Raw genomic sequence first — 55,829 nt, 5'->3', positions numbered from 1 at the left:
ACCTTCAGCTTCCTGCGCCCCAACGACCTGGTGTGGAACTACGTCGTGGGCAACTACCTGAAGGGCGAGACGCCGCCGCCCTTCGACCTGCTGTACTGGAACAGCGATTCCACCAACCTGCCGGGCCCCATGTACGCCTGGTACCTGCGCAACACCTACTTCGAGAACAACCTGGCCAAGCCCGGCAAGGCCGTGGTGTGCGGCGAGAAGGTGGACCTGCGCAAGGTGGACCTGCCGGTGTACGTGTACGGCTCGCGCGAGGACCACATCGTGCCCATCGGCGGCGCCTACGCCACCGTCAACCTGCTGCCGGGCAAGAAGCGCTTCGTCATGGGCGCGTCCGGCCATATCGCCGGCGTGATCAACCCGCCCGTGAAGAAGAAGCGCTCGTACTGGACCAACGACAAGCTGCCCAAGACCCAGCCGGAGTGGCTGGCGGGCGCGACCGAGCACCCCGGCAGCTGGTGGACCGACTGGGCCGCCTGGCTCAAGCCGCATGCCGGCAAGCAGGTGGCCGCGCCCAGGCGCTACGGCAAGGGCACGGCGTTCACGGCCATCGAACCGGCGCCCGGGCGCTACGTCAAGGCCAAGGCCTGACCCGCATTCATCCTCAACACTTCAGGAGCCCCAGCATGGAAGACATCGTCATCGTTTCCGCGGCCCGCACGGCGGTCGGCAAGTTCGGCGGCTCGCTCGCCAGGATCCCGGCCACCGAGCTGGGCTCCATCGCCATCAGGGAAGCGCTGGCTCGCGCGAAGGTCGATCCCGCGCAGGTGGGCGAAGTCATCATGGGCCAGGTGCTGGCCGCGGGCGCGGGGCAGAACCCGGCTCGACAGGCTTCGCTGAAGGCGGGCCTGCCCAAGGAAGTGCCGGGCCTCACCATCAACGCCGTGTGCGGCTCGGGCCTGAAGGCCGTGATGCTGGCCGCGCAGGCCATCGCCTGGGGCGACAGCGAGATCGTCGTCGCCGGCGGCCAGGAGAACATGAGCGCCGCGCCGCACGTGCTGATGAACTCGCGCGACGGCCAGCGCATGGGCGACTGGAAGATGATCGACTCGATGATCGTCGACGGCCTGTGGGACGTCTACAACCAGTACCACATGGGCATCACCGCCGAGAACGTGGCCAAGCAGTACGGCATCGACCGCGCTTCGCAGGACGCGCTGGCGCTGGCCAGCCAGCAGAAGGCGGCCGCGGCGCAGGAATCCGGCAAGTTCAAGGATGAGATCGTGCCCGTGAACATCCCGCAGAAGAAGGGCGATCCGGTCGTCTTCGCGCAGGACGAGTTCATCAACAAGAAGACCAATGCCGAAGCGCTGGCCGGCCTGAAGCCCGCGTTCGACAAGGCCGGCAGCGTGACCGCCGGCAACGCCTCGGGCATCAACGACGGCGCCGCCGCGGTGGTGGTCATGTCGGCGAAGAAGGCCGCCGCGCTGGGCCTGAAGCCGCTGGCGCGCATCGCCGGTTTCGGCACCAGCGGCCTGGATCCCGCCACCATGGGCATGGGCCCGGTTCCTGCTTCGCGCAATGCGCTGCAGCGCGCGGGCTGGAACGTGCAGGACGTGAACCTGTTCGAGCTGAACGAAGCCTTCGCGGCGCAGGCCTGCGCGGTGAACAAGGAACTGGGCATCGACCCCGCCAAGGTCAACGTCAACGGCGGCGCCATCGCCATCGGGCACCCCATCGGTGCGTCGGGTGCGCGCATCCTGGTGACGCTGCTGCACGAGATGAAGCGGCGCGAGGCGAAGAAGGGGCTGGCCGCCCTGTGCATCGGCGGCGGCATGGGGGTTTCCCTCGCGGTCGAACTGGCCTGACGGCCTAGAGTGGTCCAGGCAACGACACAACAGACAAAGGAGATACCCACCATGGCTCAGAAAGTCGCATACGTCACCGGCGGCATGGGCGGCATCGGCACCGCCATCTGCCAGCGCCTGCACAAGGAAGGCTTCAAGGTCATCGCGGGCTGCGGCCCGACGCGCGACTACGCCAAGTGGCTGGACGAGCAGAAGGCCAAGGGCTTCACGTTCCACGCCTCCGTCGGCAATGTGGGCGACTGGAACTCCACGGTCGATGCGTTCAGCAAGGCCAAGGCCGAGCACGGCACCGTCGACGTGCTGGTGAACAACGCCGGCATCACGCGCGACCGCATGTTCCTGAAGATGACGCGCGAGGACTGGGACGCGGTGATCGAGACCAACCTCAACTCCATGTTCAACGTCACCAAGCAGGTGGTGGGCGACATGGTGGAAAAGGGCTGGGGCCGCATCATCAACATCTCGTCCGTGAACGGCGAGAAGGGCCAGGCCGGCCAGACCAACTACTCGGCGGCCAAGGCCGGCATGCACGGCTTCACGATGGCGCTGGCCCAGGAGCTGGCCAACAAGGGCGTGACGGTCAACACCGTGAGCCCGGGCTACATCGGCACCGACATGGTTCGCGCCATCCGCCAGGACGTGCTGGACAAGATCGTGGGCACCATCCCCGTCAAGCGCCTGGGCGAGCCCAGCGAGATCGCTTCCATCATCGCGTGGCTGGCGGGCGAGGAAAGCGGCTACTCCACCGGCGCCGATTTCTCGGTGAACGGCGGCCTGCACATGGGCTGAGCCCGCAGGGTTCCTGCCGAGCTGCAAAAGCTCACTACTCTCACCCCTCGAAGCCCGCCAAACCGGCGGGCTTCGTGCATCTTGTCGGGCTCGTTCGATCCAGGCTCATGCGCCGCCAGAGCGCAGGGCCGCCGCCAACAAGAATGCAAAGAAGAATCTTGATCGTCGAAGACGACGCGCGCCTGGGCGCGCTGTTGTCCACGCACCTGCGCGAGCAGGGCTACGGCACCGACATCCTCATGAACGGCCTGCAGGTCGAGCCGGAGGTGCGGCGCGCGCCGCCGGCGCTGGTGCTGCTGGATGCCACGCTGCCGGGCGTGGACGGCCTGGAGGTGTGCCGCCAGCTGCGGCGCTTCTCCGACGTGCCCATCATCATGGCCAGCGCGCGGGCCGACGAGTTCGACCGCACGCTGGGCCTGGAAGCCGGCGCCGACGACTACGTCTGCAAGCCGTTCAGCCCGCGCGAGCTGTCGGCGCGCATCAAGGCGCTGCTGCGGCGCGCCGAGGGCCGCCTGGCGGCACCGCCGGTGGAAGGTGGTTTTCGCGTGGACGACCCCGGCCGCCGCATCGGCTGGGACGACCGCTGGCTGCCGCTGACGCCGCGCGAGTACTTCGTGCTGCGCAAGCTGCTGTCGCGGCCCGGGCAGGTGTTCACGCGCGAGGACCTGGCCGAAGGCGAGGCGGTGGGGCCGCGCGAGACGCGCATCCGCACGGTGGACAGCCACGTGAAGAACCTGCGCCGCAAGCTGGCCGAAGTGCGGCCCGGCGCGGCGCCCATCGCGTCCGTGTACGGCATGGGCTACCGGTTCGAAGGCGAGGGCCGCCCCCGCTGAGCCCGGCCGCAGCGTGGACGGCGCCTGCGCCGTCCCTGCATATTCGCTCCACAGTCGCTGCGAAGAATCGCCCCACGTACTTTCGTGGAGGCAGAACATGAAGAAGATCGAAGGCGGGCTGCGCGTGGCGGCCTGTGCGGCAGCGGTGCTCCTGGGGGCTTGCGGCGGCGGTGGGGGCGGAGGAGGCGGCACGCCGCCGTCCGCACCTCTGTCGCCCCAGGCTCAGCAGTTCATCAACGTGGACATGCAGGCGCTGCCGGACTTCACGGCGCAGCTGCCCGCGCACTACGCGGGCACGCAGGCCAGCGACAACACGCCGGCCGGCACGCAGCCTTCCGCGGTGGCCTCGACGCTGGGCCGCGTCCTGTTCCACGACAAGCAGCTCAGCTTCAATGGCCGCGTGTCCTGCGCCTCGTGCCATGACGTCAAGGGCGACTTCGCCGATGCGCCGCGCTTCTCCAGCGGCTTCGATGGCGGCCCGACCACCGCGCACGCGATGCGGCTGGCGAACCTGCGGTTCTTCCAGGCCGGCTCGATGTTCTGGGACCGCCGCGCGGCTTCGCTGGAAGCCCAAAGCACCATGCCCATCGCTCATCCTGTCGAGATGGGCTTCGATGCCACGCACGGCGGCATCCCGGCGCTGGTGCAGCGCATGCAGGGCCTGCCGTACTACCCCGAGCTGTTCAGCCGCGCTTTCGGCGATCCCGAGATCACGGAGGCGCGCATGCAGTCGGCGCTGGCGCAGTTCCTGCGATCCATCGTCTCCGCCAACAGCCGATGGGACACCGCGTTCGCGCAAGTCTTCGATGCCTCGCTGCCCGACCAGGGCATCAACCTGCCGCTGTCCGGCTTCACCGACCAGGAGAACCGCGGCCGGCAGCTCTTCATGGCGGGGCGCGCCGACGGCGGCCAGAACTGCGCGGCCTGCCACAAGCCGCCGACGTTCGCGCTGGCGGGCGGCAGCAACGGCCTGGACGCCGGCGAGACGCGCCGCTTCAAGTCGCCGTCACTGAAGAACGTCGCGCGCTCCGGCGCCTTCATGCACGACGGGCGCTTCTCGTCGCTGGAGGAGGTGGTGGAGCACTACAGCACCGGTGTGAAGGACGGCCCCGCGCTGGACAACCGCCTGCGCGACACGGATGGCACGCCGCTGCGGCCCAATCTCCCGGACGAAGACAAGGCGGCGCTGGTGGCCTTCCTCAAGACGCTCAGCGATCCGGTGCTGTCGCAGGACTCTCGGTACACCAGCCCGTTCCGGGCGGACCAGGCGTCCGCCTCGCCCTGAGCGTCAGGCCAGGTCCTCGATCACCAGCATGCGGTACCTCTGCGCGTGCGAAGGCCGGTGGTCCTTCAGCGCCGCCATCACGCGGTCGCTGTCGGCGCTGTCGGGCGCGTGGATCAGCAGGGCCCAGTGGCCCTGCGCGGCCAGTTCGGAGAACCGGCGCACCGTGTCCGATTCGGTGCCGGCCGAGGGCAGCGGCACGTCGGCGGTGCCGACCGTCCGCACGATGTCGCGCATCATCGCTTCCGGCGTGATCAGGCTGATGTCGCCGTCCTCGACGCCGCCGTCCACCAGCGCCCTGGCCGCGGCGCGCGCCGCGGCCTCGCCGGGGAACATGGCCACGATGTGGCCGGTGGGGTAGAACTGCCCGCGCATGTTCAGCATGTCCCGGCTCAGCTCGAAATCCTTCATGGATGCCTCCGCGTCTTTCGTGCAACGGAACCATTGCAGCGCGGCGTGTGGCGGGCGCATGTCGGCCCGCGAGGCTTGACCCTGTAGGAGCGCTCCGAAGCCCGGCCCGGCTACAGTGGCGCCCGTGAAAGAATTCCCCGAGCCCAGCCGCTGGCGCCTGTCGGTCGCGCCGATGATGGACTGGACCGACCGCCACTGCCGCTATTTCCACCGTCTGCTGAGCCGGCATGCGCTGCTCTACACCGAGATGGTGACCACCGGCGCGCTGGTGCACGGCGACGTGCCGCGCCACCTCGATTTCGACGCTTCCGAGCATCCGGTGGCGCTGCAGCTCGGCGGCAGCGAACCCGATGAGCTGGCGCATTGCGCGAAGCTGGGCGTGCGCTGGGGTTACGACGAGATCAACCTCAACTGCGGCTGCCCCAGCGAGCGGGTGCAGCGCGGCTCGTTCGGCGCCTGCCTGATGGCCGAGCCGAAGCTGGTGGCCGACTGCGTGAAGGCGATGGCCGACGTGGTCGATGTACCGGTGACGGTGAAGCACCGCATCGGCATCGACCAGGACGAGAGCTACGGCTTCGTGCGCGACTTCGTCGGCACGGTGGCGCAAGCGGGCTGCCGGGTCTTCATCGTCCACGCGCGCAACGCCTGGCTGAAGGGCCTGTCGCCGAAGGAAAACCGCGAGGTGCCCCCGCTGCGCTACGAGCGGGTGCGCCAGCTGAAGCAGGACTTCCCGGACCTGCTGTTCGTCATCAACGGCGGCCTGACCACCACCGGGCAGGTCGAGAACGAACTGCGGCACCTGGACGGCGCGATGCTGGGCCGCGAGGCGTACCACAACCCCTGGTGGCTGGCGTCGTGGGACGAGTCGTTCTACGGCGGGCAGCCGTCCAGCCTGACACGCGAGGAAGTGGAAGCGAAGATGGTCGAGTACATGGTGCGCGAGCGCGAAGCGCGCGGCACGCCGTGGGGATCCATCGCCCGCCACATGCTCGGCCTTCGCAACGGCCTGCCGGGCGCGCGGCGCTGGCGGCAGGTGTGGAGCGACCACCGGCTGAAGGTGCTGGATCCGCGCGAAGTGATGGCGCGCGCCCAAGGTTCGGCGGTCCTGGCCGCCTGATCCGGAAACCGCCGGTCCCACTGGCTTGCCGCGGCCAGATACTTTAAACTTGAAATATCTAGGTTTGTAGCTTTTGGGAAGGGTCCTGCATGAAGATCGTCTGCATCGGCGGCGGCCCGGCCGGCCTGTACTTCGCGCTCCTGATGAAGAAGCAGGACCCACGGCACGACATCACGGTGGTCGAGCGCAACAAGCCCTACGACACCTTCGGCTGGGGCGTGGTGTTCTCCGACCAGACGCTGGGCAACCTGCAGGTGGCCGACCCGGAAACGGCGGGGAAGATCCTCGGCGCGTTCAACCACTGGGACGACATCGAGGTCAACATCCGCGGCCACCGCATCCGCTCGGGCGGCCACGGCTTCTGCGGCATCGGCCGCAAGCGCCTGCTGAACATCCTGCAGGAACGCTGCGAGGAACTGGGCGTCAAGCTGGTTTTCGAAACCGACGTGCAGGGCGACGAGCAGTACCCCGACGCCGACCTCATCGTCGCCAGCGACGGCCTGAACAGCCGCATCCGCAAGAAGTACGAAGCGTTCTATCGGCCCGACATCGACCTGCGCCTGTGCCGCTTCGTCTGGCTGGGCACGCACAAGAAGTTCGAGGCGTTCACCTTCGCGTTCGAGGAGACCGAGCACGGCTGGTTCCAGGCGCACGCCTATCAGTTCGACGGCGACACCAGCACCTTCATCGTCGAGACGCCGGAAGAGGTGTGGCTGAAGGCCGGACTGGACCGGATGGAGAAGGAAGAGTCCATCGCCTATTGCGAGCGTCTCTTCGCCAAGTACCTGGACGGCCACCCGCTGATGTCCAACGCGTCGCACCTGCGCGGCTCGGCGCAGTGGATCCGCTTTCCGCGCGTGGTCTGCGGCACCTGGGTGCACCACAACGGCCGCCAGCCGGTCGTGCTGATGGGCGACGCCGCGCACACGGCGCATTTCTCCATCGGCTCGGGCACCAAGCTGGCGCTGGAGGATTCGATCGAGCTGGCGCGCTGCATCGGCCGGTCGACCCTTCGACAAGCTCAGGGCGATCGGGTTCCGGCTCAGGACGGCCGGTTGCGGCAGGCCCTGGCCGACTACGAAGCCGCGCGCAGCGTCGAGGTGCTGAAGATCCAGAACGCCGCGCGCAATTCCACCGAGTGGTTCGAGAACGTGGACCGCTACGTGAACCTGCCGCCCGAGCAGTTCGCCTACTCGCTGCTCACGCGCAGCCAGCGCATCAGCCACGAGAACCTGCGGCTGCGCGACAGGCGCTACGTGGAGCAGTACGAAGACTGGATCGCCGAAGCGGCCGGCCTGCAGCGCAAGCCCGCGCAGCAGCCGGTGCCGCCGATGTTCACGCCGTTCAAGCTGCGCTCCATCGCGCTGAAGAACCGCGTGGTGGTGTCGCCGATGGCGCAGTACTCGTGCGCGGACGGCCAGCCGGCCGACTACCACCTGGTGCACCTGGGCTCGCGCGCGATGGGCGGCGCGGGCATGGTCGTGGTGGAAATGACCTGTCCTTCGCCGGACGCGCGCATCACGCCGGGCTGCCCGGGCTTGTGGAACGAAGCGCAGCGCGATGGCTTCAGGCGCATCGTCGATTTCGTCCACTCCAACACCGACGCGAAGATCGCGATGCAGCTGGGCCACGCCGGACCTAAGGGTTCGACCCGAGTGCCGTGGGAAGGCGAGGACCAGCCCCTGGAAGCCGGCAACTGGCCGCTGATCTCGGCTTCGCCTCAGCAATACCTGGACGGCATCAGCGACTGGTCGCGTGCGATGACGCGCGAAGACATGGACCGCGTGCGCGACGACTTCGTGCGCAGCACGCGCTTCGCGGCCGAAGCCGGCTTCGACTGGCTGGAGCTGCACTGCGCGCACGGCTACCTGCTGTCGAGCTTCATTTCGCCGCTGACCAACCAGCGCACCGACGACTACGGCGGCTCGCTGGACAACCGCCTGCGTTACCCGCTGGAAGTGTTCCGCGCCATGCGTGCCGCGTGGCCGCAGCACCTGCCGATGTCGGTGCGCATCTCGGCGCACGACTGGGTGGAGGGCGGCATCACGCCCGACGACGCGGTGGAGATCGCCAGGGCTTTCAAGGCCGCGGGCTGCGACCTGGTGGATTGCTCCTCGGGCCAGGTGAGCAAGAAGCAGCGCCCGGTGTACGGCCGCATGTACCAGACGCCTTTCGCCGACCGCGTGCGCAACGAAGCGGGCATCGCGACGATGGCGGTGGGCGCCATCTTCGAAGCCGACCACGTCAACAGCATCATCGCGGCGGGCCGCGCCGACCTGTGCGCCATCGCGCGGCCGCACCTGGCCAACCCGGCGTGGACGCTGCTGGAAGGCGCGAAGCTGGGCTACCACGACGTGCGCTGGCCGGTGCAGTACCTCTCGGGCAAGTCGCAGCTGGAGCGCAACCTGGAGCGCGAGCGCGCCATGGCCGTGCAGGCGGCCAGCCTCTCGCCGCTGGAGCAGGCGAACCTGGCGCAGGGCGTCTGACCCCCCTTTCACGAACGACGGACGACAGGAGACACCATGGGCAACGACAACGCGCCGCGGCTGGACCCCGCGCTGGAAGCCGGCAACCGCCGCCGGCTGGCCGGCTACGCCGCGAAGCATTTCGGCTGGTCGGTGGACGGCAAGGTGGCCACGGTCACGCTGAACCGGCCCGAGCGCAAGAACCCGCTGACCTTCGATTCGTACGCGGAGTTGCGCGACCTGTTCGGCCAGCTGCGCTACGCGACCGACGTGCAGGCGGTGGTGGTGACGGGCGAGGGCGGCAACTTCTGCTCGGGCGGCGACGTGCACGAGATCATCGGCCCGCTGGTGCGCCTGTCCGCGCCGGAGCTGCTGATGTTCACGCGCATGACGGGCGACCTGGTGAAAGCCATGCGCGCCTGCCCGCAGCCCATCGTCGCGGCGGTGGACGGCGTGTGCGCCGGCGCGGGCGCCATCGTCGCGATGTCCTCTGACCTGCGCCTGGGCACCGCGCGCAGCAAGACCGCGTTCCTCTTCAACCGCGTCGGACTGGCCGGCTGCGACATGGGCGCGTGCGCCATCCTGCCGCGCATCATCGGCCAGGGCCGCGCGTCGGAGCTGCTGTACACCGGCCGCTCCATGTCGGGCGAGGAGGGCGAGCGCTGGGGCTTCTTCAACCGGCTGTGCGAGCCGGACGCCGTGCTGGCCGAAGCGCGGAAGCTCGCCGCCGACGTGGCCGCCGGCCCGACGTTCGCCAACGGCATCACCAAGACCATGCTCCACCAGGAGTGGGCGATGACGTTGGAGCAGGCCATCGAAGCCGAGGCGCAGGCGCAGGCCATCTGCATGCTGACCGAGGACTTCAAGCGCGCCTACCACGCGTTCGTGGCGAAGCAGAAGCCGGTGTTCGAGGGCAATTGACATGGCCGACCGCCACTACCTGGACTGGCCTTTCCTGGAGCCGCGCCATCGCGAACTGGCGCTGGCGCTGGACGAGTGGGCCACGAAGAACGTGCCCCATACGCACGGCCTGGACGTGGACGCCGAATGCCGCGCGCTGGTGAAGTCGCTGGGCACCGGTGGCTGGCTGAAGCACGCTGTCGGCGGCTCGCACGGCGCCGCGCCTTCCATCGACACGCGCGCCATCTGCCTGATCCGCGAAACACTGGCGCGCCACAGCGGCCTGGCGGACTTCGCCTTCGCGATGCAGGGCCTGGGCTCCGGCGCGATCAGCCTGCAGGGCACGGCGCCGCAGAAGGAGCACTACCTGCCGCGCGTGGCCCGTGGCGAAGCCATCGCGGCCTTCGCGCTGTCGGAGCCGGAAGCGGGCTCCGATGTCGCGGCCATGCAGTGCTCGGCCCGCGTCGAAGGCGGCGAGGTGGTGCTGAACGGCGAGAAGACCTGGATCTCCAATGGCGGCATCGCCGATTTCTATGTGGTCTTCGCCCGCACGGGTGAGGCGCCCGGCGCTCGCGGCATCAGCGCGTTCATCGTCGACGCCGGCACGCGGGGCTTCGAGATCGCCGAGCGCATCGAGGTGATCGCGCCGCACCCGCTGGCGCGCCTGAGGTTCACCGATTGCCGCATCCCGCTGTCCAAGCGCATCGGCGAGGCGGGCGAAGGCTTCAAGGTGGCGATGCGCACGCTGGATGTCTTCCGCACCTCGGTGGCGGCGGCGGCGCTGGGCTTCGCCCGCCGCGCGCTGGACGAGGCGCTGCAGCGCGCCACCACGCGCAAGATGTTCAACCAGACGCTGGCCGACTTCCAGCTCACCCAAGCGAAGCTGGCGCAGATGGCGACGACGATCGACAGCGCCGCGTTGCTGGTCTACCGCGCCGCCTGGCAACGCGACCAGGGCCGCAACGTCACGCGCGAGGCGGCGATGGCCAAGCTCACGGCCACCGAAGGCGCGCAGCAGGTGATCGACGCCGCCGTGCAGCTGTTCGGCGGGGCGGGCGTGGTCAGCGGCCAGCCGGTGGAGACGCTGTACCGCGACATCCGCGCGCTGCGCATCTACGAAGGCGCGAGCGAAGTGCAGCAGCTCATCATCGCGCGCGAACTGCTCAAGGACCTGAAGGGAGACAAGCCATGACGCACCAGGTGGTGCTGCCGGCCGGCTGGCCGCGGCCGAAGGGATACGCCAACGCGGTGCTCGCCAGGGGGCGCCAGCTGTACATCGCCGGCATGATCGGCTGGGACGCGAACGGCCGGTTCCACAGCGACGATTTCGGCGAGCAGGCCCGCCAGGCGCTGCAGAATGTCGCCGACGTGCTGAAGGCCGCGGGCGGGAAGCCCGAGAATATCGTCCGGATGACCTGGTACGTCACCGACAAGCGCGAGTACCTCGCGGCCGGCAAGCAGGTGGGCGCCGCCTTCCGCGAGTGCATCGGCCACTACGACATCGCCATGACGGCGGTGGAGGTGAAGGCGCTGATCGAGGACCGGGCCAAGGTCGAGATCGAGGTCACCGCGGTCCTGCCGGACTGACACTTTTTCAGGAGCTTTTCATGGCAACCAAGGCCACGTTCCACTGGGCCGACCCGCTGCTGCTGGACCAGCAGCTGACGGACGACGAGCGCGCCGTGCGCGACGCCGCCCAAGCGTACTGCCAGGAAAAGCTGGCCCCGCGCGTGCTGGAAGCTTTCCGCGCCGAAAGCTCCGACACCGCCGTGTTCCGCGAGATGGGCGAGCTGGGCCTGCTGGGCCCCACCATCCCCGAGCAGTACGGCGGCGCCGGCCTCAACTACGTCAGCTACGGCCTGATCGCGCGCGAGGTCGAACGCGTGGACTCGGGCTACCGTTCGATGATGAGCGTGCAGTCGTCGCTGGTGATGGTGCCGATCTTCGAATTCGGCAATGAGCAGACCAAGCAGAAGTACCTGCCCAAGCTGGCCACGGGCGAGTGGATCGGCTGCTTCGGCCTGACCGAGCCCAACCACGGGTCCGACCCCGGCAGCATGGTGACGCGCGCGCGCAAGGTCGATGGCGGCTACAAGCTCACCGGCAGCAAGATGTGGATCTCCAACTCGCCCTTCGCCGACGTGTTCGTCGTCTGGGCCAAGGACGACGAGGGCGCCATCCGCGGCTTCGTGCTGGAGAAGGGCTGGAAGGGCCTGTCGGCGCCCAAGATCCACGGCAAGGTGGGCCTGCGCGCGTCCACCACCGGCGAGATCGTGATGGACGAGGTGTTCTGCCCCGAGGAGAACGCCTTCCCCGAAGTGCGCGGCCTCAAGGGCCCGTTCACCTGCCTGAATTCCGCGCGCTACGGCATCGCCTGGGGCGCGCTGGGCGCGGCCGAAGACTGCTGGTTCCGCGCGCGCCAGTACACGCTGGACCGCAAGCAGTTCGGCAAGCCGCTGGCGGCCAACCAGCTGATCCAGAAGAAGCTGGCCGACATGCAGACCGAGATCACGCTGGGCCTGCAGGGTTGCCTGCGCCTGGGCCGCATGAAGGACGAAGGCACCGCGTCGGTGGAGATCACCTCGATCATGAAGCGCAACAGCTGCGGCAAGGCGCTGGACATCGCGCGGCTGGCGCGCGACATGATGGGCGGCAACGGCATCAGCGACGAATTCGGCGTGGCGCGGCACCTGGTGAACCTGGAGGTGGTGAACACCTACGAAGGCACGCACGACATCCACGCGCTGATCCTGGGGCGCGCGCAGACGGGCATCGCGGCGTTCTGAGGACCGCCTCGCGGCGCCGCTTAGGCAATCGCCCTAATCAGCGGCGGCGGGCGCTGCCGAAGGAAGCAGGTGAGGGGGCTCGCGGTCGTGCGGGCTCCGAACCTGGAGCCTTTGCCATGACCCGTACCGCTGTTTCCGCTTCCCGCCTGGCCGCCGCCGCGGCGCTGCTGGCCCTGGCCGGCTGCGCCGGCCAGCCGCGCGCCACCACCGCCGCCAACTGGTCGCAGGTGCCGCTGCGCACCTACGCGCAGACCGCCACGCTGGAAGATTCGGTCCGCCCCACGGTGGAATTCAAGCCGGGCGCCGACGGCCGCGTCGTGCGCATGGCCGCGCCGGCCGCCACGCGCGCCGAAGTGCGCAACGGCATGATCGTGCTGGGCCCGGTGGCCCCGTCGAACGCCGCGGTCGCTTCCAGCCGCTGACCGCTGTCAGCGAGCCGGCGCCGGCGTGGCCGGTGCGGGCGCCGAGCCCATCGCACCCGTGCCCTGCTGGTTCATCGAAGCCAGCGTCTGCTGCGACACCAGCCGCGCCTGGCCGTCCTGCATGACGACAGCCACCGCCGCGGCAGGTGCGTCGCCGCCCCGGCCCACCAGCATGCCGTCCGGTCCCGCCGTGACCACGGCCGTGGGCCTCGGGTCCCAGTTCAGGCCGGGCATGTAGAAGTGCTGGTCGCGCACGGAGACGCGGTTGTAGTCGACCGCGTAGGGCGCGGCGCAGCCGCCCAGCGCCAGCAGCGTGGCGCCCAGCGCGGCGGGGATGGAAAGACGCTTCATCGAGGTGCTCCCTGATCACTGGTCCCGTGCTCTCCTGGCACGGCCGTGGGACTAATTTAGGAGCCGCCCGCCACGGCGTGTGTGTGCGGGTGTTGGAGTCGTGTACGGCTGTGCCTGCGCCGACCGGCGGTCAGGCGGCCGCTTCCAGCCCGCTGCGGAAGTGCTGCTGCATGCGCTCCATCGCCGCGCCCGCGTCACGCTTCTCGATGGCCTTCATCACCTGGCGGTGCTCGGCCAGGCTTTCGCCGATGCGCCCCGACTTCAGCAGCGAGTTGTGGCGGTGCAGCTTCATCACCTTGCGCAGGTCGGCCACCATCTGGTTGCGCCAGCGGTTGCCGGCGATCTCCAGCAGGCGCATGTGGAAGCGCTCGTTCAGCGCGAAGAACTTCTCGCGGTCCTTCACCGCCGCTTCCAGGTCCTTGTGCAGCGCCTGCAGCTCGTGCAGCTCGGCCGCGCTGGCCTTCTGCGCCACCACGGCGGCGGCATCGCTCTCCAGCAGCGAGAGCAGGTGGTAGACCTCGGCCAGGTCCTGCTCCGACACCTCGGTGACGTAGGCGCCGCGCCGCACCTTCATGGTCACCAGGCCTTCGGCGGCAAGCACCTTCAGCGCCTCGCGCAGGGGCGTGCGGCTGATGCCGAATTCCTGCGCGATCTTCACTTCGTCGATCCAGCCGCCGGGCTCCAGCTCGCGGCGGAAAATGCGCTGCCGCAAAAGCTCCGCCACCTCTTCGTAGAGGGCGCGCGGGGCGAGCGAAACGGCGGACATGCAGCGGATTCTAGGGTTGTGCGAATTTTTTATCAATAATTATGAATGCGGTAACATGCATCTTTCCCGCAAGGACAACGGTTTTCCTCCCATGAGCAGCTCCCCCGAATTCACGCCCGCCGGCCTGGAAGCCTGGGCCAAGGCCGCCGCCAAGTCGGCGCCCGGCGGCCAGGTGGACGCCCTCAACTGGGTGACGCCCGACGGCATCGCCGTCAAGCCGCTGTACACGGCCGAGGACCTGAAGCACCTGCGGCACACCGACACGCTGCCCGGCTTCGAGCCTTACGTGCGCGGCCCGCAGGCCACGATGTACTCGGTGCGCCCGTGGACCATCCGCCAGTACGCGGGCTTCTCCACCGCCGAGGAATCCAACGCGTTCTACCGCCGCGCGCTGGCCGCCGGCGGGCAGGGCGTGTCGGTGGCTTTCGACCTGGCCACCCACCGCGGCTACGACAGCGACCATCCGCGCGTGACGGGCGACGTCGGCAAGGCCGGCGTGGCCATCGACTCGGTCGAGGACATGAAGGTGCTGTTCGACGGCATCCCGCTGGACAAGGTGTCGGTGTCCATGACCATGAACGGCGCGGTGCTGCCCGTGCTGGCGGGCTACGTGGTGGCGGCGGAAGAGCAGGGCGTGCGGCAGGACCAGCTGTCGGGGACCATCCAGAACGACATCCTCAAGGAGTTCATGGTCCGCAACACCTACATCTACCCGCCCCAGCCGAGCATGCGGATCATCGGCGACATCATCGAGTACACGGCCAGGAACATGCCGAAGTTCAACTCGATCTCGATCTCCGGCTACCACATGCAGGAGGCGGGGGCCAACCAGGCGCTGGAGCTGGCGTTCACGCTGGCCGACGGCAAGGAGTACGTGAAGACCGCCATGGCCAAGGGCCTGGACGTGGACGACTTCGCGGGCCGCCTTTCGTTCTTCTGGGCGATCGGCATGAACTTCTACCTGGAGATCGCCAAGATGCGCGCGGCGCGCCTCCTGTGGTGCCGCATCATGAAGGGCTTCGGCGCGAAGAACCCCAAGAGCCTGATGCTGCGCACGCACTGCCAGACCTCGGGCTGGTCGCTGACCGAGCAGGACCCGTACAACAACGTCGTGCGCACCACCATCGAAGCCATGGCCGCGGTGTTCGGCGGCACGCAGTCGCTGCACACCAACAGCTTCGACGAGGCGATCGCGCTGCCGTCGGAGTTCTCCTCGCGCATCGCGCGCAACACGCAGCTGATCATCCAGGAAGAGACGCACATCACCAACGTGATCGACCCCTGGGCGGGCAGCTACCTGATGGAGAAGCTGACCCAGGACATGGCCGACGCGGCCTGGAAGATCATCGAGGAAGTCGAGGCCATGGGCGGCATGACGCGCGCGGTGGACTCGGGCTGGGCCAAGCTGAAGATCGAGGCGGCGGCGGCGGAGAAGCAGGCCCGCATCGATTCGGGCAAGGACGTGATCGTCGGGGTCAACAAGTACAGGCTGGCCAAGGAAGACCCGGTCGAGATCCTGGAAGTCGACAACAACAAGGTGCGCCAGCAGCAGGTGGCGCGGCTGGAGAAGATCCGCGCGACGCGCGACGCCGCCAAGGTGCGTGCGGCGCTGGATGCGCTGACCGGCGCGGCCGAAAAGAACGAGGGCAACCTGCTGGCCCTGAGCATCGAGGCCATCCGGCACCGCGCCACCGTCGGCGAAGTGTCGGACGCGCTGGAGAAGGTCTTCGGGCGCCACCGCGCCGATACGCAAAAGGTGACCGGCGTGTACGCAGCTGCCTACGACTCGGCCGAGGGCTGGGACAAACTGAAGGGCGAGATCGACGGTTTCGCCCAGGAGCAGGGCCGCCGGCCGCGCGTGATGATCGCCAAGCTGGGCCAGGACGGCCACGACCGCGGCGCCAAGGTGGTGGCCACCGCGTACGCGGATCTCGGCTTCGACGTCGACATGGGGCCGTTGTTCCAGACCCCCGAGGAATGCGCGCGGCAGGCCATCGAGAACGACGTGCACGCGGTGGGCGTGTCCACGCTGGCGGCCGGCCACAAGACGCTGGTGCCCGCCATCATCGAGGAGCTGAAGAAGCAGGGCGCCGACGACATCATCGTGTTCGTCGGTGGCGTGATCCCGCAGCAGGACTACGGCTTCCTGTACGAAGCGGGCGTCAAGGGCATCTACGGCCCCGGCACCCCGATTCCGGCCAGCGCGAAGGACGTGCTGGAACAGATCCGCAAGGCGCAGGCCGCCTGATGACCCGCGATACCGTTCGAGCTGAGCTTGTCGAAGCCCCGCTCCCGGCTCGCGATGGCTCCGTTCGGGCCGAGCTCCCCCACCCCGTTCGGGCTGAGCTTGTCGAAGCCAGGCCCCGACCGTCGTGAAGCCATTCCACACCTACCTCCTGCGTTGCGCCGACGGCTCCTATTACGCCGGCCACACGGACGACCTGGAGACCCGGATGGCGCAGCACCACGACGGCGCCATCGGGTACACCTCGACCCGCAAACCGGTGGAGCTGGTGTGGCAAGGCGAGTTCGAGACGCGTGAGGGTGCACTGGCGTTCGAGCAGCAGATCAAGGGCTGGTCACGGGCGAAGAAGGAAGCGTTGATTGCCGGTGATTGGGATCGGGTGAGGGAACTCGCGAAATCGGCCTCCGGGAATGGGCTTCGACAAGCTCAGCCTGAGCGGGGTGGCGGGGAGCCGGCCACAGCGCTTCGACAAGCTCAGCCCGAACGGGCCGGGGGGCCAACGCCGCTTGCGGAACAAGTGCTGCACGGCGACGCCGCGCAGCAGCGCCGTGCCATCGCGAAGTCGATCACGCTGCTGGAATCGACGCGACCGGACCATCGCGCGCAGGGCGACGAGCTGCTCACCGAATTGCTGCCGCACTCGGGCAACTCGCTGCGGCTGGGCATCTCGGGTGTGCCCGGCGTGGGCAAGAGCACGTTCATCGAGGCGCTGGGGCTGTACCTCATCGAACAGGGGCACCGCGTGGCGGTGCTCACCATCGATCCTTCCAGCAGCGTGTCCGGCGGCTCCATCCTGGGCGACAAGACGCGGATGGAGCACCTGTCCGTCCACCCCCAGGCCTACATCCGTCCCAGCCCCTCCGGCGGCACGCTGGGCGGCGTGGCGGAGAAGACGCGCGAGGCGATGCTGGTTTGCGAAGCCGCCGGGTACGACATCGTCATCGTCGAGACGGTCGGCGTCGGCCAGAGCGAAACCGCGGTGTCCGGCATGACCGACATGTTCGTGCTGATGCAACTGCCCAATGCCGGCGACGACCTGCAGGCGATCAAGAAGGGCGTGATGGAGCTCGCCGACCTGGTGGTGATCAACAAGGCCGACATCGACGCCGACGCCGCCACGCGCGCGCAGGCCCAGATCACCAGCGCGCTACGCCTGTTCACGCAGCATGGCCGCGAGCGCACCTGGCAGCCGCAGGTGATGCAGCTGAGCGCGCTGAAGGGAACCGGCGTGGACGCGTTCTGGGCGACGGTCCGACGGTTCGAGCAGCAGCAGAAGGCCGCCGGCGCCCTGGAGCACCGCCGCCGGCACCAGTCGCGCGCGTGGATGTGGGAGCGGATCGAATCGGGCCTGAAGCAGGACTTCCGGCAGCACCCCAAGGTGCAGGCCCGCCTGGCGGAAATGACGGCGGACGTCGAGGGCGGGGCGCTGCCCGCCTCGGCGGCCGCCCGGCAACTGCTCGCGCTGTGGCGCGGCAGCCCTGAAGAAACAAGCACACGGAGAAGCTGATGCAGGACATCCTGGAACAACTGGAGAAAAAGCGCGCGGCCGCGCGGCTGGGCGGCGGCGAGAAGCGCATCGAGGCGCAGCACAAGAAAGGCAAGCTCACCGCGCGCGAAAGGCTGGAGCTGCTGCTCGACGAAGGCACCTTCGAGGAGTGGGACATGTTCGTGGAGCACCGCTCGCACGACTTCGGCATGGACAAGCAGAAGATCCCCGGCGACGGCGTGGTCACCGGCTACGGGATGATCAACGGCCGGCTGGTGTTCGTCTTCAGCCAGGACTTCACCGTCTTCGGCGGCGCGCTGTCGGAAGCGCACGCCGAGAAGATCTGCAAGGTGATGGACCAGGCGATGAAGGTCGGCGCGCCGGTCATCGGCCTGAACGATTCGGGCGGCGCGCGCATCCAGGAAGGCGTGGCTTCGCTCGGCGGCTACGCCGATGTCTTCCAGCGCAACGTGATGGCCTCCGGCGTGGTGCCGCAGATCAGCATGATCATGGGCCCGTGCGCGGGCGGCGCGGTGTATTCGCCCGCCATGACCGACTTCATCTTCATGGTGCGCGACAGCTCGTACATGTTCGTCACCGGCCCCGAGGTGGTGAAGACCGTGACGCACGAGGAAGTGACCGCCGAGGAACTGGGCGGCGCGGGCACGCACACCACGCGCAGCGGCGTGGCCGACCTCGCCTTCGAGAACGACGTGGAGGCGCTGATCATGCTGCGCCGCCTGTACAACTACCTGCCGCTGAACAACCGCGAGAAGCCGCCCATTCGCCCCAGCAACGACCCGGTGGACCGCATGGATTTCTCGCTGGACACGCTGGTGCCGGACAACCCGAACAAGCCCTACGACATGAAGGAGCTGATCGCCAAGACGGTGGACGACGGCGACTTCTTCGAGCTGCAGCCCGAGTACGCGAAGAACATCATCATCGGCTTCGCGCGCATGGAAGGGCAGACGGTGGGCATCGTGGCCAACCAGCCCCTGGTGCTGGCGGGCTGCCTGGACATCAAGAGCTCCATCAAGGCGGCGCGCTTCGTGCGCTTCTGCGACGCCTTCAACATCCCGGTGGTCACCTTCGTCGACGTGCCGGGCTTCATGCCGGGCACCAGCCAGGAATACGGCGGCATCATCAAGCACGGCGCCAAGCTGCTGTACGCGTACGCCGAGTGCACGGTGCCCAAGATCACGGTCATCACGCGCAAAGCCTACGGCGGCGCGTACGACGTGATGAGCTCCAAGCACCTGCGCGGCGACGTCAACTTCGCCTGGCCCAACGCCGAGATCGCCGTGATGGGCGCCAAGGGCGCGGTGGAGATCATCTTCCGCGAGGACAAGGGCGACCCGGCCAAGCTGGCCGCCCGCGAGGCCGAGTACAAGGCCCGCTTCGCCAACCCCTTCATCGCCGGCGCCCGCGGCTTCATCGACGACGTCATCCTGCCGCACGAAACCCGCAAGCGCATCTGCCGCTCGCTGGTGATGCTGCGCGACAAGAAGCTGGACAACCCGTGGCGCAAGCACGGGAACATCCCCCTCTGAAAACACCTGCGAGGACGCTGCCATGGCACTGACCCTGTACTACCACCCGTACTCCCGCGCCGCGGGCACGCTGTGGGCGCTGGAAGAAGCCGGCGTGGATTGCGAGCTGCGCGTGACCAACATCATGAAAGGCGAGCAGAAGGGCGCCGAGCTGATCGCGAAGAACCCGATGGGCAAGCTGCCCACGCTGGTGGACGGCGACGTCGTGGTCACCGAAGCCGCGGCCATCGCGCTGTACCTGGCCGACCGCTACGCGCCCCAGCTGGCGCCCGCCGTCAGCGACCCGGCGCGCGGTACCTACCTGCGCTGGTCGTTTTTCGCGCCCAGCGTGATCGAGCCCGCCGTGATGGCGAAGATGACGGACTGGCCCGTCAAGGAAGTCGCCGCCGGCTGGGGCACCCACGCCGCGATGCTGGCCGCCGCCGAGTCGGCCATCGCCGGCCGGCAGTACGTGCTGGGCGACACGTTCTCCATGGCGGACGTGGTGTTCGGCGGCACGCTGCGCTTCATGCTGGATTTCAAGCAGATCGAACCGGCGCCGGTGTTCACGAACTACGTCGACCGGCTCAAGCAGCGACCCGCGTACCAGCGCGCCGAAGAACGCAACCTGGCCATGCGCAAGCAGCTCGGCCTCCAGTGACCAAGAACATGTTCAAGAAAATCCTGATCGCCAACCGCGGTGAGATCGCCTGCCGCGTCATCAAGACGGCCAAGAAGATGGGCATCGCCACCGTGGCGGTGTATTCCGACGCCGACCGCGACGCGCGCCACGTGCAGCTGGCGGACGAGGCGGTGCACATCGGCGCCGCGCCTTCGCGCGAGAGCTACCTGCAGGCCGACCGAATCATCGCGGCGTGCAAGCAGACCGGCGCCGAGGCGGTGCACCCGGGCTACGGTTTCCTGTCGGAGAACGAAGGCTTCGCCAAGCGGGTGGAGGAAGAAGGCATCACCTTCATCGGGCCCAAGCACTATTCCATCGCGGCGATGGGCGACAAGATCGCGTCCAAGAAGCTGGCCAAGGAGGCGAAGGTCAACACCATCCCCGGCTGGAACGACGCCATCGAATCGCCCGAGCGCGCGGTGGAGATCGCCAAGGACGTCGGCTACCCGGTGATGATCAAGGCCAGCGCCGGCGGCGGCGGCAAGGGCCTGCGCGTGGCGTTCAACGACAAGGAAGCGTACGAAGGCTTCACGTCCTGCCGCAACGAGGCGCGCAACAGCTTCGGCGACGACCGCGTGTTCATCGAGAAGTTCGTCGAGGAGCCGCGCCACATCGAGATCCAGGTGCTGGGCGACTCGCACGGCAACGTGGTCTACCTGAACGAGCGCGAGTGCTCCATCCAGCGCCGCCACCAGAAGGTGATCGAGGAAGCGCCGTCGCCCTTCATCAGCGACGCCACGCGCAAGGCCATGGGCGAGCAGGCCGTGGCGCTGGCCAAGGCGGTGAAGTACGAAAGCGCCGGCACGGTGGAGTTCGTGGTCGGCAAGGACCAGTCGTTCTACTTCCTGGAGATGAACACCCGCCTGCAGGTGGAGCACCCGGTCACCGAGTGCATCACCGGCCTGGACCTGGTGGAGCTGATGATCCGCGTGGCCGCGGGCGAGAAGCTGCCGCTGAAGCAGTCCGACGTGAAGCGCGAAGGCTGGGCCATCGAGTGCCGCATCAACGCGGAAGACCCGTTCCGCAATTTCCTGCCTTCCACCGGCCGGCTGGTGCGATTCCAGGCGCCCAAGGAAAGCATGTGGGCTTCGGACACGCAGCACCTGCACGGCGTGCGCGTGGACACGGGCGTCGCCGAGGGCGGCGAGATCCCGATGTACTACGACTCCATGATCGCCAAGCTGATCGTGCACGGGAAGGACCGCAACGAAGCCATCGCGAAGATGCGCGAGGCGCTCAACGGCTTCGTCATCCGCGGCATCAGCAGCAACGTGCCTTTCCAGGCCGCGCTGCTGGCGCACCCGCAGTTCGTGGCCGGCCAGTTCAACACCGGCTTCATCGCCGAGCACTACGGCCAGGGCTTCCGGGCCGAGGACGTGGCGCACGACGATCCGGACTTCCTCGTCGCGCTGGCGGCGTACGTCAACCGCCGCGCGCTGCAGCGCTCGGCCGGCATCAGCGGCCAGATGGGCGGGCACGAGTTCCGTGTGGGCGAAGACTACGTCGTGGTGAAGCTGGGCGAAGGCGGCAAGAGCGAGCGCCAGCCCGCGAAGGTGTCGGACTTCCAGGCCGTCTCGGGTTCCAGCATCGTGGAGACCCACGGCAAGCGCTACGAGATCTGCAGCAACTGGCACCTGGGCGCGGCACGCATCCGCGGCACCGTGGGCGGCAAGCCCTTCACGGCGCAGGTGGAACGCGGCGTGGGCAAGAACCCGCTGGCCATTGCGGTGTCGCACGACGGCACGAAACTGGTGACCATGGTTTTCACGCCCAAGACCGCCGCGCTGCACGAGCTGATGCCCTACAAGGCGCCGCCGGACATGAGCCGCTTCGTGCTGTCGCCCATGCCGGGCCTGCTGGTGGACGTGGCGGTGCAGCCCGGCCAGAAGGTGCAGGCGGGCGAGCGCGTTGCCGTGATCGAGGCGATGAAGATGGAGAACGTGCTGTTCGCCAGCGCCGACGGCGTGGTGGGCAAGGTGCTGGCGGCCAAGGGGGAGTCGCTCACCGTTGACCAGCCGATCATCGAGTTCGCCTGAAGGAAACCGCATGACGCAACGACCCTTCAAGGTCTTGGGCATCCAGCAGGTCGCCATCGGCGGTCCCGACAAGCAGCGGCTGAAGAAGCTGTGGGTCGACGTGTTCGGCCTGGAAGTCACCGGCACCTTCCGCAGCGAGCGCGAGAACGTCGACGAGGACATCTGCGCGCTGGGTGCCGGCCCGCTCAAGGTCGAGGTCGACCTGATGCAGCCGCTGGACCCGGACAAGAAGCCCGCGGTGCACGCCACGCCGCTCAATCACATCGGCCTGTGGATCGACGACCTGCCCATGGCGGTGAAGTGGCTGGAGGGGCAGGGCGTGCGTTTCGCGCCGGGCGGCATCCGCAAGGGTGCGGCGGGATTCGACATCTGCTTCGTGCATCCCAAGGGCAACGAGGAGTTCCCTATCGGCGGCGAAGGCGTGCTGATCGAACTGGTGCAGGCGCCGCCCGAAGTGGTGAAGGCGTTCACCGCACTTGCGGGACAATCGGGGGATGGACCTTTCTAGATTTCCCCGCCGGCGCTACACGCCGTTCGCCACTCCGATCGAGTTCCTCCCCAACTTCTCCGCCGCATTGGCGGCCACCTGCCCGGGCGGCCAGGGCCCGCGCGTATGGATCAAGCGCGACGACATGCTGGGGCTGTTCCCCGGCGGCAACAAGACGCGCAAATTGGAGTTCCTGGTCGCCGACGCGCTGGCCCAGGGCGCCGACACGCTGATCACCTGCGGCGCGCCGCAGTCCAACCACTGCCGCATCACGCTGTCGGCCGCGGTGAAGGAGGGGCTGAAGTGCCGCTTCGTCATCGAGGAACGCGTCAAGGACAGCTACGACCCCAAGGCCAGCGGCAACAACTTCATGTTCCGCCTGATGGGCGTGGAGAAGATCACCGTGGTGCCCGGCGGCAGCGACATGGGCGCGGCGATGCGCCAGGTCGCCGAAGAACTGGCCGCCGAAGGCCGCAAGGGCTACATCGTTCCCGGTGGCGGCAGCAACGCGCTGGGCGGCCTGGGTTACGTGGCCTGCGCGCAGGAACTGCAGCAGCAGATGTTCGAGCAGGGCCTGTCGTTCGACCGCGTGGTGGTCGGCTCGGGCAGTTCGGGCACGCACGGCGGCCTGGTGGCGGGCTTCCTCGGCAACAACATCCGCATCCCGCTCGTTGGCATCGGCGTCAGCCGCGACCCCGCCGACCAGGAACCGCTGGTGCACAAGGAAGCGCAGGCCGTGATGGACCTGCTGGGCATGGGCATCACCGTGCCGCGCGAGGCGGTGAAGAGCGTGGGCGGCTACTGGCAGCCCAAGTACTCCGTGCCCAACGAGATGATGGTCGAGGCCGTGCAACTGCTGGCCCGCACCGAAGGCATCCCGCTGGACCCGGTGTACACCGGCAAGATCATGGCCGGCATGATCGGGCTGGCGCGCGAAGGCTTCTTCAAGCCGGGCGAGAACGTGCTCTTTCTGCACACGGGCGGGCTGCCTTCGCTGCACGCCTACGAAGCCGTCGTGCTGGGCGACGTGCCGGCGGCCGGCTGAGCTGGCCGCGGGCCGCGGCCTCGGGCAAACCCGTAGCCTGGCGCCGGGGGCCGCGCGCATAGTCCGGGAAGGGGCGGCAGGCGCCCCTCCCGGCCGGGCTGCAACGTCCGGCGGGCACTCGCAAAGGAGGCCCCGCCTTGCAGCGAACCGATACCGCCGATCCGGCCTACTTCCACAAGGTCGTCGATTGCCAGTACGCCTGTCCCGCCCACACCCCCGTTCCTGAATACATCCGCCTGATCGCCCAGGGCCGCTACGGCGACGCCTACATGGTCAACTGGGTGTCGAACGTCTTCCCCGGCATCCTCGGCCGCACCTGCGACCGCCCCTGCGAACCCGCATGCCGCCGCGGCCGGGTGGAAGAGGCGCAAGCCCAGCAGCCGGAGCCGGTGGCCATCTGCCGGCTCAAGCGCGTGGCGGCCGACCTGAAGGACGATGTGCGCGGCCGCATGCCCAAGCCGGGCCCGCGCAACGGCAAGCGCGTCGCCTGCATCGGCGCCGGGCCCGCCTCGCTAACCGTCGCGCGCGACCTGGCGCCGCTGGGCTACGACGTCACGGTGTTCGACGGCGAGGCCAAGGCCGGCGGTTTCATGTGGACGCAGATCCCGCGCTTCCGCCTGCCGGAATCGGTGATCGACGAGGAGACGGGCTACGTCTTCGCGCTGGGCGCGACCTTCGAGGGCGGCCGGCGCATCGAGTCGATGAAGGCGTTGCTGGCGCAGGGTTACGACGCGGTGTTCGTCGGCTGCGGCGCGCCGCGCGGCCGCGACCTCGACCTGCCGGGGCGCAAGGAGGCCGCCGCCCATATCCACGTGGGCATCGAGTGGCTGGCTTCGGTCTCCTTCGGGCACGTTGCCAGCATCGGCAAGCGCGTCATCGTGCTCGGCGGCGGCAACACGGCCATGGACTGCTGCCGATCGGCACGGCGCCTGGGCGGCACCGACGTGAAAGTCATCGTGCGCAGCGGCTTCGAGGAGATGAAGGCCTCGCCGTGGGAGAAGGAGGACGCGATGCACGAAGGCATCCCCATCGTCAACTACCACGTGCCCAAGGCCTTCGTGCACGACAACGGCCGGCTGACCGGCATGACCTTCGAGATCGTCAAGGCCGTGTACGACGAGCGCGGCCGGCGCAGCCTGGTGCCCACCGGCGAGCCGGAAGCCTTCTTCGAATGCGACGAGGTGCTGGTGGCCGTCGGCCAGGAGAACGCGTTTCCCTGGATCGAGCGCGACTGCGGCATTGCCTTCGACGACGGGGGCCTGCCCAAGCTGTCCAAGGACAGCTTCCAGTCCACGCTGCCGCACGTGTTCTTCGGCGGCGACGCGGCCTTCGGGCCGAAGAACATCATCACCGCGGTGGCGCACGGCCACGAGGCGGCGGTGTCCATCGACCGGTTCATCAACGGCCAGGACACGGCCACCCGGCCGGCGCCGATGACGAACCTGGTGTCGCAGAAGATGGGCATCCACGAGTGGAGCTACGACAACGACACCTCGCTGGACGCCCGCTTCAAGGTGCCCTGGGCCAAGGCCGAGCTGGCGTTGGCCAGCATCAAGGTGGAGGTGGAACTGGGCTTCGACGCGGCCACCGCGTTCAAGGAAGCGCAGCGATGCCTGAACTGCGACGTGCAGACCGTGTTCACGGAGAGCGCGTGCATCGAGTGCGACGCCTGCGTGGACATCTGCCCGATGGACTGCATCACGTTCACCGAGGACGGGACGGAAGCGGACGTGCGGCAGCGGCTGAAGGCGCCGGCGCTGAATCTGGCGCAGGACCTGTACATCGGCGGGCCGCTGAAGACGAACCGCATCATGGTCAAGGACGAGGATGTCTGCCTGCACTGCGGACTGTGCGCGGAACGCTGTCCCACCGGCGCGTGGGACATGCAGAAGTTCCTGCTCAACACCACGCAGGCAGGCCCCAAAGCCCGCGCGGCGCGCGCGGCAGTGCGGGGAGTGGCGGCATGACCGCGCGGCCGATCGAGGCGGTGAACGACTTCGTGGTCAAGTTCGCCAACGTCAACGGCTCGGGTTCGGCTTCGGCGAACGAATTGTTCGCCAAGGCCATCCTGCGCATGGGCGTGCCGGTGAGCCCGCGCAACATCTTCCCCAGCAACATCCAGGGCCTGCCCACCTGGTACGAGGTGCGCGTCAGCGAAGCCGGCTGGCTGGGCCGGCGCGGCGGCGTGGATCTGATGGTGGCGATGAACCCGCAGACCTGGGACGCCGACGTGGCGGAACTGGCGCCGGGTGGCTACCTCTTCTACGACAGCACGCGGCCACTGCCGCCTTCGAAGTTCCGGCCCGACGTCAACGTCATCGGCATGCCGCTGACCGAGATCTGCAACGCCGTCTACAGCGACCCGCGGCAGCGGCAGCTGTTCAAGAACATCGTGTACGTCGGCGCGTTGTCGGTGCTGCTGGACATCGACCCGCAGGTGATCGAGAAGCTGTTCGGCGAGCAATACCGGGGCAAGGAGAAGCTGCTGTCGTCCAACGTGCAGGCGCTGCACCTGGGCCGCGACTTCGTCAAGGAGCACCTGAAGTGGCCGCTGGGCCTGCAGGTGCGGCGCGCCGACAAGGTGGGCGACGGCATCTTCGTCGACGGCAACAGCGCCGCGGCGCTCGGCTGCGTGTACGGCGGCGCCACGGTGGCGGCGTGGTACCCGATCACGCCTTCGTCTTCGGTGGCCGAGGCGTTCCAGAAGTACTGCGGCAAGTACCGCGTGGACCCCGACACCGGGCAGAACCGGTACGCCATCGTGCAGGCGGAAGACGAGATCGCTTCCATCGGCATGGTGGTGGGCGCGGGGTGGAACGGCGCGCGGGCATTCACGGCCACCTCCGGGCCGGGCGTGTCGCTGATGACGGAGTTCATCGGCCTGGCGTACTTCGCCGAGATCCCCGTGACCATCATCGACGTGCAGCGCGGCGGGCCGTCCACCGGCATGCCCACGCGCACGCAGCAGGCGGATTTGGTCGCTGCAGCGTACGCGTCGCACGGCGACACCAAGCATGTGCTGCTCCTGCCGGAAGATCCTCACGAGTGCTTCGAGCATGCGGCGGCCGCGCTGGACCTGGCCGACCGGCTGCAGACGCCGGTGTTCGTGATGACCGACTTGGACATCGGCATGAACCAGCGGCTGTGCCGGCCGTTCGCCTGGCAAGAGGACCGGCGGTACGACCGCGGCAAGGTCATGACCGCCGAGGAGCTGGAAGCCGGCAGGGACTTCGGCCGCTACAAGGACGTGGACGGCGACGGCGTTCCGTGGCGCACGCTGCCCGGCACGCACCCCACCAAAGGCAGCTACTTCACGCGCGGCACCACGCGCGACCCTTACGCGCGCTATTCCGAACGCGGGCCGGACTACGTCTACAACGTCGAGCGGCTGCTGAAGAAGTTCCGCACGGCGGCCACGCTGATGCCGCAACCGGTGGTGCGCCAGGCCGCGCAGCCTACGCGGCTGGGCGTCATCTACTTCGGCAGCACCAGCCCGGCCATGGCCGAGGCGCTGGAGGTGCTGGAAGGCGAGGGCGTGCACCTGGACGCCATGCGGCTGCGCGCCTTCCCCTTCCCGGACAGCGTCTCGCGATTCATCGCCGCGCACGACAAGGTGTTCGTGGTGGAGCAGAACCGCGACGCGCAGATGCGCACGCTGCTGGTCAACGAACTGGAGGTCGATCCGGCGCGGCTGGTGAAGGTGCTTCACTTCGACGGCACGCCCATCACCGCGCGCTTCATCACCGCCGCGATCCTGAAGCACGTGGACGCGCCGGCCGCCGTGCACGTCATCACGGAGATGCAGAAATGACCTACATCGCCAAGCCGCTGCTGCACCATCCGACGCTGGAGAAGAATCGCGTCGGCTACACGCGCCGCGACTACGAGGGAAAGATTTCCACCCTGTGCGCCGGCTGCGGCCACGACTCGATCTCGGCCGCCATCATCCAGGCCTGCTGGGAACTGGACATCGAACCGCACCGTGTCGCCAAGCTGTCGGGCATCGGCTGCAGCTCGAAGACGCCTGACTACTTCCTGGGTGCCTCGCACGGTTTCAACACCGTGCATGGCCGCATGCCCAGCGTGTTGACCGGCGCCAACCTGGCCAACCGCGAGCTGCTGTACCTGGGCGTGTCGGGCGACGGCGACTCGGCTTCCATCGGCCTGGGCCAGTTCGCGCATGCGCTGCGCCGGGGCGTGCGCATGGCGTACATCGTGGAGAACAACGGCGTGTACGGCCTCACCAAGGGCCAGTTCTCCGCCACCGCCGACCAGGGGTCCAAGAGCAAGAAGGGCGTGGTCAACAGCGACAGCCCGGTCGACCTGGTGGGCCTGGCGCTGCAGCTGGGCGCCACCTACGTCGCGCGCGCCTTTTCGGGCAACAAGGCGCAGCTGGTGCCGCTGATCAAGGGCGCGCTGCGGCACGGCGGCGCCGCGTTCATCGACGTCGTCAGTCCGTGCGTGGCGTTCAACAACCACCCGGGCAGCACCAAGAGCTACGACTACGTGCGCGAGCACAACGAGGCGGTGAGCCGCATCGATTTCATCACCGGCCGCGAGGAGATCACCGCCGACTACGGCCCCGGTGAGGCGGTGGAAGTGCGCCAGCACGACGGCACATTGCTGCGGCTGCGCAGCCTGCACGAAGCCTACGATCCGACCGACCGCCACCGGGCCATGAGCTACATGCAGGAACACCAGGCGCGCGGCGAAGTGGTCACGGGCCTGCTGTACGTGGACCCGCTCGCCACCGACCTGCATGCCGCGCTGAACACCAGCGCGGCGCCGCTCAACGGGATGGACGCCGCGCAGCTGTGTCCCGGCACGGCGGCGCTGGACAAGCTGAACGCTTCGCTGCGCTGATCCGCATCCGGCGGCCGCGCCCGCCGAAGGAGGTGCCCCATGGACGAACGCAAGGTGTCCCAGTCGCTCGCGCACAAGCCGGTGCTGCACGTTGCACCTGAAACCAGCGTGCGCGAGGCGGCGCGCCTCATGACCGGCGCGAATTCCGGCAGCGTGCTCGTCATGTCGCCGCCCGACCGCCTGCTGGGCATCCTGACCGAGCGCGACCTGATGACGCGCGTCCTGGCGCGCTCGGTCGATCCCGACCGCACCGCGGTGCGCGACGTGATGACGCCGCAACCGATTTGCGTACCGCCGGAGACGCCTGTGTCCGAAGCGGTGCTGATCATGCTGGAGCGGGGATTCCGGCACCTGCCGGTGGTGCGCGGAGGCAAGGTGCTGGGCGTGTTCTCCGCCCGCGATGCGCTGCCGCGCGAAGTCGGCGCGGCCATGGGCATGGCCGAATTCAACGAGCAGGTGAACGACGCCGAGGGCGGGTGAGCGGCGCTCAGCCTTGCGGCGGTGCCTGGCGGCGTGCCTTCGCGCGGGCCAGCGCCGCTTCGATGATCGCGCGCTTGCGGTCGGCCTCGGCGCCTTCCGCGCCGTGGGTGTGGGCGGGCAGGTCGGCCAGTTTCGCTTCGGCCTTGTGTTCCAGCCGCTCGGCGTTCTCGCCATCCTCGCGCGCGACGCGCGCCTTGTGCGACTCGTAGCGCGTCAAGGCCTGCGCGGCGTCGGGTTCGCTCCATGCCTGCCAGCCGGTGCGATCACCCGTCACGTTCTCCAGGGAGATGCAGTCGACCGGACACACCGGCACGCACAGCTCGCAGCCCGTGCAGTACGGTTCGATGACGGTGTGCATGTGCTTGTTGACGCCGAGGATGGCGTCGGTCGGGCAGGCCTTCAGGCACAGCGTGCAGCCGATGCACCAGTCTTCGTCGATGACGGCCAGCGCGCGCGGGCCCTCCACGCCATGGGCCGCGCTGAGCGGAATCTCGGGACGGCCGGTGATGGCGGAAAGGCGGCGCACGCCTTCGGCGCCGCCGGGTGGGCACTGGTTGATGTCCGCTTCGCCCGCCGCCATGGCGCGGGCGTAGCCTTCGCAGTCGGGATAGCCGCAGCGCGTGCACTGCGTCTGCGGCAGAGCGGCGTGCAGCCGCCGCGCCAGCGGGCTCACGCCGCGGGCTCGACCGCCTTCTTGCGCGCGGCCGCCTTGGCGGGCGCGGGGCGCTGCGCGTTGGGCACCACCGGGCCATCGTTGAAGCGGGCGATGAATTCGCGCACCTGCGGGTAGACCACCTCGCGCCACTTGCGGCCCGAGAAGATGCCGTAGTGGCCCGCGCCCTTCACCTCGATGTGCTTCTGGCGCGCCTTGGGAACGCCGGTGCACAGGTCATGCGCGGCCTCCGTCTGGCCGGCGCCGGAGATGTCGTCCAGCTCGCCTTCCACCGTGAGGTGCGCGGTGGTGGTGATGTCCTGCGGGCGCACGCGCTCCAGGTCGCCGCTTTCGCTGATGACGTCCCAGGTGCCGTGCACCAGCGCGAATTCCTGGAACACCGTGCGGATGGTCTCGAGGTAGTAGTCCGCGTCCATGTCGAGCACGGCGTTGTACTCGTCGTAGAACTGGCGGTGCGATTCGGCCTTGTCGTCGTCGCCGGCCACCAGGTGCTTGAAGAAGTCGTAGTGGCTGGACAGGTGGCGGTCCGGGTTCATCGCCACGAAGCCGGTGTGCTGCAGGAAGCCGGGGTACACGCGGCGGCCGGCGCCCGGGAAGCTGGTCGGAACGCGGTAGATCACGTTGTTCTCGAACCATTCGAAGCTCTTGTTCATCGCCAGGTTGTTCACCGCGGTGGGCGACTTGCGGGCGTCGATGGGGCCGCCCATCATGGTCATGGTCAGCGGCGTGGTTTCGCCGCGGCTGGCCATCAGCGACACGGCCGCGAGCACCGGCACCGTCGGCTGGCACACGCTGATGACATGGCAGTTGCCGTAGATGCCTTGCAGGTGGCGGATGAATTCCTGCACGTAGCCGACGTAGTCGTCCATGTGGAACTCGCCTTGCTCCAGCGGCACGGTGCGGGCGTTCTTCCAGTCGGTGATGTAGACCTTGTGGTCCGTCAGCAGGCTGCGCACGGTGTCGCGCAGCAGCGTGGCATAGTGGCCCGAAAGCGGCGCCACCACCAGCACGGTGGGCTGGGCCTTCAGCTTGGCCAGCGTGTCAGGGTCGTCGGAGAAGCGCTTGAAGCGGCGCAGTTCGCAGAAGGGCTTGTCCAGTTCCACGTCTTCGTGGATGACCACTTCGTGGCCGTCGACCTGAACGGTCTCGATGCCGAACTGCGGCTTCTCGTAGTCCTTCCACAGGCGGTACATCAGCTCGTAGCCGGCGGCCACGCGCTGCGCCAGGGGGTTTTGGCCGAAGGGGGACACGGGGTTGCCGTATAGCTTTGCGGCGGCTTGCGCGAAGTCGGCGAAGGGCTCCATCAAGGAGCGCTGGGCTTCGTAGATCTGGTAAAGCATGGGTGAGCCCGTGGGAATGTTGCAATGCAATATAGCAGCCCCGAACCGCGGGCGCTCATCCGTGAAAACCGCAGGTGCTGTCCGGTGCGCGACCTCCAGCATGCCCCTTGCGGCGGCGCACCACCCGAAGGCGCGCGCCGGGCCACCGCGTGGGACAACGCCTGGAAACAAAAAAGCCGCCCGGAGGCGGCTTTTTCGAAGCTTGCGCCGTGGCCTCAGGCCGACAGCACCTTGGCGACGGATGCGCAGACGTGGTCGATGTTCTTGCTGTTGAGCGCGGCGACGCACATGCGGCCGGTGTCGGTGCCGTACACGCCGAACTCGCTGCGCAGGCGGACCATCTGGTCCTTGGTCAGGCCCGAGTAGCTGAACATGCCGATCTGCTGGCTGATGAAGGACATGTCTTCCTTCACGCCGGCGGCCTTGAGCTTGCGCACCAGCGCTTCGCGCATCTGCTTGATGCGCACGCGCATGCCGGCCAGCTCCTTCTCCCACAGCGCGCGCAGCTCGGGCGTGGTGAGCACGGTGGTGACCACCGTGGCGCCGTGCGTGGGCGGGTTGCTGTAGTTGGTGCGGATCATGATCTTCAGCTGGCTCAGCACGCGGCCGGCCTCGTCCTTGTCCTTGCAGACCACGGACAGGGCGCCCACCCGTTCGCCGTACAGGCTGAAGCTCTTGGAGAACGAGGTGGAGACGAAGAAGTCCTGGCCCGAAGCCACGAACTTGCCGATCACCGCGCCGTCTTCCGCGATGCCCTGGCCGAACCCCTGGTAGGCCATGTCCAGGAAAGGGACGAGCTTGCGCGACTTCACCGCGGCGATGACCTGGTCCCACTGCGCGGGCGTGATGTCGTAGCCGGTGGGGTTGTGGCAGCAGGCGTGCAGCACGACGATGGTGCCTTCCGGCGCCAGGTTCAGCGCGGTGAGCATGCCGTCGAAGTCGACGCCTCGCTTGGCGGCGCTGTAGTACGGGTAAGCCTCGACGGTGAAGCCGGCCTGGCTGAACAGCGCGCGGTGGTTTTCCCAGCTGGGGTCGCTGATCAGGACCTTGGACTTGGGGCTGACGAGGTGCAGGAAGTCGGCGCCGATCTTCAGGCCGCCGGTGCCGCCCAGCGCCTGCACGGTGGCGACGCGGTTGCTCTTGACGGGCTCGCTGTCGGCCCCAAATACGAGGCCGCGGACGGCCTGGTCGTACGCGGCGATGCCGTCGATGGGCAGGTAGCCGCGGGCCTTGGGCGCCTCCATCATCTGTTTTTCGGCCTTCTGCACGCACTCCAGCAGGGGCAACTTGCCGTTGTCGTCGTAGTACACGCCGACACCGAGGTTGACCTTCTGGGGGTTCGTGTCGGCGTTGAATTGCTCGTTGAGACCCAGGATGGGGTCGCGCGGGGCCATTTCGACGGACTGGAACAAAGACATGCGGAAGATCCTCTGGAGCTCTGGGGGTGGGGGCGCGGCCTGCTGCCGCTTCCTGGCAGCGCTTGCGGTACGCTGTCCGGTTCCTCGCGATTTTAAGCCGCCGCCTCACGACCATCCCAGCAGGACCCCATGCCAGAAACGATTGAAGCCATACCCCAGAAGCAAAACGGCGAGTTCATTCGTTTCCCTGATTCACCGTTCGAGCTGTTCCAGCCGTACCCGCCTTCGGGCGACCAGCCGCAGGCGATCGACAAGCTGGTGGAAGGCGTGAACGACGGCGAGGTTTTCCAGACCCTGCTGGGTGTCACGGGCTCGGGCAAGACGTTCACCATGGCCAACGTCATCGCGCGGCTGGGGCGGCCGGCGATCGTGTTCGCGCCGAACAAGACGCTGGCGGCGCAGCTGTACGCGGAGTTCCGCGAGTTCTTCCCGAAGAACGCGATCGAGTACTTCGTCAGCTACTACGACTACTACCAGCCCGAGGCGTACGTCCCGCAGCGCGACCTGTTCATCGAGAAGGACAGCTCGATCAACGAGCACATCGAGCAGATGCGCCTGTCGGCCACCAAGAGCGTGCTGGAGCGGCGCGACACGGTGATCGTGGCGACGGTCAGCGCCATCTACGGCATCGGCGCCCCCGAGGACTACACGCAGATGCGCTTCATCTGCCGCGTGGGCGACAAGATCGGCCAGCGCGACGTCATCGGCCAGCTGATCCGCATGCAGTACAGCCGCAACGAGCAGGACTTCTCGCGCGGCACTTTCCGCGTTCGCGGCGACACCATCGACGTGTTCCCGGCGGAACACTCGGAACTGGCCATCCGCATCGAGCTGTTCGACGACGAGATCGAATCGCTGCAGCTGTTCGACCCGCTGACGGGCCGCATCCGGCAGAAGGTGCCGCGATTCACCATCTACCCGTCCAGCCACTACGTGACGCCGCGCGAGAAGGTGGTGTCGGCCGTCGAGTCCATCAAGCTCGAGCTGGACCAGCGCCTGAAGGAGCTGGTGGACGCGGGCAAGCTGGTGGAAGCGCAGCGGCTGGAGCAGCGCACCCGCTTCGACCTGGAGATGCTCAGCGAGGTGGGGCACTGCAAGGGCATCGAGAACTACACGCGCCACCTCTCGGGCTCGCCGCCCGGCGCGCCGCCTTCGACGCTGACCGACTACCTGCCCAAGGACGCGCTGATGTTCCTGGACGAGAGCCACCAGATGATCGGCCAGCTGGGCGCCATGTACAACGGCGACCGCCAGCGCAAGACCACGCTGGTGGAGTACGGCTTCCGCCTGCCTTCGGCGCTGGACAACCGGCCGCTGAAGTTCGAGGAGTTCGAGACCCGCATGCGGCAGGTGGTCTTCGTGTCGGCCACGCCCGCGGCGTACGAGAAGGAGCACGCCGGCAACGTGGTGGAGCAGCTGGTGCGGCCCACCGGCCTGGTCGACCCCGAGGTGGAAGTGCGGCCGGCCACGCACCAGGTGGACGACGTGCTGCAGGAGATCCGCATCCGCGCCGAGAAGAACGAGCGCGTGCTGATCACCACGCTGACCAAGCGCATGGCCGAGCAGCTGACCGACTACCTGGCCGACAACGGCGTGAAGGTGCGCTACATGCACAGCGACATCGACACGGTGGAGCGGGTGGAGATCCTGCGCGACCTGCGGCTGGGCGCTTTCGACGTGCTGGTGGGCATCAACCTGCTGCGCGAAGGCCTGGACATCCCCGAGGTGTCGCTGGTGGCCATCCTGGACGCGGACAAGGAAGGCTTCCTGCGCGCGGAGCGTTCCCTGATCCAGACCATCGGCCGCGCGGCGCGCAACCTGCACGGCCGCGCCATCCTGTACGCCGACAACATGACCGAGTCGATGAGGAAGGCCATCGGCGAAACGGAGCGGCGGCGCGCCAGGCAGATCGCGCACAACGAGGCGCATGGCATCACGCCGCGCAGCATCAAGAAGGAAGTGCGCGACCTGATCGACGGCGTCTACAGCGAGAAGACGGCCAAGGAGCAGGAGAAGCAGGAGCTGCAGCGCGCGCTGGCCGAGGACATGTCGGAAAAGGACATCTCGCGCGAGATCAAGCGGCTGGAAAAGCAGATGCTCGAGCACGCCCGCAACCTGGAGTTCGAGAAGGCGGCGCGGGTGCGCGACCAGCTGGCGCTGCTGAAGGAACAGGCTTTCGGCGCCGCGGTGCACGACAACGTCGTGCCATTGCCGGCCGGCCGCAAACCCTGAGTCCGGCCAGCCGATGCCCGGCGGGAACCATCCCGCGACTGCCCAGTCTTATTACCCGAGCGCGCCGCCGGGTTTTCGGGTATACTTGACGGAAACGCTCAGGAAAACACAAGAAATGGCCGGTTCGACTGACGACCGGCGGGAGCCGGCAGGGTAGCGCCGGACATGGGTGGAGACGAACCGTCCCGGCAGGTGCTGGTGCGGTGCAGCAAACGAACGGACAAGCAACAAGGAGGTTGCGATGCGTCTCACGACCAAAGGCCGCTTTGCGGTCACCGCGATGATCGACCTGGCCCTGCGCCAGAACAACGGTCCGGTCACGCTGGCCGCGATCAGCCAGCGGCAGCAGATTTCGCTGTCGTACCTGGAGCAGCTGTTCGGCAAGCTGCGCCGCCACGAGCTGGTGGAGTCCACCCGGGGCCCCGGGGGCGGCTACACGCTCGGCCGCAAGGCTTCGGAGATCACCGTGGCCGACATCATCGTGTCGGTCGACGAGCCGATCGACGCCACGCAGTGCGGCGGCAAGGAGAACTGCGGCGGGGAAGGCGGCCGCTGCATGACCCACGAGCTGTGGTCGCAGCTGAACCAGCGCATGGTGGAGTTCCTGGACTCGGTGTCGCTGCAGAAGCTGGTGGACGACCAGCTGGCCAAGGGCATCCAGATCGAGGACAAGCCGGCCGTCAAGCGCGCGATCTCCAGCGCGCCGGTGGTCAAGCCGATCCGCGTGAACGCGCCGAACTCCGTCTTCGCGCTGGGCAGCATGTCGCCGGCGAAGTCCTGATCCGCCAAGAGAGAAGCCAGCCAGAGAGCCAGCAATGAGCATGACCCCGCATTTCCCGATCTACATGGACTATGGCGCGACGACGCCGGCCGACCCGCGCGTGGTCGACGCCATGATCCCCTGGCTGCGCGAGCATTTCGGCAACCCGGCCTCGCGCAGCCACGCCTGGGGCTGGGAAGCGGAAGCGGCGGTGGAGAAGGCGCGCGAACAGGTGGCCGACCTGATCGGCGCCGACCCGCGCGAGATCGTCTGGACCTCGGGCGCGACGGAGTCGAACAACCTGGCGCTCAAGGGCGCGGCCCAGTTCTACAAGACCAAGGGCAAGCACCTCATCACGGTGAAGACCGAGCACAAGGCCGTGCTGGACACCATGCGCGAGCTGGAGCGCCAGGGCTTCGACGTCACCTACCTCGACGTGCAGGAAGACGGCCTGCTGGACCTGGAGAAGTTCAAGGCGGCGCTTCGGCCCGACACCATCCTGGTCAGCGTCATGTTCGTGAACAACGAGATCGGCGTGATCCAGGACATCCCGGCCATCGGCACCATGTGCCGCGAGCGCGGGATCATCTTCCACGTCGATGCCGCCCAGGCCACGGGCAAGGTGGACATCGACGTCAAGGCGCTGCCGGTGGACCTGATGTCGCTCGCTTCGCACAAGACGTACGGCCCCAAGGGCATCGGCGCGCTGTACGTGCGCCGCAAGCCGCGCGTGCGCCTGGAAGCGCAGATGCACGGCGGCGGCCACGAGCGCGGCATGCGCTCGGGCACGCTGCCCACGCACCAGATCGTCGGCATGGGCGAAGCGTTCCGCCTGGCGAAGCTGGAGATGGCCAAGGACAACGAGCACGCCCGCGCGCTGCAGCAGCGCCTGCTGGACGGCCTGAAGGACGTGGAGCAGGTGTTCATCAACGGCAGCATGGCGCCCGGCCGCCGCGTGGCCCAGAACCTGAACATGAGCTTCAACTTCGTCGAAGGCGAGTCGCTGATCATGGGCATCAAGGGCCTGGCGGTGTCGTCCGGTTCGGCCTGCACGTCGGCTTCGCTGGAGCCCAGCTACGTGCTGCGCGCCCTGGGCCGCAGCGACGAACTGGCGCACAGCAGCCTGCGCATGACCATCGGCCGCTTCACCACGGCGCAAGAGATCGACTACGCGGTCGACACCATCAAGAAGAACGTCGAAAAGCTGCGCGAGCTCAGCCCGCTCTGGGAGATGTACCAGGACGGCGTGGACCTGAGCACGATCCAGTGGACGGCGCATTGAGAGGTTGAGCGTTCAGCGTTGAGCGCCGGAAGTGTCCCGCTCAACGCCCAGCGCCCAACGCTGAACCGGAGAACGAAATGGCTTACTCGGAAAAAGTTGTTGACCACTATGAGAACCCGCGCAACGTGGGTTCCTTCGACAAGGGCGACGACAGTGTCGGCACCGGCATGGTCGGCGCGCCCGCCTGCGGCGACGTGATGAAGCTGCAGATCAAGGTCAATCCGCGGACCGGCGTCATCGAGGACGCGCGCTTCAAGACCTACGGCTGCGGTTCGGCCATCGCTTCCAGCTCGCTCGTGACCGAGTGGGTCAAGGGCAAGACGCTGGACGAGGCGGCTGCGCTGAAGAACAGCCAGATCGCCGAGGAACTGGCACTGCCGCCGGTGAAGATCCACTGCTCCATCCTGGCCGAAGACGCCATCAAGGCCGCCGTGGCCGACTACAAGAAGAAGAACGCGCACTGAAGGTCTGGGCATGGCAGTCTCGATGACGGAAGCGGCCGCGCGGCACGTGCAGCGCTATCTCGCCAAGCGCGGCAAGGGCGTGGGCGTGCGGCTGGGGGTGAAGACCACCGGCTGCTCGGGCCTGGCTTACAAGCTGGAATACGTGGACGAGGCGGCGCCCGAGGACATCGTGTTCGAGGAACACGGCGTCAAGGTCCTGGTGGACCCCAAGAGCCTGGCCTACATCGACGGCACGCAGCTGGACTTCGTGCGCGAAGGCCTGAACGAAGGCTTCAAGTTCCACAACCCGAACGAGCGCGACCGCTGCGGTTGCGGTGAGTCGTTCCGGGTGTGAACCTTCAAGACAACGACTTCGTCCTGTTCGGGGTGCCCGAGCGGTTCGCGCAGGACCGCGCGGCGCTCGATGCGCGCTGGAAGGAACTGCAGCGCGAGGCGCATCCGGACCGGTTTGCCGCGCAAGGCGCCGCCGCGCAACGCGTCGCCATGCAGTGGTCGGTGCGCATCAACGAGGCTTACCAGCGCCTGAAGGATCCGCTCAAGCGCGCCACCTACCTGTGCGAGCTGCGCGGCGCGCCCATCGATGCCGAGCGCAACACCGCCATGCCGCGGCAGTTCCTGGTGCAGCAGATGGAGTGGCGCGAGTCGCTGGAAGAAGCGCGGGACGAAGACGAGGTCGAAGCGGTGGCCCGGCAACTGGACGGCGCGCGCAAGCGGACCCTGGCCGACGTCGAGCGCCTGCTCGACAGCGAAGGCGACACGAAGGCCGCGGCGGAGCAGGTGAGGGCGCTGATGTTCCTGAACCGCTTTGCCCATGACGTCGAGGCGCGCTTCGACCAGCTGGGACAATAGAAGCCATGGCGCTCCTGCAGATTTCCGAACCGGGCCAGGCCCCCGACCCGCACCAGCGCCGCATCGCGGTGGGCATCGACCTGGGCACCACGCATTCGCTGGTGGCGGCCGTGCGCAATGGCGTCGCCGAATGCCTGCCCGACGCGAAGGGACGCGTGCTGCTGCCTTCGGTCGTGCGCTATCTCGAGGACGGCGGCCGGCAGATCGGCTGGTCCTCGCAGGATGCGCAGGCGCAGGATCCCGAGAACACCATCGCCTCGGTCAAGCGCTTCATGGGCCGCGGGCTGTCCGACATCGCCAACCGCGGGAAGCTGCCGTACGACTTCGTCGACCAGCCCGGCATGGTGAGGCTGCGCACGCGCGCCGGCGACAAGTCGCCAGTGGAAGTCAGCGCCGAGATCCTGGCCACGCTGCGCTACCGTGCCGAAGACACTTTCATCGACGACCTGTACGGCGCGGTGATTACCGTACCGGCGTACTTCGACGACGCGCAGCGGCAGGCCACCAAGGACGCGGCGCAGCTCGCGGGGCTGAAGGTGCTGCGGTTGATCAACGAGCCCACGGCCGCCGCCATCGCGTACGGCCTGGACAACGCCAGCGAAGGCCTCTACGCGGTGTACGACCTGGGCGGGGGCACCTTCGACATCTCCATCCTGCGCCTGGCGCGCGGCGTGTTCGAAGTGGTGGCCACCGGCGGCGATTCCGCGCTGGGCGGCGACGACTACGACCGCGCCCTGGCCGACCACCTGCTGTCCATCGCGGGCGTCGAAGCCGTCACCGCTTCCGAGAAGGCCGCGGTCAAGGTCGCGGCGCGTGCCGCGAAGGAGAGGCTGACGGACAGCGGGCGCACGACGGTGGAACTGCCCGTGGCGGGTTCGCCGAAGGTCGACGTCAGCCGCTCCGATTTCGAGCATGCCACTTCCAGCCTGACGCAGCGCACGCTGTCCGCGGTGCGCAAGGCGGTGCGCGACGCGAAGCTGGCCAAGGAAGACATCCAGGGCGTGGTGCTGGTGGGCGGTTCCACCCGCATGCCGCAGGTGCGCCGCGCGGTGCACGACTTCTTCGGCCGCGAGCCGCTCACGAACCTGAACCCCGACGAGGTGGTGGCGCTGGGCGCCGCCATCCAGGCCAACCAGCTGGCAGGCAACAACGCCAGCGGCGACCTGCTGCTGCTGGATGTGATCCCGCTGTCGCTGGGCATCGAAACCATGGGTGGCCTCGTCGAGCGCATCGTGCCGCGCAACGAAACCATCCCCACCGCGAAGGCGCAGGACTTCACCACCTACCAGGACGGCCAGACCGCGATGGCGCTGCACGTGGTGCAGGGCGAGCGCGACCTGGTGCAGGACTGCCGCAGCCTGGCGCGCTTCGAACTGCGCGGCATCCCGCCGATGTCGGCGGGCGCGGCGCGCATCCGCGTGACTTTCACCATCGACGCCGACGGACTGCTGAGCGTATCCGCGCGCGAGATGACCAGCGGCGTGGAAGCGCGCATCGACGTCAAGCCTTCGTACGGCCTGTCGGACGAACAGGTGGCCACCATGCTGCAGGAAAGCTTCGCCACCGCGCAGCAGGACATCCAGGCGCGCGCGCTGGCGGAAGCGAAGCTGGAAGCCGACCGCATGCTGCTGGCGACGCACGGCGCGCTGCAAGCCGACGGCGCGCTGCTGCAAGCCGGCGAGCGTGCGGCCATCGACACGCTGATGGCCGACCTGCGGCAGCTGGCGGGCCAGAGCCGCGACCCCGCGCTGATCGAAGCCGCCACCGAAGCGCTGGCCAAGGGCACCGAGGCATTTGCCGCCCTTCGCATGAACCGCAGCATCCAGCTGGCCCTGGCGGGCCGCAACGTGGAGACTCTCTGAGCATGGCCGTCATCCGCATCCTGCCGCACCCCGAATACGCGCCCGAAGGCGCGCAGGTGGAAGCGCCCGCCGGCACCTCCATCTGCGAGGCACTCCTGGACAACGGCATCAAGATCGAGCACGCGTGCGACATGAGCTGCGCGTGCACCACCTGCCACGTGATCGTGCGCGAAGGCTTCAACTCGCTCAACGAGATGGACGAGAACGAGGAAGACCTGCTCGATCGCGCGTGGGGCCTGGAGCCTAACTCGCGCCTCTCGTGCCAGGCCATCGTCGCGCAGCAGGACCTGGTGGTCGAGATCCCGAAATACTCGATCAACCACGCGAAGGAAAAACACTGACGCGTGGTGCGCGCGCGCCGGCGCCGCGCCAACGGCCGAGCATAATCGGCGCATGCGACAGATCGTCCTCGACACGGAAACCACGGGCCTGTCCGCCGAGAACGGCGACCGCATCATCGAGATCGGCTGCGTGGAGTTGGTGGCCCGCAAGCTGACCGGCAACAACAAGCATTTCTACCTGAATCCCGAGCGCGAAAGCCACGAGGACGCGCTCAAGGTGCACGGCATCACCAGCGAATTCCTCAAGGACAAGCCCAAGTTCGAGGCGGTGCACGAGGAACTGCTGGGCTACCTGTCCGGCGCCGAGATCATCATCCACAACGCGGCGTTCGACGTCGGGTTCCTGAACAAGGAACTGGAACTGCTCGGAAAGCCGAAGCTGGCCCGCTTCGTCGGCAACGTGATCGACACGTTCGCCATGGCCAAGGAGATGTTCCCCGGCAAGCGCAACAGCCTGGACGCGCTGTGCGACCGGCTGGAAGTGGACAACTCCGGCCGCACGCTGCACGGCGCGCTGCTGGATGCGGAGCTGCTGGCCGACGTCTACATCAACATGACGCGCGGCCAGGAAGCGCTGCTGATCGACGCCGCGCCCACCGAGGCCGTGGCCGGCATCCAGACGCGGGTGGACCTGCGCCAATTCACGCTGCCCGTGCTGCTGGCCAGCGAGCAGGAATCGGCCGCGCACGAAGAGGTGCTGGCGCAGTTGGACAAGGCCAGCGGCGGCAAGACGCTGTGGCGCATCACCACGCGGGAAGACGGCTCCGCGCCTGTGGCATAATCGCGAGCTTTCCGGCGCAGGCATCTGCTTGCGTCGCGAAACGGGTGATTAGCTCAGCGGTAGAGCACTGCCTTCACACGGCAGGGGTCACATGTTCGATCCATGTATCACCCACCAATTCGAGAAAACGGCACCTTCGGGTGCCGTTTTTCTTTGGCGCGCGGGCGCCTGGCGCCACGCCGCGAGAACCTTGAGTCATCCGTTTCCCTACGCGCCTGGCGCCATCGACTGACGCCGCGGTGCCGCGCGGTTCCTAGCATCGGACGCATCCGACTCACCCGAGGGATGCATGCTGCCGCGAACCGTTTTGCTGCTGGGAATCGCCTTGTTGGCGGGCTCCGCCGTGGCCGCGGATGCCTCGCAGCTGCTGACGGTGCGGGCTGTCGTGATGGGGCGCACCACGGTGCAGGTGCACGACGCACCGGCGCGGCTGGAAGTCACGGCGAGGGACGTCGAGCGCGGCTACGTCGATGCACGGCAGCCGGTCACCGTCGCCGTGCACAGCAACGTGCCGTCGGGCGTGATGCTGCAATTCCTGTGCGCGGGAGAGGTCGCCGTGCAGGCCATGGTCGACGGCGCGCGCGCCGGTGCGCCCATGGTGCTGGCCTGGCAACGCCAGCCGCGGCAGCTGGTGATGCACGTGCGGTTCGTGCTCGCCCCGGGCGCGCAACCGGGTTCCTACCCCTGGCCGCTGCGCGTCTCCGCGGCGGCCTGAGCGATCACGGCGTGACCGTGATCTGCACCGAGTCGGAGTAGCTGCCCGCGCGCACGTCCTGCAGCGCCGGGATGCGGCCGTAGACCGGGAAGTTGGTGGACGCGGAGCCCTTGTTCGGCACGCTCAGCGTCTGCGAGACGGTGTCGATGCCTGGCGTGAAGCCCCAGGCCGCGCTGCGGCCGATGTCCCGGTACAGGCCGTAGTTCAGGAAGTCCGTGGCACTGGTGGCGTGTCGCATCTTGCGTGCGCTGACCGAGCTGCCCCAGGTGCCTTGGTTGAGGCGCAGGACGACACTCACCGATGACGGGCCGCCGTCGCGGTCGCATGCCACCGCGACGTTGAGCACGGTGTCGGCGGGCGCGGCGTCCATCACGTCGTAGCCGCCGAAGGCGACGCCGCCCGTCGACGTGATGCGGCACGCCGTGGCCGCGTGGCAGGTGGCCGCCGCCGCGAGCAGGGCGGCGGCAAAGGCGTGGGCGATGCGGCTATTCACAGACGATGCCTTCCTTCAGTTCGAGCACGGCTTCGGCGCTGTCGGGTACGTCCATGCGGCAAGCATAGGTCTTCCCGCCCCGTTCCAGCGCACCCGTGTAGCGGCCGGGCGGCGCGTTGTCCAGGTAGAAGTCGCCCGCGCGCGTGGTTTCGACCACCAGCTTGCCCGCGTCGCCGGAGAGCGTGAACACGCGCGATGCGATGGGCGTGCGCCCGGCCCCCACGCCGGCCCACGCCATGCCGGCCACCGCGCGCAGGCGCTGCCCGCCGAAATCGACGACCATGCCGCCCCGGTAGGGCAGTGCGAAGACCTGGCGCCGTGCCGTCAGCGAGTACTGCATGCCCAGCGACTTTTCGTCGATGGTGACGTCCTGGCTGCCGAACGGCCCCACGCCCGGGATGAACAGCTGGCCCTGGCCGTCGGTGCGGCCCTGGCTCTGGTTGTTCAGGAAGACTTCGATGCCTTCCTGCGGCACGCCCAGCCGGGCGAGCACGAAGCCTTCGTTCACCTGCCGGGTGAGGCCCACGAAACCGTCCACCGCCACCAGCGCGCCGGAGGCCGCGAATTCGGCGTACTGGCTGCCGCCGTTCAGCGCCGTGGTCGTGTAGGCCTCCAGCGTCACGGGACGCAGGTTCCACTGCAGCGCGCCGCGCGCCTCGCTGGAACGCACGCCCGCCTGTTCCAGCTGCGTCGTGCCCACCCGCCAGCCAAGGCCTTCACCCGTGGGCGCCTGCTGTCCCGCTTCGGCCGTGAGTTCGCGCAGGCCGTTGCCGTGCCGCAGCCGGCCTTCGGCCCAGCGATTGCCGTCGAGGTCCACGCGCAGGTACACGTTCAGGCTCCAGTCGTTCTGCGCCGCGGTGCGGGTGCGCTGCAGTTCCGTCGTCAGCGTCACGCCGTTGGCGAAGCCCGTGGCGTAGCGCAGCGCGCCGGTGCGCCGCCGCTCGAGCGCGTCCTCGCTGCGCAACAGCTCCAGCGAGATCGTGCCCCTGAACAGGCGCGTGGCGGCGACCAGCTGGGTCTCGTCGCGCAGGAACGGGCTGAGCGCCGAAGTGGCGAAGCTGCGGAAGCCGGCGGCGAAGCGGCGGCGCGAGACCGCCAGGGACGACTCGGGCAGCTGGTACGTGTACCGGCCCGCCCATCCCAGCGAACGCGTGTGGCGCTCGTGGTCCTGGCTGGCCAGCACCTCGCCGGCCACCAGGCCGACGCCGTCGGCGCGCACTGCCGCGCCCACGCCCGCGTTGGTGAAATCGCGGTTGCCTTCGCCGCCCGCGGCGATGGTGACGTGGTCGGTGGCGCCGTACCGGTGGAAGCCCTGCCAGGCGGGTTCACCGTAGCGGATCTGCCCGTCGGCGCCGATGCCGGACCGCTTGCCGGCGAAGTAGCTGAACTCGTGCAGCCCCTTCGCCAGCACCGCGTCGGTGAACATGAACGGCTGCTCGATCACTTCGCGCCGGCCGGAAGCGTCGGTGATGGTCACGCGCACGTTGCGGGTGCCGCCGTACAGCAGCAGGTTGTCCATCACCAGCGGCCCGGGCGGCACGCGGCCGCGGTAGAGCGGCGTGCCGTCGACCGAGACCTCCACCTCCGCCGGCAGGGCGGTGCTGGCGCGCAGCGTGGCCGTGGGCTGCTTGATCAGCCCGGGCTGCAGGTCGAACAGCCGCTGGTACAGCACGCCCGCGCCGGTGATCGTGCCGCCGAAAGCGCCGCCGCTGGAGACCAGGTCGCCGGCGATCAGTCGCGTGCCGCGCTGCGGATCGTCCCAGATGGCCTGCGTCTGGCCGCGCAGCACGTGGCGCTGCAGCGCGCCGCTGTCGATGCGCATCTCCTGCCGCAGCAGCACCGGCCCGATGCGCACGTTGGTGTCGGTGGCCAGCGCGGTGCGCGCGGCCTGGCCCTGCAGCGCGGGCTGCATGGACAGGCGGTAGCTCATGACCAGGCTGGTCTGGCGCGCGGCGGGGGGCGGCGGGGGCGGCCGAGCGGACAGGTCGATGTGCGTCTCGCCCAGCGCCTGGGCCGGAAATTCCACCGCCAGCGTCAGCGTCGGCTCGTTGAACAGCAAGGTGGCCGCGCCGAGCGCGCGCAATGAGTAGAACGCTTCGCCGCCGTAGGCCCGGCGCGCGGCCGGATCCGGCGCGAGGTTCAGGTTCTTCAGGTCGGCCTCGCCTACCCACCAGTCGCCGTCGGGGCGGCGCAGCACCACCACGTCGCCGCGGGTGAGGGTGTTCACGCGCACGGTGGCGATGAGCTGCTCGCCTTCCACGGCCGCCGCCGTCTGGGCGAACGGCGCCGGTGCGTGCAGCAGAAGCGAGAGGGCGAGGCCGAGCGCCGTGCCGCGCCGCGCGCCCCGGGCGGCGCGGTGCAGGTGCGTTGCGGTGCGTGGAAGCCGCGGCTCAGCGGCAGGCGGCCGGATCCACATTCACGCTGCGCTCGAAGCGGAGGTCCTCGCCTTCGGCCAGCACGGTCAAGGTCCTGGCCTTGGCGCAGACCTCCGGCGGGACGGCGGCGGTGTAGGTCCGCTGCGTGCCGGCCAGCGAATACCAGCCGGTGGCTTCGCTGGACCAGCCGGCGCCGTCGGCGAACGTCACCTTGGTGAGCCGGAAATGCTGGTTGCCGCGGTTGCGCACCGGCAGCGAGAGCTTGCCGCCGGACAGCGTGGCGGCGGCGACGTCCGGCTCGGGCTTGGGATTGGCTGGCGGCAGGAAGACCGGCACGCCGAAGCGGAAGAGGAAGGACACGTTGGCGCCGCGCTGCTGCGCGCCCGGCTCCGGCTCTTCCTCGATGAAGAGGCGATAGGTGCGTTCCGTCACGCCTGCCGGCGCCTTCGCGCCGATGCGAACCAGGCGCTTGCCCTGCGGCTCGATCTCGAGCTGGCGCGGAAAGTAGATCAGGTCGCCGCTGTCCTTGTACACGTCGCCGCCGGACTCGTCCTGCGTCCACTCCATCAGCTTGACCGACGCGCGCAGCTTGGTGTCGGCGTGGTTGGTGACGGTGATGGTCTCGTTCAGCGCCCCCGCCTTGAGCTCGGCCCGGATCGGCGTGACGGAGAAATCGCCCGCGGCGCAGGGCAGGACGGCGCAGGCCGCGGCGAGGGCGGCGGCCAGGGATCGAAGCGGCGGAAAGTCGGGCATCTTGGACTGCGGCGCGTGGTCACGCGGGTCAAGGGCCTCAGGGTGAGACCGTCAGCACGACTGTATCGGAGTAGTTGCCGGATCTCGCGCCGCCATAGGCGGCCGGCGCGACGTCGGCCGTGACCGTGACATTGACAACCTGGTTTTTGTTGGCCAGGCCCGCGCTGGGCGAGATCGCCAGGCTGTAGTCCATGAACTCGGTGGTCACCGTCGCATGCCGCAGCCGGCGCAGGCCCGCGCCGGGCGAGTACAGCCCGTCGTCCGCCGTGACCGTGTACGAGGCCGTTGGCGCCGAGCCGCCGCACTTGAAGCTGGTGCCGACGTTGCCGGAGGCCGTGGTGCTCCCCGAGGGGTCGATGGCGCCGAGGTTGATCGCCAGCGTGGCGTTCGAACTGAAGCGGCAGTTCGATTTGGACAGCACCGTGGCGCTCACCGTGATGCTCGCGTTGTCGGCCGCGGCGCAGGGGAGGGCCAGGCAGGCAGCCGCAGCCGCCGCCAGCACCTGCGCGCGCGCGTTCGCCGCGTGGCGTGCCAGCCGGTTCATCCGGAACCCGGGGATTGCCGCGGCCGCGCGAAGGCTCGGCCTCTGGCGCATCAGGGAGCGATGACGATGGCCACCTGCTTGGAGTAGGTGTCGGCCTTCACGTTGACGTAGTTGGCGTTCAGGATGGCGCCGGTCAGGCTCACCGAGGTGGCGGTGCTGCCGGTGCCGAAGCCGCTGCCTGCCGCCGTCGGGGCCGTCCAGGTGATGGTGTACGGGATGGTGTCGAGGTTGCCGCCGGTACCCGCCAGCGCGTTGGCGCCGGTCCCGCTGTACGTGCCGGTGCTGGAGCCGCCCACCGTGAACGACGACGGTGCCGTGCCCTTGGTGCACTTGTACTGGATGGTGGTGCTGCCGCTGCCGTCGGCCGCGCTGGTCGGGTCCAGCGCGGTGAAGGTCATGTTCGGGAAGGCGGTCAGCTTGCAGACGCCGCTGACGGTGGCGCTGACGGTGATGCTCTGCGTGTCGGCGTGGGCGGCGCCGGCCAGTGCGGCGAGGCAGATGGCGGCGATGCGGGCCGTGGTGGACAGTTTCATGGTTTCTCCTCGAGAAGTCCGGTCAGCGCCTTAAGGAGGAACTACCGGGAAGGTTAGGGAAACGCCCTAAGCGTGAGCAGACTGTAACAGTACTCGCAACAAGTTGCTACACATTCATCGGCCAAAATCAACCACTTAGCGGAATTCGGCAAAATTTCACGATCTTGCTTGTTACAAGTGCGGTTGAGCTGCGACGAAAGGTTCGCCCACGGGGCCGAACGGCTTGCCCGGTGGCGGTCCCTACAATCCGGCGGCCCGGCACGCAGCGCTGCCGGGCGTATCCAGATTCACCGAGCCGGCTTTCGCGCCGGCTTCTTCTTTGCGGAAGGTCGGCGTGGAGCAGGTCGAGGCAGTCATCGCCGGAGCGGGTGTCGTCGGGTTGGCGGTGGCGCGCGCGCTGGCCCGGGCGGGACGCGAAACCATCGTCCTGGAAGCTCAGGACGGCATTGGCCAGGGCGTGAGCTCGCGCAACAGCGAGGTGATCCACGCCGGCCTGTACTACGCACCCGGCTCGCTGAAGGCGCGGCTGTGCGTGCGGGGCAAGCAGCTTCTTTACGAGCTTTGCGCCAGCCACGGCGTCGAGCACCGCCGCTGCGGCAAGTTCACGGTGGCGCAGGACGAAGCCGAAGTGCGTGCGCTGCTCGGCCTGCAGGAGCGCGCCGCCGCCAACGGCGTCGAGGTGGAGTGGCTGGACGCGGACCAGGCGATCGCCGCGGAGCCGGGGCTGCGCTGCATCGCGGCGCTCAGCTCGCCGAGCACCGGCATCGTCGACAGCCACGGCTTCATGCTCGCGCTGCAGGGTGACCTCGAGCGCGAAGGCGGCATGGTGGCTTTCGGCTCGCCGCTGGCCTCGGCGAAGCTGGCGGGCGAAGGTGGCTTGCACGTCCTGCGCCTGGCCGACGGCACGGAGATCGGCACTTCGCTGCTGGTGAACGCGGCGTCGCTGCATGCGTGCGCACTGGCTCGCCGCTTCGAAGGACTGGATCCGGCGCACGTGCCGCGCGAGTGGTTCGCCAAGGGCAACTACTACTCGCTGGCGGGCAAGGCGCCGTTCAGCCGGCTGATCTATCCCGCGCCGGCCGACGCGCACCTGGGCACGCACCTGACCGTGGACCTGGGCGGCCAGGCCAAGTTCGGCCCGGACATCGAGTGGCTGGACGTGGCCACGCCGGAGCAGATCGACTACCAGGTGGACCCGGCGCGCGCCGAAGGCTTCTACGCGGAGGTGCGCCGCTACTGGCCGGGACTGCCCGATGGCGCGCTGCAGCCCAGCTACAGCGGCGTGCGGCCCAAGATCCACGGACCGCACGAGAAGGCCGCCGACTTCCGCATCGACGGCCCCGCGCGGCATGGCGTGCCGGGGCTGGCGAACCTGTTCGGCATCGAGTCGCCGGGTCTCACCAGCGCGATGGCCATCGCCGAAGACGTGGCCGCGATGCTGGCTTAGGCCGCGCGCAGCACTTTCAGTGCGCGCGCCGATTCGGCGATGAGCGCCGGGCCCTTGTAGATCAGGCCGGTGTAGATCTGCACCACGTCGGCGCCCGCCTTCACCTTGGCCACCGCGTCTTCCGCGCTGAGGATGCCTCCCACGCCGATGATGGGGAAGCCGCTGCCCAGCGTGGCGCGCAACTGCGCGATCACGCGGTTGCTGGCTGCCAGCACGGGCGCGCCGCTCAGGCCGCCGGTCTCTTGCGCGTGCGGCATGCCCTTCACCGCGTCACGCGAGATGGTGGTGTTGGTGGCGATGACGCCATCCATGCCGTGGCGCCGCAGCGTCGCGGCGATGACGTCCACCTGCGCTTCGTCCAGGTCCGGCGCGATCTTCACGAACAGGGGCACGCGGCGGCCGTGCTCGCGCGCCAGTTCCTCGCGCCGCTGCGCCAGTGCGCCCAGCAGCGCATCCAGTGCCTCGTCCGACTGCAGCGCGCGCAGGTTCTTGGTGTTGGGGCTGGAGATATTGACGGTGACGTAGTCGGCGTGCGGGTACACGCCCGCCAGGCCCTTCAGGTAGTCGTCCGTCGCGTTCTCGATGGGCGTCGCCGCGTTCTTGCCGATGTTCAGGCCCAGGATGCGGCCCTGCTGGCGGAACGACGAGCGCTTCACGTTGGCGACGAAGGCATCCAGTCCGTCGTTGTTGAAGCCCAGCCGGTTGATCAGCGCGCCGGCTTGCGGCAGGCGGAACATGCGCGGCTTCGGGTTGCCCGGCTGCGGCTTGGGCGTGACGGTGCCCACCTCCACGAAGCCGAAGCCCATCGCGCCCAGGCCGTCGATGCAGCGCGCGTTCTTGTCCAGGCCGGCGGCCAGTCCCACGCGGTTGGGAAAGCGCAGCCCCGCCAGCTCGATCGGGTCGCGCACGAAGCTGGAGCACCATGCCAGCGCCAGCGGCGTCCCCTGCAGGCGGGCGATGGTGCCCAGCGTCAGGTCGTGCGCGGCTTCGGGGTCCAGGCCGAACAGGAAGGGGCGCGCGAGCGGGTAGGGCAGGAGGGGCATGGATAATTCCGTCAGTCAACCAAGCAGGGGATTGTCGCGTGACGCAAGATGAGTTGAAGGCGCTGGTCGGGCAGGCGGCGCTGCGCTACGTGGAGCCGGGCGGCATCGTGGGCGTGGGCACCGGGTCCACGGTGAACAAGTTCATCGAGGCGCTGGCAGCGATGAAGGACCAGGTGCGCGGGGCGGTGTCCAGTTCGGTCGCCAGCACGGAACGGCTGAAGGCCATTGGCATCCCGGTGTTCGATGCGAACGAGGTGGAAGAACTCGCGGTCTACATCGACGGCGCCGACGAGATCGACGGCGGCGGCCACATGATCAAGGGCGGCGGCGCCGCGCTCACGCGCGAGAAGATCGTCGCGGCCCAGTCGCGCCGCTTCGTCTGCATCGCCGACGAAAGCAAGCTGGTGCCGGTGCTCGGCAACTTCCCGGTTCCGGTGGAAGTCATCCCGATGGCGGCGGCGCGCATCACGCGTCAGTTCGCCGCCATGGGCGGCCAGGCGCGGCTGCGGCTGAAGGATGGCGTGCCCATCGTCACTGACAATGGGCAGCACCTGCTGGACGTCAGCGGACTGAAGATCGCGCAGCCGCTGGCTTTCGAGAGCGAAGTGAACCAGTGGCCCGGCGTGGTGACCGTGGGCGTGTTCGCCCACCAGAAAGCTTCGGTCTGCCTGCTGGGCACGCCTTCTGGCGTGCGCACGCTGGACTTCTGACGCGTTCTTAGAAAGTGATGCCGGCCGGGTTGCTGCCCGCCGGCAGCGCGGGCCCGGGTGCCGGTGCGGGAGCCGCCGGCTCATTGGCGGCCGCGGGCCCCGGCGGCTTGGCCGTGGCCACCAGCGGCGTCGGTGCGGGGTTGCGGTAGCCGGCCGGCAACTGCGACGACTTCGGGTAGCCGGCCGCGTCCAGGTACTGGCCCCATTCCGCGTCGGAGTAGCCGCGCAGCTGCTGCCCACCGACGGTGAGCACCGGCAGCGAAGGCGAGTTGCCGGTCAGCCTTTCCAGCGCGGCGATGTCTTCGTTGCTGGTCACCGTCTTTTCGGTGAACGGCACGCCGCGCTGCGACAGGAGCGTCCGGCCCGAGCCGCAAGGACCGCAATTCGGGCCCACGTACAGCGTCACCGGATAGCGCTGCACCACCTGGCGCAGTTCGAACGGCAGGGCGCCGCCCGCCGTGGCGCCCGTCACGGGTACGGTGGGCGCCGGACCCGCCTTGGCGGTATCGGCCGGCGGCTTGTCGGAGAACGTGACCTTCCCGTCGGGCCCCATGATCCGGTAGACCTGCTGCGCGCCGGCGGCGCCGGCGATCAGCGCAAGGGCCAGCGCGGTGGCGCGGGCCGGGGTCAGGGCGGGGATCCGGGTCAGGGTCATCGTGTTGCTCCGTGCGTTCTGTTGCTTGCGTCCTCAGGCCATGCCCTGGTGCCGCAGCAGCGCTTCCAGCGACGGCTCGCGGCCGCGGAACGCCTTGAACGACTCCATGGCGGGCCGGCTGCCGCCGGCCTCCAGGATGGCCTGCCGGTATTTTCGCCCGGTTTCCACGCTCGGGGAACCGTCCTGCGTCGCGGTCTCCTCAAATGCCGCGTACGCATCGGCGGACAGCACCTCCGCCCACTTGTAGCTGTAGTAGCCGGCCGCGTAGCCGCCCGCGAAGATATGGCTGAAGGTGTGGGCCGTGCGGCTGAATTCCGGCGCGGGCAGCACCGACACTTCCTCGCGCACCTGGCGCAGCAGCGGCATGAATTCGGCCGAAGGGTCGTGCTCCGTGTGCAGCAGCATGTCGAACAGCGCGAATTCGATCTGGCGCAGCGTGCCCAGGCCGGCCTGGAAGTTCTTCGCCGCCAGCATCTTGTCGAACAGTTCGCGCGGCAACGGCTCGCCCGTGTCCACGTGCGCCGTCATGTGGCGCAGCACGGTCCATTCCCAGCAGAAGTTCTCCATGAACTGGCTGGGCAGCTCCACCGCGTCCCATTCCACGCCGCTGATGCCCGAGACGTCGCGCTCGTTCACGCGCGTGAGCATGTGGTGCAGTCCATGGCCCGATTCGTGGAAGAGGGTGATCACGTCGTCGTGCGTCAGCAGCGGCGGCTTGCCTTCAACGCCTTCGGCGAAGTTGCACACCAGGTGCGCCACCGGCGTCTGCAGTTTGCCGTCGTCCGGGCGCAGCCAGCGCGCGCGCACGTCGTCCATCCAGGCGCCGCCGCGCTTGCCGTTGCGCGCCGCGGGGTCCAGGTAGAACTGGCCCACCAGCTCGGTCATCACGTGGCCTTCGGGCTGCTTGCGTTCACGCTCGATGCGGTAGAACTCCACCCCCGGGTTCCACACCGGCGCGTGGTCGCGGCGGATGGTCACCTCGAACAGCGTCTCGACGATCTTGAACAGGCCCGCCAGCACCTTGGGCGCGGTGAAGTATTGCTTCACCTCCAGCTCGCTGAACGCATAGCGCGACTCCTTCAGCTTCTCGGCGATGTAGCTCCAGTCCCAGGGCTGCGGGTCGCGGATGCCCAGTTCGGCGGCCGCGAAAGCCTTCATGTCGGCCACGTCCTTCTCCGCATACGGACGCGCCTTGGCGGCCAGCTCGCGCAGGAACTTCACCACCTCCGCGGGCGAATCGGCCATCTTGGGCACGACCGAGACTTCGCCGAAGTTGCGGTAGCCCAGCAGTTGCGCTTCTTCCTTGCGCAGCGCCAGGATCTCGCGGATGTTGGCGCCGTTGTCGAACTTGCGGAATTCCTCCGGCGCCTGGTCGCTGGCGCGCGTGACATAGGCGCGGTACAGCTTCTGGCGCAGCCCGCGGTCGTGCGCGAACTGCATCACCGGGAGGTAGCTGGGCATCTTCAGCGTGAGCTTGTGGCCGTCCTTGCCTTCGGCCTCGGCCGCGGCACGCGCGGCCTGGACCACGTCTTCGGGCACGCCGGCCAGTTCTTCCGCCGAGGCGTAGTAGGCGAAGGCATCGGTTGCGTCCAGCGCGTTCTCGCTGAACTTCTGGCTCAGCTCGGCCTGGCGCTCCTGAATCTGCGCGAAGCGCTCCTTGGCCTGGCCCTGCAGTTCGGCGCCGCCCAGCACGAAGTTGCGCACGGCGTTCTTCAGCGCCTGGCGCTGCTCGTCGTTGAGCTTGGACGAGTCGATGGCCTTGTACTTGGCGTACAGGCGTTCGTCGGACCCGAGGCGGGTCCAGAACTCGGTGACCTTGGGCAGCGCCTCGTTGTAGGCGGCGCGCAGCTCGGGCGTGTCGGCCACGCCGTTGAGGTGGCTCACCGCGCCCCACGCACGGCTGAGCTTCTCGGTCGTGCAGTCGAGCCGCGCGGCCAGCGCGCGCCAGTCGGCGGGGAATTCGGGCTTGACCACCGCTTCCAGCGCCGCTTCGCTCTCGGCGAGCAAGGCGTCCATTGCCGGGGCTACATGCTCCGGGCGGATCTGGTCGAAGAGGGGAAGGTCGTGGAAGTCGAGGAGGGGATTGGCGGCGGACATGAGCCCCATTTTGAGGCAGCCGCCCATCCTTCAATGCCCATCGGACATTGGCATTGCCGATGACGGCGATTACACGCCCAGGTACTTCTGCAGGATGTCCGGCCGGCAGCGCAATTCCGCGGCTGAGCTCTCGTGCGCCATGTGGCCGTTGTTGATGAAGTAGACGCGCTTGGCCAGCTGCAGCGTGGCGGCCAGGTTCTGTTCCACCAGCACGATGGTCTGGCCGGCGTCGGCGAGGTCGCGGCAGGCCTGCATGAGGTCGTGCACGATCACCGGCGCCAGGCCTTCGAAGGGCTCGTCCAGCAGCACGATCTTGGGTGACCGCATCAGCGCGCGGCCGATGGCCAGCATCTGCTGCTCGCCGCCCGAGAGGTCCGTGCCGCGGCTGGTGCGGCGCTCCTTCAGGCGCGGGAACATCTCGTAGACGCGGGCCAGCGGCCAGCGGTCCGGCGCCGTCAGGCCGGCCAGCACCAGGTTTTCCTCGACGTTGAGGCTGCCGAAGATGCGCCGCTCTTCGTGCACCAGCTGCATGCCGGCGCGCGCGATGGCGTGGCTCTTGCGGCCGGCGAGCTGCTGGCCATCGAGCACCACCGAGCCGCTGCGCGGCGTGACCACGCCCATCAAGCTCTTGAGCGTGGTGCTCTTGCCCGCGCCGTTGCGGCCGAGGAGGGCGACGACTTCGTTCTTCTCGACGCGCAGGCCGACGTCGAAGAGGATGTGCGAATCCCCGTAGTAGCTGTTCAGGCCCTTGACTTCCAGCAAAGTCACAGAAACACCTCCGTGCTTCGCACTGCGGTGCGAGCGCCTCCGGGCGGCCGGGCGGCGCTCATGCCGCCACCGCCTCGTGCACGCCGCCCAGGTACGCTTCCTGCACCTGCGGGTTGGCCTTGACCTCTTCGGGCGTGCCTTCGACCAGCAGCCGGCCTTCCTGCAGCACGGTGATGCGCTCGGCGAGTTCGAACAGGGCGTCCATGTCGTGGTCGATGATGACGAGCGTGCGGCCGCGGGCGATGGACTTCAGCAGCGCCACGGTCTCGGTGCGCTCGGCCGGGCTCATGCCGGCCAGCGGCTCGTCCAGCAGCAGCAGGGTGGGCGAGGAAGCCAGCGCCAGGCCGATCTCCAGGCGGCGCTTCTCGCCATAGGCGAGCTCGGCGACCGGCGCGTCGGCGCGGGCCGTGAGGCGCACCAGTGCCAGCGTCTGCTCCACCTGTTCGCGCAGGCCCGGCACCTTTTCCACGCCGCGCAGCAGGTCGAGGCGGAACTTGCCGCGCAATTCCGCCAGCGCCGCGATGATGATGTTCTGGCGCACGGTGAGCCTGTTGAACAGCTGGTTCACCTGGTAGCTCTTGGTGAGGCCCAGCTGGCAGACGCCCGTGACGTCCATGCCGGTGATGTCGCGGCCCTCGAACACGATGCGGCCTGCGGTCGGCGGAATCTCGCAGGTGAGCATCTTGAAGAAGGTGGACTTGCCGGCGCCGTTGGGACCGATGATCCCGCGCAGCTCGCCCGCGCGCACCGAGAAGTCGATCTCGTGGTTGGCCACCACGCCGCCGAACCGCTTGGTCAGGCCGGTGGCCTGCAGGATGGGGCCGGCGTATTCCTTGTTGGCGTGGTGCGTCGCGCGCAGAGGCGCCACGTCCACCGGTTCCGGCTCGGGGACGGGAGCCGCGGCTTGCTCCACGTGTCCGCGCCCGGCCGTGCGCTCCCACAGGTCGCGCAGGCCGCCGATGATGCCCTGCCGCAGGAAGCACACCAGCAGCACGAACACGACGCCCAGTACCAGCTTCCACGCGGCCCCGAGGCCCAGCGTCGCCTGCAGGAAGTCCTGCAGGAACAGCCACACGCCGGCGCCGAGCAGCGGGCCGATGAGCGTGCCGCGGCCGCCGATGACCGTCTGCATGATCAGTTGGCCGGAGGTCTCGAACATGAACGCGTCCGGCGGCATGAAGGCCTGCAGCACGCCCAGCAGGCCGCCCGCGAGTCCCGCGTAAGCCGCCGCGATGACGAAGGCGGTGCGCTTGTAAGAGAGGACGTTGTGGCCGACGGCGGCCGCGCGCAACGGGTTTTCGCGGATGGCTTCCAGCACCGCGCCGACGGGCGAATGCACGATGCGGCGCGCGATCACCAGGCCGGCGAAGTAGCAGAACGCGAGGAACGGATACAGCGACCAGCCGGACGTGAAGTGCAGGGTGGTGAAGCCCAGGTTCAGCACCGGCGTCGGCACGCCCGGCAGGCCGTTCTCGCCGCCGGTGAACTCGGACAGCGGGTTGAATTCGACGAAGAAGAAGATCTCCGCGATGGCCACGGTGATCATGGCGAAGTAGATGCCGGTGCGCCGCAGCGCCAGCAGGCCGATCAGGTAGCCGACGATGGCCGCGGCCACCATGCCGATCACCAGCGCCAGCAGCACGCTGGGAAAGCCCATCTGCGTCAGCAGGTAGGCGGCGACGAAGCCGCCGGTGCCGTAGAACGCCGACTGGCCGAACGACAGCAGGCCCGTGTAGCCGAACAGGATGTCGAAGCCGAGGCCGAACAGGCCCCACACCAGGATGCGGTTGACCGTGTTGGGCGCCGCGCCCAGCAAGGGCAGAACGTAGGGCACGCCGATCAGGCACACCGCCGCGAGGATCTCAAGCAGAAACCGTCTCTTGCGGGTCATTCGCGCCCTCGCGCGCCCAGCAGTCCGTGCGGCCGAATCAGCAGCACCAGCGTCATGGCCGCGAACAGCATCACGTACGCGTAGCCGGGGTTGACCATGGAAGTGAGGCTGATGATTTCGCCGGCGATCAGCCCGCCGAGCACGGCCCCGGGGAAGGAGCCGACACCGCCGATGACGACCACCACGAAGGTCTGCACCAGGATGGCCTCGCCGACCTCGGGTGTCAGCGACACCACCGGCGCATTGACGATGCCGGAGAAGCCCGCGGCCATGGAGCCGATGCCGAACACCACCATGAAGACGCGGTAGACGTCGATGCCCAGCGAGTCGACCATCACGGCGTCGTCGATGCCCGCGCGCACGATCAGGCCGAGGCGCGTGCGATACAGCACGAGGTAGAGCGCCAGCAGCGCGACCGCCACGATGCCCACCACCGCGAGCCGGTAGGTCGGGTAGAACATGATCCCGAGGTTGGTGATGCCGGCGAGCATCGTGGGCGGCGTCACCGTCTTGCTCAGGCTGGAGAAGATCAGGCGGATCAGTTCGACGAAGCAGATCGCCAGCCCGAAAGTGACCAGCAGCTGGTCCTCCCCGGGGCGGTTGTAGAAGTGCCGGATGATCACCCTCTCCATCAGCACGCCGAGCAGGCCGACGCACAGCGTGCCGGCCACCAGTGCGAGCAGGAACGAGCCGCTCGCCTGCCAGGCGGCATAGCCGGCGTAGCCGCCGACCATGAACATGGCGCCGTGCGCCAGGTTCAGCACGCCGAGCGTGCCGTAGATGATCGTCAGCCCCGAGGCGATCAGCGCCAGCAGGGCGCCGAGCGCGAGGCCGTTGAACAGCTGCGAGAGGAAGTTCGACCAGGTGATCATGCGGCCCGCGCGGTGCTCCGGTGGGTCAGGTGTAGGAGCCCAGGTTGCAGCCGAAGGCGTCCGGCTTCTGCATCAGGCCCGCGCCCGGCACGACCTCGACGACCTCCCAGTAGTCTTCCTTGTTGCGCATGGCGCTGGG

At 68.4% G+C, this 55,829-nt stretch carries 53 protein-coding genes, 1 tRNA gene and 1 pseudogene (2 of these 55 cut by a window edge); 37 read left to right on the top strand and 18 right to left on the bottom strand.

Going from position 1 to position 55,829, the window contains the following annotated elements:
- From EZ216_RS05165 to EZ216_RS05145, 5 genes are all read left to right on the top strand, one after another.
- Nucleotides 1-597 carry the final stretch of a PHA/PHB synthase family protein gene (locus tag EZ216_RS05165; protein WP_135248487.1) on the top strand. It extends 1,119 nt beyond the left edge of the window, so only the last 597 of its 1,716 coding nucleotides appear in the window; its start codon lies beyond the left edge, outside the window; it ends in the stop codon at nt 595-597.
- Nucleotides 598-632: 35 nt separating this feature from the next.
- Nucleotides 633-1,814 (top strand): acetyl-CoA C-acetyltransferase, encoded by a 1,182-nt coding sequence (locus EZ216_RS05160; RefSeq protein WP_135248486.1) that lies wholly within the window; start codon nt 633-635, stop codon nt 1,812-1,814.
- A 51-nt stretch (nt 1,815-1,865) separates the two neighbouring features.
- Nucleotides 1,866-2,603, top strand: coding sequence for an acetoacetyl-CoA reductase (phbB, locus tag EZ216_RS05155; RefSeq protein ID WP_135248485.1), 738 nt, complete (start codon nt 1,866-1,868; stop codon nt 2,601-2,603).
- A 158-nt stretch (nt 2,604-2,761) separates the two neighbouring features.
- On the top strand, nt 2,762-3,436 hold the full coding sequence (locus EZ216_RS05150; RefSeq protein WP_239024272.1) for a response regulator: 675 nt from the start codon (nt 2,762-2,764) through the stop codon (nt 3,434-3,436).
- Nucleotides 3,437-3,533: 97 nt separating this feature from the next.
- A complete protein-coding gene (locus EZ216_RS05145) occupies nt 3,534-4,721 on the top strand; it encodes a cytochrome-c peroxidase (protein ID WP_135248483.1) in 1,188 nt (395 codons plus the stop codon).
- A 3-nt stretch (nt 4,722-4,724) separates the two neighbouring features.
- Here EZ216_RS05145 and EZ216_RS05140 read toward each other — a convergent pair whose 3' ends face one another.
- Nucleotides 4,725-5,129, bottom strand: a complete 405-nt coding sequence (locus EZ216_RS05140; RefSeq protein WP_135248482.1) for a hypothetical protein — start codon at nt 5,127-5,129, stop codon at nt 4,725-4,727.
- Nucleotides 5,130-5,301: 172 nt separating this feature from the next.
- Between EZ216_RS05140 and dusA the strand changes: the two genes are divergently transcribed.
- From dusA to EZ216_RS05105, 7 genes are all read left to right on the top strand, one after another.
- Nucleotides 5,302-6,246 (top strand): tRNA dihydrouridine(20/20a) synthase DusA, encoded by a 945-nt coding sequence (gene dusA, locus EZ216_RS05135; protein ID WP_135249118.1) that lies wholly within the window; start codon nt 5,302-5,304, stop codon nt 6,244-6,246.
- A gap of 89 nt (nt 6,247-6,335) precedes the next feature.
- Nucleotides 6,336-8,732 carry a bifunctional salicylyl-CoA 5-hydroxylase/oxidoreductase gene (locus EZ216_RS05130; RefSeq protein WP_135248481.1) on the top strand — a complete coding sequence of 799 codons (2,397 nt, stop codon included), beginning with the start codon at nt 6,336-6,338 and terminating at the stop codon, nt 8,730-8,732.
- Nucleotides 8,733-8,768: 36 nt separating this feature from the next.
- Nucleotides 8,769-9,632, top strand: a complete 864-nt coding sequence (locus tag EZ216_RS05125; RefSeq protein ID WP_135248480.1) for an enoyl-CoA hydratase family protein — start codon at nt 8,769-8,771, stop codon at nt 9,630-9,632.
- A gap of 1 nt (nt 9,633) precedes the next feature.
- Entirely contained in the window at nt 9,634-10,803 is a 1,170-nt protein-coding gene (locus EZ216_RS05120) for an acyl-CoA dehydrogenase family protein (protein ID WP_135248479.1), read from the top strand.
- Nucleotides 10,800-11,198: a RidA family protein gene (locus EZ216_RS05115; RefSeq protein ID WP_135248478.1), complete on the top strand. Its 399-nt coding sequence runs from the start codon at nt 10,800-10,802 to the stop codon at nt 11,196-11,198. Before EZ216_RS05120 ends, EZ216_RS05115 begins: the two co-directional genes overlap by 4 nt.
- A gap of 20 nt (nt 11,199-11,218) precedes the next feature.
- Nucleotides 11,219-12,397, top strand: coding sequence for an acyl-CoA dehydrogenase (locus tag EZ216_RS05110; RefSeq protein ID WP_135248477.1), 1,179 nt, complete (start codon nt 11,219-11,221; stop codon nt 12,395-12,397).
- 116 nt (nt 12,398-12,513) lie between these two features.
- Nucleotides 12,514-12,819, top strand: a complete 306-nt coding sequence (locus tag EZ216_RS05105) for a hypothetical protein (protein WP_135248476.1) — start codon at nt 12,514-12,516, stop codon at nt 12,817-12,819.
- 6 nt (nt 12,820-12,825) lie between these two features.
- On the opposite strand, the gene EZ216_RS05100 is transcribed toward EZ216_RS05105, so the two are convergent.
- Both EZ216_RS05100 and EZ216_RS05095 read right to left on the bottom strand, forming a co-directional pair.
- Entirely contained in the window at nt 12,826-13,170 is a 345-nt protein-coding gene (locus EZ216_RS05100; RefSeq protein WP_135248475.1) for a hypothetical protein, read from the bottom strand.
- A 130-nt stretch (nt 13,171-13,300) separates the two neighbouring features.
- Nucleotides 13,301-13,936, bottom strand: a complete 636-nt coding sequence (locus EZ216_RS05095) for a GntR family transcriptional regulator (protein ID WP_135248474.1) — start codon at nt 13,934-13,936, stop codon at nt 13,301-13,303.
- Nucleotides 13,937-14,027: 91 nt separating this feature from the next.
- On the opposite strand from EZ216_RS05095, the gene scpA reads away from it, so the two are divergent.
- The 12 genes and pseudogenes from scpA to EZ216_RS05040 all read left to right on the top strand — a co-directional run bounded on the left by scpA (nt 14,028) and on the right by EZ216_RS05040 (nt 28,792).
- Nucleotides 14,028-16,184 (top strand): methylmalonyl-CoA mutase, encoded by a 2,157-nt coding sequence (scpA, locus tag EZ216_RS05090; RefSeq protein WP_135248473.1) that lies wholly within the window; start codon nt 14,028-14,030, stop codon nt 16,182-16,184.
- A gap of 124 nt (nt 16,185-16,308) precedes the next feature.
- Nucleotides 16,309-16,518: pseudogene (locus tag EZ216_RS21755) on the top strand (GIY-YIG nuclease family protein); the annotation flags it as partial.
- A 180-nt stretch (nt 16,519-16,698) separates the two neighbouring features.
- Nucleotides 16,699-17,688 carry a methylmalonyl Co-A mutase-associated GTPase MeaB gene (meaB, locus tag EZ216_RS05085; protein WP_167772850.1) on the top strand — a complete coding sequence of 330 codons (990 nt, stop codon included), beginning with the start codon at nt 16,699-16,701 and terminating at the stop codon, nt 17,686-17,688.
- Entirely contained in the window at nt 17,688-19,220 is a 1,533-nt protein-coding gene (locus tag EZ216_RS05080) for an acyl-CoA carboxylase subunit beta (protein WP_135248471.1), read from the top strand. Before meaB ends, EZ216_RS05080 begins: the two co-directional genes overlap by 1 nt.
- A 22-nt stretch (nt 19,221-19,242) precedes the next feature.
- On the top strand, nt 19,243-19,860 hold the full coding sequence (locus tag EZ216_RS05075) for a glutathione S-transferase family protein (protein WP_135248470.1): 618 nt from the start codon (nt 19,243-19,245) through the stop codon (nt 19,858-19,860).
- 8 nt (nt 19,861-19,868) lie between these two features.
- Nucleotides 19,869-21,917 (top strand): acetyl-CoA carboxylase biotin carboxylase subunit, encoded by a 2,049-nt coding sequence (gene accC, locus EZ216_RS05070; protein ID WP_135248469.1) that lies wholly within the window; start codon nt 19,869-19,871, stop codon nt 21,915-21,917.
- A 10-nt stretch (nt 21,918-21,927) separates the two neighbouring features.
- Nucleotides 21,928-22,425, top strand: coding sequence for a VOC family protein (locus EZ216_RS05065; RefSeq protein WP_135248468.1), 498 nt, complete (start codon nt 21,928-21,930; stop codon nt 22,423-22,425).
- The gene (cuyA, locus tag EZ216_RS05060; protein WP_135248467.1) at nt 22,412-23,449 is read left to right on the top strand and encodes a D-cysteate sulfo-lyase; all 1,038 of its coding nucleotides are present in this window, start codon (nt 22,412-22,414) and stop codon (nt 23,447-23,449) included. Before EZ216_RS05065 ends, cuyA begins: the two co-directional genes overlap by 14 nt.
- A 137-nt stretch (nt 23,450-23,586) precedes the next feature.
- Nucleotides 23,587-25,416, top strand: coding sequence for an FAD-dependent oxidoreductase (locus EZ216_RS05055; RefSeq protein WP_135248466.1), 1,830 nt, complete (start codon nt 23,587-23,589; stop codon nt 25,414-25,416).
- Nucleotides 25,413-27,260, top strand: a complete 1,848-nt coding sequence (locus EZ216_RS05050) for a 2-oxoacid:acceptor oxidoreductase subunit alpha (RefSeq protein ID WP_135248465.1) — start codon at nt 25,413-25,415, stop codon at nt 27,258-27,260. Before EZ216_RS05055 ends, EZ216_RS05050 begins: the two co-directional genes overlap by 4 nt.
- Nucleotides 27,257-28,312: a 2-oxoacid:ferredoxin oxidoreductase subunit beta gene (locus tag EZ216_RS05045; RefSeq protein WP_135248464.1), complete on the top strand. Its 1,056-nt coding sequence runs from the start codon at nt 27,257-27,259 to the stop codon at nt 28,310-28,312. Before EZ216_RS05050 ends, EZ216_RS05045 begins: the two co-directional genes overlap by 4 nt.
- 39 nt (nt 28,313-28,351) lie before the next feature.
- Complete coding sequence (locus EZ216_RS05040; protein ID WP_135248463.1) at nt 28,352-28,792, top strand: CBS domain-containing protein; 441 nt, start codon at nt 28,352-28,354, stop codon at nt 28,790-28,792.
- A gap of 7 nt (nt 28,793-28,799) precedes the next feature.
- Here the strand turns inward: EZ216_RS05040 and rsxB are convergent, their stop codons facing one another.
- The 3 genes from rsxB to EZ216_RS05025 form a co-directional block, all read right to left on the bottom strand.
- Nucleotides 28,800-29,465 (bottom strand): electron transport complex subunit RsxB, encoded by a 666-nt coding sequence (rsxB, locus tag EZ216_RS05035; RefSeq protein ID WP_135248462.1) that lies wholly within the window; start codon nt 29,463-29,465, stop codon nt 28,800-28,802.
- The gene (locus tag EZ216_RS05030; protein WP_135248461.1) at nt 29,462-30,805 is read right to left on the bottom strand and encodes a polyhydroxyalkanoate depolymerase; all 1,344 of its coding nucleotides are present in this window, start codon (nt 30,803-30,805) and stop codon (nt 29,462-29,464) included. Before EZ216_RS05030 ends, rsxB begins: the two co-directional genes overlap by 4 nt.
- 215 nt (nt 30,806-31,020) lie before the next feature.
- A complete protein-coding gene (locus EZ216_RS05025; RefSeq protein WP_135248460.1) occupies nt 31,021-32,223 on the bottom strand; it encodes an amino acid aminotransferase in 1,203 nt (400 codons plus the stop codon).
- A gap of 129 nt (nt 32,224-32,352) precedes the next feature.
- On the opposite strand from EZ216_RS05025, the gene uvrB reads away from it, so the two are divergent.
- From uvrB to EZ216_RS21270, 11 genes are all read left to right on the top strand, one after another.
- Nucleotides 32,353-34,455: an excinuclease ABC subunit UvrB gene (gene uvrB / locus EZ216_RS05020; RefSeq protein ID WP_135248459.1), complete on the top strand. Its 2,103-nt coding sequence runs from the start codon at nt 32,353-32,355 to the stop codon at nt 34,453-34,455.
- A 241-nt stretch (nt 34,456-34,696) separates the two neighbouring features.
- Entirely contained in the window at nt 34,697-35,236 is a 540-nt protein-coding gene (iscR, locus tag EZ216_RS05015; protein ID WP_135248458.1) for a Fe-S cluster assembly transcriptional regulator IscR, read from the top strand.
- Nucleotides 35,237-35,270: 34 nt separating this feature from the next.
- On the top strand, nt 35,271-36,497 hold the full coding sequence (locus EZ216_RS05010) for an IscS subfamily cysteine desulfurase (protein WP_135248457.1): 1,227 nt from the start codon (nt 35,271-35,273) through the stop codon (nt 36,495-36,497).
- Between the two features lie 77 nt (nt 36,498-36,574).
- Nucleotides 36,575-36,961 (top strand): Fe-S cluster assembly scaffold IscU, encoded by a 387-nt coding sequence (iscU, locus tag EZ216_RS05005; protein ID WP_135248456.1) that lies wholly within the window; start codon nt 36,575-36,577, stop codon nt 36,959-36,961.
- Nucleotides 36,962-36,971: 10 nt separating this feature from the next.
- Nucleotides 36,972-37,295, top strand: a complete 324-nt coding sequence (gene iscA / locus EZ216_RS05000; RefSeq protein ID WP_135248455.1) for an iron-sulfur cluster assembly protein IscA — start codon at nt 36,972-36,974, stop codon at nt 37,293-37,295.
- Nucleotides 37,292-37,810, top strand: a complete 519-nt coding sequence (gene hscB, locus EZ216_RS04995) for a Fe-S protein assembly co-chaperone HscB (protein ID WP_135248454.1) — start codon at nt 37,292-37,294, stop codon at nt 37,808-37,810. Before iscA ends, hscB begins: the two co-directional genes overlap by 4 nt.
- A gap of 5 nt (nt 37,811-37,815) precedes the next feature.
- Nucleotides 37,816-39,672, top strand: coding sequence for a Fe-S protein assembly chaperone HscA (gene hscA, locus EZ216_RS04990; RefSeq protein ID WP_135248453.1), 1,857 nt, complete (start codon nt 37,816-37,818; stop codon nt 39,670-39,672).
- 2 nt (nt 39,673-39,674) lie between these two features.
- Entirely contained in the window at nt 39,675-40,013 is a 339-nt protein-coding gene (fdx, locus tag EZ216_RS04985; protein ID WP_135248452.1) for an ISC system 2Fe-2S type ferredoxin, read from the top strand.
- A 52-nt stretch (nt 40,014-40,065) separates the two neighbouring features.
- A complete protein-coding gene (dnaQ, locus tag EZ216_RS04980; RefSeq protein ID WP_135248451.1) occupies nt 40,066-40,794 on the top strand; it encodes a DNA polymerase III subunit epsilon in 729 nt (242 codons plus the stop codon).
- Between the two features lie 42 nt (nt 40,795-40,836).
- Nucleotides 40,837-40,911, top strand: a tRNA-Val gene (locus EZ216_RS04975).
- A 172-nt stretch (nt 40,912-41,083) separates the two neighbouring features.
- A complete protein-coding gene (locus EZ216_RS21270; RefSeq protein ID WP_167772832.1) occupies nt 41,084-41,509 on the top strand; it encodes a hypothetical protein in 426 nt (141 codons plus the stop codon).
- Nucleotides 41,510-41,513: 4 nt separating this feature from the next.
- Here the strand turns inward: EZ216_RS21270 and EZ216_RS04965 are convergent, their stop codons facing one another.
- From EZ216_RS04965 to EZ216_RS04945, 5 genes are read right to left on the bottom strand one after another with little or no spacing between them, the layout of a single operon-like run.
- Nucleotides 41,514-42,002 (bottom strand): Csu type fimbrial protein, encoded by a 489-nt coding sequence (locus tag EZ216_RS04965; RefSeq protein WP_135248450.1) that lies wholly within the window; start codon nt 42,000-42,002, stop codon nt 41,514-41,516.
- Nucleotides 41,995-44,418: a fimbria/pilus outer membrane usher protein gene (locus EZ216_RS04960; RefSeq protein WP_135248449.1), complete on the bottom strand. Its 2,424-nt coding sequence runs from the start codon at nt 44,416-44,418 to the stop codon at nt 41,995-41,997. The genes EZ216_RS04965 and EZ216_RS04960 overlap by 8 nt, the downstream gene beginning before the upstream one ends.
- Entirely contained in the window at nt 44,393-45,130 is a 738-nt protein-coding gene (locus EZ216_RS04955; RefSeq protein ID WP_135248448.1) for a fimbrial biogenesis chaperone, read from the bottom strand. The genes EZ216_RS04960 and EZ216_RS04955 overlap by 26 nt, the downstream gene beginning before the upstream one ends.
- A gap of 37 nt (nt 45,131-45,167) precedes the next feature.
- Complete coding sequence (locus tag EZ216_RS04950; protein ID WP_167772831.1) at nt 45,168-45,674, bottom strand: spore coat protein U domain-containing protein; 507 nt, start codon at nt 45,672-45,674, stop codon at nt 45,168-45,170.
- A 50-nt stretch (nt 45,675-45,724) separates the two neighbouring features.
- Nucleotides 45,725-46,207, bottom strand: coding sequence for a spore coat protein U domain-containing protein (locus EZ216_RS04945; RefSeq protein WP_135248446.1), 483 nt, complete (start codon nt 46,205-46,207; stop codon nt 45,725-45,727).
- Between the two features lie 334 nt (nt 46,208-46,541).
- Between EZ216_RS04945 and EZ216_RS04940 the strand changes: the two genes are divergently transcribed.
- Nucleotides 46,542-47,654: an NAD(P)/FAD-dependent oxidoreductase gene (locus EZ216_RS04940; protein ID WP_135248445.1), complete on the top strand. Its 1,113-nt coding sequence runs from the start codon at nt 46,542-46,544 to the stop codon at nt 47,652-47,654.
- On the opposite strand, the gene EZ216_RS04935 is transcribed toward EZ216_RS04940, so the two are convergent.
- Complete coding sequence (locus EZ216_RS04935) at nt 47,651-48,697, bottom strand: quinone-dependent dihydroorotate dehydrogenase (RefSeq protein WP_135248444.1); 1,047 nt, start codon at nt 48,695-48,697, stop codon at nt 47,651-47,653. The genes EZ216_RS04940 and EZ216_RS04935 overlap by 4 nt on opposite strands.
- Nucleotides 48,698-48,735: 38 nt before the next feature.
- On the opposite strand from EZ216_RS04935, the gene rpiA reads away from it, so the two are divergent.
- On the top strand, nt 48,736-49,407 hold the full coding sequence (rpiA, locus tag EZ216_RS04930; RefSeq protein ID WP_167772780.1) for a ribose-5-phosphate isomerase RpiA: 672 nt from the start codon (nt 48,736-48,738) through the stop codon (nt 49,405-49,407).
- A 7-nt stretch (nt 49,408-49,414) separates the two neighbouring features.
- On the opposite strand, the gene EZ216_RS04925 is transcribed toward rpiA, so the two are convergent.
- The 6 genes from EZ216_RS04925 to EZ216_RS04900 form a co-directional block, all read right to left on the bottom strand.
- The gene (locus EZ216_RS04925) at nt 49,415-50,062 is read right to left on the bottom strand and encodes a glutaredoxin family protein (protein ID WP_135248442.1); all 648 of its coding nucleotides are present in this window, start codon (nt 50,060-50,062) and stop codon (nt 49,415-49,417) included.
- Nucleotides 50,063-50,095: 33 nt separating this feature from the next.
- Nucleotides 50,096-52,159 (bottom strand): M3 family metallopeptidase, encoded by a 2,064-nt coding sequence (locus EZ216_RS04920; protein WP_135248441.1) that lies wholly within the window; start codon nt 52,157-52,159, stop codon nt 50,096-50,098.
- A gap of 69 nt (nt 52,160-52,228) precedes the next feature.
- The gene (locus EZ216_RS04915) at nt 52,229-52,927 is read right to left on the bottom strand and encodes an ABC transporter ATP-binding protein (protein WP_135248439.1); all 699 of its coding nucleotides are present in this window, start codon (nt 52,925-52,927) and stop codon (nt 52,229-52,231) included.
- Between the two features lie 58 nt (nt 52,928-52,985).
- Nucleotides 52,986-54,818: a branched-chain amino acid ABC transporter ATP-binding protein/permease gene (locus tag EZ216_RS04910; protein WP_135248437.1), complete on the bottom strand. Its 1,833-nt coding sequence runs from the start codon at nt 54,816-54,818 to the stop codon at nt 52,986-52,988.
- The gene (locus EZ216_RS04905; protein WP_135248436.1) at nt 54,815-55,690 is read right to left on the bottom strand and encodes a branched-chain amino acid ABC transporter permease; all 876 of its coding nucleotides are present in this window, start codon (nt 55,688-55,690) and stop codon (nt 54,815-54,817) included. The genes EZ216_RS04910 and EZ216_RS04905 overlap by 4 nt, the downstream gene beginning before the upstream one ends.
- Before the next feature lie 25 nt (nt 55,691-55,715).
- On the bottom strand, nt 55,716-55,829 hold the 3' end of the coding sequence (locus EZ216_RS04900; RefSeq protein WP_205959617.1) for a substrate-binding protein. 1,227 nt of this gene lie beyond the right edge of the window; 114 of the gene's 1,341 nt are visible here — the last part of the coding sequence; its start codon lies beyond the right edge, outside the window; its stop codon occupies nt 55,716-55,718.

Source organism: Ramlibacter humi (assembly GCF_004681975.1).
GTDB lineage: Bacteria > Pseudomonadota > Gammaproteobacteria > Burkholderiales > Burkholderiaceae_C > Ramlibacter > Ramlibacter humi.
Note: the sequence above shows the minus strand (reverse complement) of the source record. Positions and strands in the feature narration are given on the sequence as shown.

Excerpts from the sequence above, each read along its gene's own strand:
- EZ216_RS05160 (WP_135248486.1), top strand. The coding sequence starts at position 633 with ATGGAAGACATCGTCATCGTTTCCGCGGCCCGCACGGCGGTCGGCAAG.
- phbB (WP_135248485.1), top strand. The coding sequence starts at position 1,866 with ATGGCTCAGAAAGTCGCATACGTCACCGGCGGCATGGGCGGCATCGGC.
- EZ216_RS05145 (WP_135248483.1), top strand. The coding sequence starts at position 3,534 with ATGAAGAAGATCGAAGGCGGGCTGCGCGTGGCGGCCTGTGCGGCAGCG.
- EZ216_RS05140 (WP_135248482.1), bottom strand. The coding sequence starts at position 5,129 with ATGAAGGATTTCGAGCTGAGCCGGGACATGCTGAACATGCGCGGGCAG.
- dusA (WP_135249118.1), top strand. The coding sequence starts at position 5,302 with ATGATGGACTGGACCGACCGCCACTGCCGCTATTTCCACCGTCTGCTG.
- EZ216_RS05130 (WP_135248481.1), top strand. The coding sequence starts at position 6,336 with ATGAAGATCGTCTGCATCGGCGGCGGCCCGGCCGGCCTGTACTTCGCG.
- EZ216_RS05125 (WP_135248480.1), top strand. The coding sequence starts at position 8,769 with ATGGGCAACGACAACGCGCCGCGGCTGGACCCCGCGCTGGAAGCCGGC.
- EZ216_RS05120 (WP_135248479.1), top strand. The coding sequence starts at position 9,634 with ATGGCCGACCGCCACTACCTGGACTGGCCTTTCCTGGAGCCGCGCCAT.
- EZ216_RS05115 (WP_135248478.1), top strand. The coding sequence starts at position 10,800 with ATGACGCACCAGGTGGTGCTGCCGGCCGGCTGGCCGCGGCCGAAGGGA.
- EZ216_RS05110 (WP_135248477.1), top strand. The coding sequence starts at position 11,219 with ATGGCAACCAAGGCCACGTTCCACTGGGCCGACCCGCTGCTGCTGGAC.
- EZ216_RS05105 (WP_135248476.1), top strand. The coding sequence starts at position 12,514 with ATGACCCGTACCGCTGTTTCCGCTTCCCGCCTGGCCGCCGCCGCGGCG.
- EZ216_RS05100 (WP_135248475.1), bottom strand. The coding sequence starts at position 13,170 with ATGAAGCGTCTTTCCATCCCCGCCGCGCTGGGCGCCACGCTGCTGGCG.
- EZ216_RS05095 (WP_135248474.1), bottom strand. The coding sequence starts at position 13,936 with ATGTCCGCCGTTTCGCTCGCCCCGCGCGCCCTCTACGAAGAGGTGGCG.
- scpA (WP_135248473.1), top strand. The coding sequence starts at position 14,028 with ATGAGCAGCTCCCCCGAATTCACGCCCGCCGGCCTGGAAGCCTGGGCC.
- EZ216_RS05080 (WP_135248471.1), top strand. The coding sequence starts at position 17,688 with ATGCAGGACATCCTGGAACAACTGGAGAAAAAGCGCGCGGCCGCGCGG.
- EZ216_RS05075 (WP_135248470.1), top strand. The coding sequence starts at position 19,243 with ATGGCACTGACCCTGTACTACCACCCGTACTCCCGCGCCGCGGGCACG.
- accC (WP_135248469.1), top strand. The coding sequence starts at position 19,869 with ATGTTCAAGAAAATCCTGATCGCCAACCGCGGTGAGATCGCCTGCCGC.
- EZ216_RS05065 (WP_135248468.1), top strand. The coding sequence starts at position 21,928 with ATGACGCAACGACCCTTCAAGGTCTTGGGCATCCAGCAGGTCGCCATC.
- cuyA (WP_135248467.1), top strand. The coding sequence starts at position 22,412 with ATGGACCTTTCTAGATTTCCCCGCCGGCGCTACACGCCGTTCGCCACT.
- EZ216_RS05050 (WP_135248465.1), top strand. The coding sequence starts at position 25,413 with ATGACCGCGCGGCCGATCGAGGCGGTGAACGACTTCGTGGTCAAGTTC.
- EZ216_RS05045 (WP_135248464.1), top strand. The coding sequence starts at position 27,257 with ATGACCTACATCGCCAAGCCGCTGCTGCACCATCCGACGCTGGAGAAG.
- EZ216_RS05040 (WP_135248463.1), top strand. The coding sequence starts at position 28,352 with ATGGACGAACGCAAGGTGTCCCAGTCGCTCGCGCACAAGCCGGTGCTG.
- EZ216_RS05030 (WP_135248461.1), bottom strand. The coding sequence starts at position 30,805 with ATGCTTTACCAGATCTACGAAGCCCAGCGCTCCTTGATGGAGCCCTTC.
- EZ216_RS05025 (WP_135248460.1), bottom strand. The coding sequence starts at position 32,223 with ATGTCTTTGTTCCAGTCCGTCGAAATGGCCCCGCGCGACCCCATCCTG.
- uvrB (WP_135248459.1), top strand. The coding sequence starts at position 32,353 with ATGCCAGAAACGATTGAAGCCATACCCCAGAAGCAAAACGGCGAGTTC.
- iscR (WP_135248458.1), top strand. The coding sequence starts at position 34,697 with ATGCGTCTCACGACCAAAGGCCGCTTTGCGGTCACCGCGATGATCGAC.
- EZ216_RS05010 (WP_135248457.1), top strand. The coding sequence starts at position 35,271 with ATGAGCATGACCCCGCATTTCCCGATCTACATGGACTATGGCGCGACG.
- iscU (WP_135248456.1), top strand. The coding sequence starts at position 36,575 with ATGGCTTACTCGGAAAAAGTTGTTGACCACTATGAGAACCCGCGCAAC.
- iscA (WP_135248455.1), top strand. The coding sequence starts at position 36,972 with ATGGCAGTCTCGATGACGGAAGCGGCCGCGCGGCACGTGCAGCGCTAT.
- hscA (WP_135248453.1), top strand. The coding sequence starts at position 37,816 with ATGGCGCTCCTGCAGATTTCCGAACCGGGCCAGGCCCCCGACCCGCAC.
- fdx (WP_135248452.1), top strand. The coding sequence starts at position 39,675 with ATGGCCGTCATCCGCATCCTGCCGCACCCCGAATACGCGCCCGAAGGC.
- dnaQ (WP_135248451.1), top strand. The coding sequence starts at position 40,066 with ATGCGACAGATCGTCCTCGACACGGAAACCACGGGCCTGTCCGCCGAG.
- EZ216_RS21270 (WP_167772832.1), top strand. The coding sequence starts at position 41,084 with ATGCTGCCGCGAACCGTTTTGCTGCTGGGAATCGCCTTGTTGGCGGGC.
- EZ216_RS04960 (WP_135248449.1), bottom strand. The coding sequence starts at position 44,418 with ATGTGGATCCGGCCGCCTGCCGCTGAGCCGCGGCTTCCACGCACCGCA.
- EZ216_RS04955 (WP_135248448.1), bottom strand. The coding sequence starts at position 45,130 with ATGCCCGACTTTCCGCCGCTTCGATCCCTGGCCGCCGCCCTCGCCGCG.
- EZ216_RS04950 (WP_167772831.1), bottom strand. The coding sequence starts at position 45,674 with ATGAACCGGCTGGCACGCCACGCGGCGAACGCGCGCGCGCAGGTGCTG.
- EZ216_RS04945 (WP_135248446.1), bottom strand. The coding sequence starts at position 46,207 with ATGAAACTGTCCACCACGGCCCGCATCGCCGCCATCTGCCTCGCCGCA.
- EZ216_RS04935 (WP_135248444.1), bottom strand. The coding sequence starts at position 48,697 with ATGCCCCTCCTGCCCTACCCGCTCGCGCGCCCCTTCCTGTTCGGCCTG.
- EZ216_RS04925 (WP_135248442.1), bottom strand. The coding sequence starts at position 50,062 with ATGACCCTGACCCGGATCCCCGCCCTGACCCCGGCCCGCGCCACCGCG.
- EZ216_RS04920 (WP_135248441.1), bottom strand. The coding sequence starts at position 52,159 with ATGTCCGCCGCCAATCCCCTCCTCGACTTCCACGACCTTCCCCTCTTC.
- EZ216_RS04910 (WP_135248437.1), bottom strand. The coding sequence starts at position 54,818 with ATGACCCGCAAGAGACGGTTTCTGCTTGAGATCCTCGCGGCGGTGTGC.
- EZ216_RS04905 (WP_135248436.1), bottom strand. The coding sequence starts at position 55,690 with ATGATCACCTGGTCGAACTTCCTCTCGCAGCTGTTCAACGGCCTCGCG.